Below are 43,102 nucleotides of genomic sequence, written 5' to 3'. Positions count from 1 at the left end.
CGACGAGCCGCCGCCGGTCGACGTCGAGTAGGTCGTCGCGGAACGGCTGTTCCCGCCGGAGCGCTGGCCGCCCTGGCCCTGGCCGCCGCGCCGGCGGCCGCCCTGACCTGACTCGTTCTGTCCGGCTGCGTCCCTGCCGCGTCCGCCCTGACCGCCGCGTCCGCCCTGACCGCCGCGTCCGCCTTGGCCACCCTGACCGCCGCGGTTGTCGCGCTTGCGGCGCGCGTTCGCACCCTGGGAGGTGCCGCCGCCTGAAGCACCCGGTGCTGGCGGGTTTCCTGCCCCAGGCAGACCGGCACCGGGAGCGACGAACTCCGCCGCGTCGCCGACGAGAGCCGAGACCGCGGGGTGCGATGCCGTCACCTGCTGCGGCGTCACCTGAATGTTCGCGCGGCGCAGCAGCTGCTTGGTGTCCTGCCGCTGGCTCGAGAGCATGATCGTCGCGACGTCGCCCGACGATCCGGCGCGGGCGGTGCGGCCGGAGCGGTGCAGGTATGCCTTGTGCTCGGCCGGCGGGTCGACGTGCACGACCAGCTCGATGTCATCGACGTGCACACCGCGAGCGGCGACGTCGGTCGCCACCAGCACGCGCACGCGGCCGGACGAGAAGTCGTCGAGGTTGCGATCGCGCGCATTCTGCGAGAGGTTGCCGTGCAGGTCGACTGCCGGGATGCCCTTCGACGTCAGCTGGCGCGCCAGCTTCTTCGCCTGGTGCTTCGTGCGGGTGAACAGAAGCCGGCGGGCCCTGCCCGACGCGAGCGTGCGCACGAGCTCGGTCTTCGCCTCAGTCGACCCCGCCTCGAACACGTGGTGCGTCATCGCGGAGACCGGCGATTCGGCCGAGTCGACGGAGTGGTGCACTGGCTCACTCAGGAAGCGGCGCACGAGCTTGTCGATGCCGTTGTCGAGCGTGGCGGAGAAGAACAGTCGCTGACCGCCGCCCGGTGTCTGCGACAACAGGCGTGTGACGCCGGGGAGGAAGCCGAGGTCTGCCATGTGATCGGCCTCGTCGAGCACCGTCACGGTGACGCGCTCGAGCGAGACGATCTTCTGCGAGATGAGGTCCTCGAGGCGGCCGGGACAGGCGACGACGATGTCGACGCCGCCGCGCAGCGCGGTCTCCTGCGGGCGCTGCGATACGCCGCCGAACACCGTCGTGGTCTTCAGGCCGACGGCCTGCGCGAGCGGCTCGACGACGCGCGCGATCTGGGTGGCGAGCTCGCGGGTCGGCGCGAGGATCAGCCCGGAAGGCATGCCGCCGCGACGAGCAGAGCCCGACTCGGCGATGCGCGCGACCATCGGGATCGCGAATGCAAGGGTCTTGCCCGAGCCTGTCTTGCCTCGGCCGAGCACGTCGCGCCCCGCGAGGGTCGACGGCAGGGTCGCTTCCTGAATCGGGAAGGCAGTCGGACGGCCGTCGGCGACGAGGACATCGACGAGACGGGAGGGAACGCCGAGATCGGCGAACGAGGGGGAATCAGTTGACACTGTGGTCTGGTTCTCTTTCGAAGGACCCGCGCGGCGGCGCTCTCGGGCGCGGCGAGGCGGGAGGGGTGGCGAACTCGGCGGGTGCCGGATCCGTTCGCCGCGATAGTCGCTGAGCGTGTAATACCGCGAATGCGGCGCTCGATGAAGACGCGACGACGCGCACCGATCGGCGCGCTTCTCATACGGTATCAGTCACAGCTGTCGCCGGCCTGTGCGCACCGCGATATTCGGCCGCGCTACTCTGAAGCGCATGACGAATGCTGAGGGTTGGGTTCCCGATGTCCTCGGCGGCGGATATGAGCAGCTCACCCTTCCGATGACTCCGGAGGATCCGGATGAGCCGGGCGAGATCGTCGCGACCTTCGTGCGTCACCGCCCGAGGCGGCGACTGTTCCGCAGGCCGGCGCTGCACGACGTCGACGTGCTGTACGTGCACGGCTGGAGCGACTATTTCTTCCAGCGCAGGCTCGGCACGTTCTTCACCGACAGGGGAGCGAACTTCTACGCGCTCGACCTGCGCCGCTACGGCCGCAGCCTGCGTGATGGGCAGCTGCCCGGCTACGTCCGGGATCTGCGCACCTACGACGAGGAGATCGCCGCGGCGCTCGCGCACATGGGCAGACGGGACGGGCGGAGGCTGGTGCTCGTCGGGCATTCCACCGGGGGTCTTGTGCTGAGCCTGTGGGCCGCGCGCAACCCGGGCATCGCGCACTCGATCATCCTGAACTCGCCGTGGCTCGAGTTCCAGTTCGGCAGACTCGGGCGCGCGGCCATCGCCCCGGCGCTCGAACTCGGGGCGAGGCTCAGACCGCGCGAACCGATCGTGCCCACGATCGACCTCGGTTTCTACTGGCGCGCACAGCAGGAATCCGCGGATGCCGCGGACCCGACGGAACCGAACCCGCATTGGCGCCCGTCGGAGGCGCCGCCTCCGACGATGGGCTGGCTCGACGCCGTGCTCGACGGGCATCGCGAGGTCGCGAAGGGTCTCGACCTGACCGCGCCCGTGTGCGTGATGCTGTCAACGCGCAGCGCCATGCCCAACAAGTGGACCGACGAACTGGCCGCGGCCGACACCGTGCTCGCTGTCGACGAGGTCGCCAAGGCCGCGCTCAATCTCGGCACCTCGGTGACGATCGAGCGCATCCCGGGCGCACTGCACGACGTGTTCCTCTCCCGTCCGGAAGCGCGGCGCGAGGCCTACGGGCGGCTCGACCGCTGGACGCGCGCCTACCTCTGAGCGTGTCTCCTTCGGTGCGAGCAATGCTCGCGTCCCATCCGTGTTGAGTTGTTTACATACGTAAGGTACATTACGTATGTAAACAAATGGCGGAGGGGTTCTGATGGATGCACGCATCGTTCGCACGCGTGAAGCACTGGTCCAGGCGATCGATCAGTCGCTGCGCGGCGGCACCGAGAAGCTGCCGACGATCACTGAACTGTGCGCGACGGCGGGGATCAGCCGCCCGACGTTCTATCAGCACTTCCGTGACGTTCCGTCGCTGGTGGCGGCCGCGGGCGTCGACGAGCTGCAGCAGCTGTTCGACGGCGTCTCCCGAGAGCTGCCAGACGGCGAAACTTGGGAGCAGACGGCTCGCCCAGTCATCCGGGATCTGATCCAGCGCCTGTTCGATTCCGGCCCCTACTACCGCCGCGTGCTCGAGGAGTCGGACACCCACGCGTTCCAGGAGCGCGTCGTCGAGTACCTCGCTGAGCGGATGATGGCGTTCACACCGCTCGGCGATGCCGCCCGCGCCGGCGCCGACCGTGCACACCTTGCCCGCACAGCGACCTTTCTCGCGGCCGGGGCGACCTGGCTCGTCGTCGCGTGGCTCAAGGAAGGTGCGAGCCCTGCGTCCGTTCCCGCCGCCGCAGATGAGGTCTCGCAGCTGCTCGTCACCAGCATCGCCGTTCAGACGCGAGCCGACCGCTCGGGCGCGGTCGCGCAGTGAGGAACACGTCCGTGAGTGAGAAGCGATCCTGGAAGAAGACGGCAGGTGCCGTCGTCGTGTTCACGGCGCTGGCGCTCGTGCCGCTGATCTACTCGAGCATTCTGACGAACTCGAACATCGACCCGACCGGCCATCTCGACACGGTGCCGGCCGCCGTGGTGAACGAGGACGAGGGAGCGACCGATCCCGACGGGAAGCAGGTCGAGGTCGGCGACGAGCTCGCCGACACACTGCTCGAGAGCACCGAGAGCAACAACTTCGACTGGATCGAGATGTCGGCAGACGAGGCGAGTGAGGCGCTCGACGACGGCGGCGTGTACGCCGCGCTCACGATTCCGTCGGATTTCTCCGAGAAGGTCGTCTCCGTCGGCGAGGACGACGCGGCGGAGGCCTCCAGCGCGAAGCTCGATGTGCGCACGAACGACGGCCTGAACATGATCTCGGGCAACATCGCGTCGTCGATCGGCACGGCGGTCACCGACTCGCTGCGCGGCGAGGTCAGCAGCGAGTACCTCGAGAAGATCTATCTCGGCTTCACAGACGTGCACAGCAGCCTGGTCGACGCCGCCCACGGTGCGACGCAGGTGGCCGAGGGCGCGAGCGACGCGGAAGACGGCTCAGGCGAGCTCGTCGTCGGGATCCGGCAGCTGCACGACGGCACGCTGCGGCTCGAGAACGGCGCGTGGCGGCTTGTGACGGGCGCGGATCAGGCTGCAGCAGGGGTGTCGCAGCTGGCCAACGGTCTCGGTGAGCTGCGGTCGAAGACGGCATCGCTCCCGGATCTGACGGCGAAGCTGAATGACGGCGCTCAGCAGGTGGCGGATGGCACGGCGCAGCTGAGCGATCAGGCGGACCGGGTCGTCGCTCAGGTGCAGCCCGTGATCGATGCGGTCAGCGACCTCGCCGACCGGCTCTCGGACATCAGGGACGGGATCGACGAGACGGCAGGCGCCGCCGAGCAGGTATCGCATACGGCGGGTCAGGCGCTGTCGGACGCGCAGAGCGTGCGCGATGAGGCGACGGACGCCGCGGCGCAGTCCGGCGACGTCAGCGCCGGCGCCGAGGGGGTGCGCGACGGTCTGCGGGGGCTGATCGACGGGTACGCGACGATGAGCGACACCGAGCGAATGGCGGCGCTCGAGCAGCTGACGGGTGACGCGGATGGTGTGGTCGTTTCTGCGTCACAGGCAGCGGAAGCCTCATCCGGAGCCTCCGACGATGCGGGGCGGCTGGTCGGCGGCGGCAGCGACGGTCTCACGCGGCTGGTGAGCAGCGCAGAAGGCTTCGCATCGGGAGCGCAGGATGTGAAGTCGACAGTCGATGAGATCGGCGATGATATCGATCAGGTGCTCGCCGATGCTCAGCAGAAGCTGGAGCAGGCGCGACAGGCGGTCGACGGCGTGCATCAGCTGCGTGACGGCTCGGCTCAGGTGGCCGACGGCACCAGCCAGCTGGCCGCGCAGACCCCGCAGCTGACCGACGGGATCGCGACGGCGGCGGACGGAGCAGGCGAACTGTCGAGCGGAACCTCTCAGCTGGCCAGTGGGCTGCACGATCTCGCCGACGGGGCGAGCTCGGCGGCAACCGGATCCGAGTCGGCGGCGGAGGGAGCCGACACGCTCAACGACGGCCTCGGCGAGCTCGCCGACGGCAGCGGCGATCTGCGCGACGGTCTCGAGGACGGCGCAGAGGAGGTGCCGAGCTACACCGAGGGCGAGGCGAAGCACCTCGGCGGCGTGGCCGCTTCACAGGTGACCCTCGACTCCGAGCGGCTCAACGAGGTGGCCGGCTACGGTGCGGGTCTCGCACCGTACTTCCTGTCGTTGGCGCTGTGGGTCGGCGGCATGTCGTTCTACATGATGGCCCCGGCGATGAATGTCGGCGCGCTCACGCGGCGTCGCCCCGCCGCGCTGCTGACGCTGCGCAGCCTGCTGCCCGGCGCGATCATGGGCGTGATCCAGGCGACGATAGCTGTTGCCTCGCTGCACTTCTGGGTCGGAGTCGAGGCGGCGAACCTGCCGGGACTGTTCGCGCTCGCCGCATTCGCCAGCATCACGTTCCTCGCGATCAACCAGGCCCTGGTCGCCATGTTCGGATCGCCAGGTCGCTTCGTGGCGCTGGTGATGGTCGTGCTGCAACTGGCCTCCGCCGGCGGTACCTATCCGGTCGAGACAGCGCCGGCGTTCTACCAGTGGATCCACAACGCGCTGCCGATAACACACACCGTCGAGGCGTTCCGCGCGCTCATCGCAGGCGGCGGCATCGGCATCGGCCTGGCGATCGGTGTGCTGGCGATCTGGTTGGCCGGCGCGCTGGCGCTGAGCTTCGCGGCGTCGATCGTGGCGCTGCGGAAGGAGCGCCGGGGCGCCGTTGACGAGGCGTTGGGTGAGCAGGTCCCGGATGTCGCTGCGACGCCAGCTGTGCTGGCCGCGACCGCGGTCGGTTCGGGGAACGCTGATGCGTCCGATGCACCCACGCAGGCCTTCGCACCTGTCGCTGCTGCCGCGGTCCTGGACCAGCCGGATGCGACGCAGCTGCCGGTGGACCGACCGGCGCCCGCAGACGACGATGCCCAGATCACGGGTCAGGAGGGCATCGAACCGGCGGACGCTCTGGAAGCCGACGCCGAAGCGGATGTCGACGCCGGTGCTGCGGCGGAGCCGAGCGCTGACTCGGAGAACACGCAGCCCACCGCATCGGCGGAGGAACGCTCTGCATCGGCAAGGTCGGCGACGCAGGGTCGTGCCGAATCACCGGATGAGCCGAGCGCTGCCTCCGACGAGGCGCCGGGTGCAGATTCGACCGGCGTCGAGCAGTGCGACGACGATCCAGCACCGGAGCCGGAAACGGAGTCTGCCGAATCGGAAGACGAAGAAAGAAGCTGATGTTCGCTCGGTCGACGGCCAGGGCGATGGGGATACCACCCGCACCGCCGACCGGCGGGTCGGACTTGCGCATCACGTTCCGGCGCTCTCCGGCAGGAAAGGCGCCGGGATGCTTCGTCGTACGCGGCTCGCACCATAGCCTGGCCGTATGGGCGACACCGACATCCTGATCCGCATCGGTCACGAAGAGATCGTGCTGCGCCGCCGATACGAGGTGCTGAGCATCGTCAACGACATCCTCATCGCGGTGTGGTTCATCGTAGGGAGCATCCTGTTCTTCTCCTCGGAGACCTCGACGGTGGGAACATGGCTGTTCCTGGTCGGCAGCGTCCAGTTGCTGTGCCGACCCGCGATCAGGCTGGTGCGCCATGTCCACGTGCGTCGAGTGGGCTCGTCGTCGACGGAATCCAGCGACGACTTCTGACGGGACGGACTGCAGCCTCCGGCGCTCTCGCTGCCTGGGGCGGATGTCAGGCGCGGCAGTGTTCAGTATGCTCAGGCAGATGCGTGCTGACGATCTGAACGTGCTGCTGGCCGCGCGGCAGTCGACGAAGTCGTTTGCCGGGACCTCGTTGCGCGCGGGGGAGCTTCATGGGCTGCTCAGCGCTGTTTTCGGTGTCGCTCCGGATGGCCGTCGTTCGTATGGATCGGCGCACGCACGGTACCCGGTGACGGCGACGGTTGTCGTCGGGGACGTTCGCGGACTGGCCGCCGGGAGCTATCGCATCACCGGCAGCGGAGGTCTCCGGGCATTGGAGCACGGGGATCATCGCGAGCTGATTGCACAGTCGACGATCGACGCGGCGTGGGCCGTCGCGTGCCCGGTGCTTCTCGTGCTCAGTGCGAACGTCGGTGCGGAGCGTGCCGAGTTCACGTCGCAGGCAGAAGGGCGCGGCGAGCGTTTCATCGCGATGGAGATCGGGCTGATCGCACAGACGGTGCATCTCGTCGCTGCCGGGCTCGATCTCGGAACGGCGTTGATCGCCGGGGTGCACGATGAGGCGGTGCGGCGTCTGCCGGAGAGCATCGTTCCGCCCGGCGACGAACTGCTGGCGGTCATGCCTCTCGGTCGAGCAACGCGTGATGGCACGGCTGCGTCTGGCTGACGCTGAGCTACCTGTCACCCATCGTCTTGCGCGGGCCGGAAGCCGGAAACTCCAGTCCAGCAGGGTGCCCTACCGGTAGTTCGTGAACTGCAGGTCGACGTCGAGGTCCTTCGACTTGAGCAGCTGGATGACCTCCTGAAGGTCATCGCGCTTCTTGCTCGACACGCGCACCTCGTCGCCCTGGATCTGCGCCTTCACGCCCTTCGGGCCCTCGTCGCGGATGATCTTCGTGATCTTCTTGCCGTGCTCCTGGTCGATGCCGTCCTTCAGCGACGACACGATCCGGTACTCCTTGCCGCTGGCCTGCGGCTCGCCGGACTCCAGGCTCTTCAGCGAGATGCCGCGCTTGATGAGCTTCGACTGGAAGACATCGAGTGCAGCCGACGCGCGGTCCTCGCTGTTCGCCTTGATCAGGATCTGCTCGCCGCTCCACGCGATCGAGGTCTCGGTGCCCCGGAAGTCGTAGCGCTGTTCCACTTCCTTGCGCGCCTGGTTGAGCGCGTTGTCGGCCTCCTGCTGATCCACCTTCGAAACGATGTCGAACGAACTGTCTGCCATAGGTCGGCACCTCCGTGTCGGGGCTTGCGCCCATCCGGCTTTGTGGCCATCAGCCTACCGAGTGCCCGTAGCATCGGCCCACTGCCCGCCGTGAGGTTCCTACAATGGCCGATGTCCGGATGATCCGAATCGGATGGGGAGTGCGCATGCGGCCGATGACCGAGAACGAGCTGTTCGACTCGTTCGTGAACGCTACGGACGATGAGCTGCGGGTGGCCGCAGCGCCGCACGACTTCCCGCTCGTCGAGTGGGACCACACCGACTTCCTGGCCTGGCCGGATCCGCACGCTCGGGGGCGCGGGTACATCGCGGCCGAGGTCGACGGCGCCGTGGCTGCGATCGTGCTCCGCCGCGCGCAGGGCGGCTCCGGCGTGCACCCGTCGTTCTGCAACCTGTGCCGCACGATGCAGCCGGGCAATCAGGTCGCGCTGTTCACGGCAAGAAAAGCAGGGGATGAAGGCCGTCATGGCAACAGCGTCGGCACCTACATCTGCTCCGACATGTCGTGCCACGAGAATGTCCGCCTCGCGATGCCGCTCGCCCCGAACGAATACCGTGCGAGCGTCGACATGAAGATCGACAACACCGCACGCCGCGTCCGGAACTTCGTCGCGCAGATCGTTCGGAACGAATGATCACAGTTCCGACATCCGGGTCCTGCGGCGTGGGCGCATCCGGATGTCGCTGAGTGTCCGGCGCAGGCGGCGCGCGCGACTCGCCATCTGGCCAGTCGATTTTTGGTGCGGACCGGGCGTGGGTAATATGGTTGATCGCGCCTCCGATCGGCTGAACAAGTCGGTTGGGTGCGCACTCGGCGGGTTACCCGAGCGGCCAAAGGGGGCTGACTGTAAATCAGCTGGCACTGCCTACGGGGGTTCGAATCCCTCACCCGCCACCCCGAGTAGAAGCCCCGCCTCCCCAAAGAAACACAGGGAGGCGGGGCTTTTCCATTCTGTCGATCGCCTCTGGGGCACACTTTGGGGGTGTAGGCCACGAAGCGTGGGTGGGGCGAGCGCGTCTGTTCTCCACAAGGGTGCGGCGATGCGTCTCCACAGGGCACCGCTCCCCATTCCGGATGTCATGGGCGCGTGACAGGATCGACGCATGAGCCAAGCTGAGCTGACGTCACCGAAGCAGAGCATGTCGAAGCTCGTCCGCGGGGCGATCTACATCGCCATCGGGGCGCTCGTGCTCGCCGCGGTGGTGTGCGTCGTCTGGGTGTTCATCCCCGATCAGGGCGACCTCATCGGCCGTGCGTTCCTCACCGTGCTCCTGCTCTCCGGCTTCTCGGGGGCCGTGCTGCTCGACGCGAACCTTGCGAACAGGCGTGCGGACTGGCTCGTGCTCGCAAGCACAGCGTCGTGGGTCGTCGTGCTGCTCGTCGGCGCGTTCAAGATCTGGGCGCCGCGCGGCGAGGAGGAGACCTTCGCCTGGGAGGCCGTGCGCCTGTGGGAGCTGCTGCTCGTCATCGGTCTGGTCCAGCTGGCACTGCTGCATCAGCGGCTCCACTGGCGTTCGCATGCGCGCTACGTCACCGGGCTCACGCGCACGATCGCGATCGTGACGACCGTGTTCCTGATAGCGCTCGTCGGCATGCTCACCTTCTACTTCGCCGTTCCGCACCTGATCCACTTCAGCGATTGGTACTGGCGCGTCACGGTTGCGCTCGCCATCCTTGCGAGCGTCGGCACACTGCTCGTGCCCCTGCTGAACGCTCTGTTCGCTCCGCGACCGGTTCGACCGATGGTGCCGAGCTTTCCGGCATCCGGCGCACCTGGGGCGCCGAGCGGGCAGCCTGCGGCGGCGGGCGGCCGTCAGCCATGGCCGGTGTTCCCCGACGGTCGCACGCCATTGCCGTACCTGCCGAACGGGCAGCCCGACTTCGCGGCAGCGCAGACGGGCGTGCCGTCGCCCGGTGCGCAGTTCTGGGGTGCGTCTCCGCAGCCCGCCCCCGCGCAGCCAGCTCCGGTTCCGCAGCAGCCGCAGTCGCACCAGGGCGGCGCCGCGCAGACACCGGGGCCGATTCCTCCGCAGCCTGCTCCGCCGACGCCGTCGCCCGGTGTTGCGCCACCCGAGCACCGGTAGCGTAGGGAGCATGGCGCACCTTTCAGACCTGCAGCAGTTGGCACGCGAGATCGCGATCGAAGCGGGTGACCTGGCACAGCGGCGGCGTTTCGAAGGCGTGTCGATCGCCGCGAGCAAGTCGACGCTCGCAGACATCGTGACCGAGGCTGACCGCGAGGTCGAAGCACTGGTGAAGCAGCGCATCGCGGCGGTGCGGCCTGACGACGGATTCCTCGGTGAGGAGTCAGGGGAGGCCAGCGGGGGCAGCGGCGTGACCTGGGTCGTCGACCCGATCGACGGCACCGTGAACTATGCGTTCGGGATGCCGACCTACGCCGTGAGCATCGCCGTCGTCGAGGGGAACGACCCGCGGACCTGGCGCCCCCTGGTCGGAGTCGTGTATGCGCCAGCCCTGGGTGAGCTGTTCTCCGCCGCCGCAGGGCAGGGCGCATGGCTGGGGGAGGAGCGGCTCACCGTCACGGACGACGTGACGGCCGGAGCGCTGATCTCGACGGGGTTCGGCTACGACCCCGCATCGCACGCCGATCAGCTCGCCGTCGTGCAGCGAGTGATGCCGCTCGCACGCGACCTGCGCAGACTCGGCGCCGCATCCCTCGATCTCGCCTACGTCGCCGCAGGGCGCATGGACGCCTACTACGAGCGCGGCCTCAACCCGTGGGACTATGCGGCTGGCGCGCTTCTCGTGACTGAAGCGGGCGGCGAGTTGGGGTGGCACGCTCCGGATGAACAGGGCAGAGCAATGCTCGTCAGCGGCAGTCCCGCGATCTTCGACCGCCTCTACAAGACCGTCGCGCCGTAGTTCGCTCCGCAGGCGAGGCTTCACCGAAGTAGGGATCACGGTGCATCTGGACCGCGGGTGTCCGGGGCGCGATGGAGAAGCGATCTGTGGACAACTGTCGGAATATTCATCCACACCCCGTGTCGGAAGTGGCAATTCCCAGACGGACCCGTTACCCTAGTTACCAGTTCGTTACCTAGTCCGTGATGGATCGCACGTGATCATCGCAACCCGAGGACGAGGTCGCACCTCCCCCTTCTGAGCGCGGTACTCCGTCGCGCCTGACCGAAAGACACTGAGTACCCCTGTGCCTTCAGAAGCCATGACGCCCGAGCAGCCCACCAGGCGCTCGATCGTCGACCCCGATGGTGAGGTCTCGACGGCGGCGAACACACCGCTGACCAGGCGCCAGCTGCGCGAAGCGGCGCGAACCGCTGCGAAAGATGCAGTGGCGGCGGACGCAGAAGCGACCGAGGTGGAACTCGACTCGGAGCGCGACCCCATCGTTGCGGAGCCGGTCGCCGAGAGCGATGAGGCCACGGTGCAGCAGGACGCCGACGCGTTCGCGGCTGCGGCGAAGGCACTGAACTTCACGGGCGAGACGTCAGTCATCGCCGATCGTGCGCAGATGCGAGCGGCCAACGGCCAGCGGAGCGTGTCCGCGGACGCCGTTCGACCGGGCACGCGTTCGCGCCGCATCATGACCACCGCGACAGCGTCCCTCAGCGCCATGGCGGTCGTCGGACTGCTCGCTGTCGGTCTGACGACTCCGCTCGGTGCGCTGATGGGCGGCGAAGAGAGCGAGCCGACGGCCGCCGCACTGTCGACGCCCGACGCGGAGTCGGAAGAGGACGAGGAGATCCAGGCTTTCGTTGCGGCAGAGGGCGCAGAGGCTCCGCAGCTCGACCGCATCGACGACTACGAGGCCGCCAGCTTCGTCGACATGGCGGAGACAGCAGGCATCGACACGGCCGGCGCGTTCTTCACGAACGACCCGACGGCCGACATCCAGTGGCCTTTCGCTGCGGGAACGAGCATGAGCTACGGCTACGGCATGCGCTCCGGTCGCCTGCACGCCGGCATCGACTTCACTCCAGGCAGCGGCGCCCCGATCCAAGCGATCGCGGACGGCACCGTGCGCGTCGCGACGGAATCGGGCGGCGGTTACGGTGTCACCGTGTCCATCGACCACGTCATCGACGGCGAGGTGATCACGAGCCACTACGCGCACATGCAGTACGGCTCGCTGCGTGTCACCGCAGGCCAGAAGATCGAAGTCGGCGACGTCGTGGGCCTGACGGGAGACACCGGTCACTCCTTCGGGGCGCACCTGCACTTCGAGCTGCTGCGCGGTGAGGCGACGTTCGACCCGATGCCGTGGCTTCAGGAGCACGCAGGGACGCACTTCACGGACAGTGAATCGGACACGGAGGACGACGACCTCGACTTCGCGAGCGAAGACTCCGAGAGCGACACGCAATAGTCCGGCTCGATTAGCGGGATCATCCGGCCGGGTGATAAACTTTTCTGGTTGCGCCGAGAGGCGAAACACGCCCCGATAGCTCAGTGGTAGAGCACTTCCATGGTAAGGAAGGGGTCGTCAGTTCAATCCTGACTCGGGGCTCGCAGCATCCTGCAGGTGCAACGCGGCGGAGTAGCTCAGTTGGTGAGAGCGCACGACTCATAATCGTGAGGTCGCGGGTTCGAGTCCCGCTTCCGCTACCAAATTGATAAGGCTGAAACCCACGACCTTACGATCAAGGATGGAACTCGGGTCCTCCTTGGTCTTGGTTGGGTGCTGCCAGGGGTTGGATGGGCTCTGCAGTCGCTCCGGTGTCGGGGTGGGGCGGCTGGGTTCGATCCCCTTTGCCACGTCGACGAGCGTCTCGAAAGGACGGGCGAGGTCGCTACGGATTTCGTCGTCGTTGTCTATGTAGATCTTGCGGAACAGTGCCTGATTGCACAGGCGTTTGCCGACGTCGTCGCTGAGGCTGTATAGGGCATGGCAGTTCTCGAGAAAGTCGACGGTGTCCGCGAGATATTCCTTGGTGTCTTGGTACTCGGAGTGCCGTTCCGTGATCAGCTGGCGAACCACTTCGAGTTCATCGCGGATGCGGTCCTGCTGGCGGATGAACTGGTTCATGTCGATGGCGTCGGCGAAGTGCAGTTCGAGCAGCTTGTCTTGCTCGCGGGTGAGACGGTCACGGGTTCGTGTGAGCTCGGCGAGTTCCTGTGTGGAGGCGGCATGCTGCTTGTCGAAGTCGTCATCGATCCGGGCCCGAAGCGTGCGCTTCATTGTTGGTGTGGCCTGGATCGTCTTGTAGTGGTTGGTGATGAGCTTCTCCACCAACTCGATGGGCACGGCGCGACGGGTGCATGGAGTGCGGCGTGAGTTGCGGCCTGCGCAGATGAAGTACGGATAGATCGTCCCTGTCTTGCTCCGCGCGTGCTGGACGATCAGGCGGGAGCCGCACTGTCCGCAGTAGATGCTGCCTTTGAGGTAGTGGTCGTGGCGTTGGGTGCATTCGGCAGCGGAGGAATGAGCGCGCATCACTGTCTGGACTTGGTACCAGACCTCGGGTGGGATGATCGGCTCGTGCGCGCCGTTGTAGGTGACACCGCGATAGACGACATCGCCCTTGTAGTACGGGTTGCTGAGCATGCGGTGCAGCGAGCCGCTTCCGAGCGGCTTTGATGGGCGCTTCGGTGTGGGAAGACTGACGAGGCCACGCGCGCGAAGCTCGTCGCGCAGGCGGGTGATGCTCCAGTCTCCGGTCGCGTATGCGCGGAACGCCCACGTGACCAGCGGGGTGCGGTCGGGGTCGATTTCGATGGTGCGGAGCTCGCGACCGACCTCGTCGCGCTTGCGGACGTTCAGGTAGCCGATCGGAGCTTTGGTGGGAGTGCCTCCCGTAGAGGCCTTCTGCACGAGACCCTTGGTGACTTCGGTGGCGAGGTTGCGGCTGTAGAACTCGGCGATGGAGGACATGATGCCGTGCAGCAGCATGCCAGACGGCGTCTCGTCGATGTTCTCCGTCGCGGAGACGAGCATCACGCCGGCCTCACGCAGCGCGAGATGGATGGTGACGTCGTCGGTGCGGTTGCGTGCGAGCCTGTCGACCTTGTGAACGATGCAGTACGAGATCCGGTGGGTCTTGACGTAGTCGATCATCTCCTGCAGCGCGGGACGGTCTGCCTTGCGGGCGGACTCGCCCGCGTCCACGAACTCTTTGACGATCCGGGCGCCCAGCGACTCCGCCTTCCGGTGGTTGGCTTCACGCTGTGCGGGGATGGAGAACCCCTCATCTGTACCTCCCTTCTCCGCTTGCTCCCGCGTGGACACGCGCAAGTAGGTGATCGCCCGTGCATCGGCCCCCGACGGAGGTTCTGGCATCAAGATCGCCCGGGTCTTCATCGGTCTGCTGTCCGTGCAAATTCAGCCAGATTCAGGATCTTCGGCGTCTCACCTGCATCGATTTCCACGGCGAGATGCACCTCGTCGACGCCGCAACGGTGCAGTTCTTCGATGATGGTGAAGAACGCTGGCCAAGAACGAGCGATGCGTCCCACGTCGTTGACGATGCAGATGCGGACATCGTGGAGGAGCACGTGCTGCAGGAGGGCATCCATGCCTGGCCTGTCAGCAGTCGTCATCCCAGATACGCCATCGTCATGGAACGAAGCCTCAAGACGGTAGCCGGTGCGTGAGGCGTACTTCTCGATGGCCTTGTGCATGACCTCGAAGTGGTCGCAGGCGTCGCGCCGAGCGGTCCGTATGTATCCGATGGCGGACTCAGGAGCAGAGTTGTCGCTCATGGTTGTCTTCTCTCTTCGGTGAGGATGACCGCACCGATATGCGGAGAGTGTGAAGACAACCCGAAGGCCTGGCCCCTTTCCACGAGGCCAGTGGGACCGGTCAAGCCGGTCAAGGTCACGCTCCGCACCCGGCGTCGCCAGAGGTGCGGCCATTTAATTATATCCGTCTTCCTCCGCCTCTCGCCGGAAGTCGGGGGAGAGAGGTGTTGTGGATGGTGAGCTGTGAGCGTGATCCTGGCGAGCACGGTCGGCACGTTGTCCAGCGAGACGGATTAGCGCCTGCGAGAGTTTGTCGAGGTCCGGTTCATCGTGTGGATCCGTACGGACGCGCCAGGATTGCTCGGTCGGACGGTGTTGGCGGGGCATGATCATCTCCTGGGCTACGCTCGCGTCGGTCGTGTGTCGGGTTGGGTTCTGTGGGGCGAGTAGGCGCACGCTGATGCGGCCCGTGGACAGTGCTATGGATAGGGTCCAGGCTCGCAGCGCTGGTGAGAGCGCATAGTGTTTGCGAGCGATCTACCCGCTACCGCGAGCTTCTCGTGCGGCTTCCTTGGCTTCCCGAGCGCGGACATCGGCGACGGCGAACTCGACGAAGTCGGCATCGCGATCGTCGATGCGTGTCTCCTGGTCGTCTTCCTCTCGTGCGTCTTCACCGGGCCAGACCGTCTGCCGAGTTGGCCTGTCGTATTGGAGTTTCGTGCCGTTGATGGTGACCCAGTTGCGGAGCCGGTTGCAGGCGGCGGCGAAGTCCGCGTGCCACAGGAGCGGTGCGGAACCATCTCGAGTGGGGTGGTAGCAGGTGAGCCAGTGGGTGTGCAGGGCGGAGAGTTCCCAGATGAGTTCCCAGTGCCGGTGCCACATGGGCGGGATGATCGCCGCGGGCAGGCCGTAGGTCGCGCGGAGCCAGTTCACCCAGCCGTTGAGCTGCAACCACTCGTGCTCGGCTTCCCGTGCGGACAGCAGGTTCCAGTTGATCGGCGCCGGAGGAGGCGCCGGGGCAGTGAACGAGGGCCCCTCGGTCGGGGCACTGCGAGGGCCGGAGGGCTCAGGTTCAGGCTGGTCGAGCTCGGGAATGTCGTCCGGGTCGAAGCCTTCGTCGTCCATGCTGCCGCCTCCTCCGATTACTGTCGCTACATGCAGAGGTGCCCTCTCATTCCCACCCCACAGTGCCCCACCGATCGGGGGAGTCCTCGCCCCTGGGATAGCCACTGAGGGCATCGGCCTGGGGCGAAGGTCGGAGGTGCTCGGTAAAGTAGAGGGGTCAGCAAGCCGCGTGATGGCGGGCGAGGAGGTGAGGCCGGTGACCGATTCGGATCGCGGAAAACGCGAACAGGGAGCGTCGACTTCGACTTCCGTGTCGTCGACCTGAACGCCGCAGAACGATGGGGGTCGGGGATGATCGAACCGCCGCCGGACAAATCGACATGGCCTCCTGGATTGCCGAGGACGATCGCCGAGTATGCCGACGCGTACCTGGCTGATCTGCTTGACCCGTTGACTGCCGACATGCGACACGTGATCGTCCAGAGCCTCACGATGGGCTACCTGGGTGGGCCGTTCCCGGATAGGGAAATGGTACAGCGCCTGATCGAAGTGCAGACCGGGCGGATCACGCCGGCCCAGTACGACTCGTGGGTGATGGAGAGCGTGGGGCGTCTGCCGACCGCGGAGCCGGGAGGTGGCATCGGGCACATTTTGGGGCGCCTGGAGAACGGGTACGAGGTCGGCGGCACGAGGGAGAAGATGCTGGAACTGCTTTCCGCCATGGACGACACCACCTCACTCGTACCGGCGATCACCGACGCCGCGAACCGCGGACTGCTGAGCCGCGCCGAAGCCGACGCCGTATTGTCAGCCGCTCTGAGCCTTCCGGTGTTGCCGCCGGTGGTTCCCCTGCCGGACGATATCGAGCCGTTGCCGGATAACTATCCGCCGCCGACGCCGGGCTACGGGTGCGTGTCGATCCCGGCCGGGACCGTGATCCACGGGTTCGCAACCCTCGATGCCTATCAGGCGTCGCGGGAGATCATCCACCGTGTCAGCGCAGGAGAACTGGATCCGGCGGAGGGCGAGCAGATGCTCGAGGCTCTCAAGAGCGACTACATCGCCGGGGAACCATCTACCGACGCAGGATAGGCCGGACGCCCCCGCGCGCACCGACAGCGAAGACACTTCGCCGGAACCCGGTCGTCCCGTTCCGCTACAAGAACGGCCCATCCCTGGATGTGTCCGCGGAGTGGACCATGTCCCGGAGGAGAGCCGTCACCGAGACCTGTGGATCGGGAGCTGGATGTGGGGCGGGGTCGGCGCGCGACCCCAGCGACGGCCGATAATCGCGCACGTCCTGCTTGTCGAACGGTGCACGCACGCTCGGAGTCGACGCGTCGGCGCGGCCTGCCGGGGCATGTATGACGGCTGGGTCTGGGGCGCTGCCACCTGGCATGGTTGCGCCTGGTGCTGGTTCGCTCAGTTCAGCGAGCTTGGCGTCGATCTCATCCAGCCGCGCGTGCGCGGCGCGGAGTGCTTCCGCGTGCTTGAAGGGGACGCCGATGCGCTGTTCGGCTTCGTCGAGAGTTTCCTGCTCTTGGCGGATTTCGTTGGTGAGTGTTTCGATGATGGTGGGGAGTTGGGAGGCGCGGTTCTCGAGGCGTTGTATCAGGCCGACGGTGGGGGAGAGGATCTGGTCGCGGGGGAGCCCGAAGCTGGTGCGGGGGAGGTTCTCGAGGGAGAAGTGCACCTGCACGGTCCCGAAGCTCGCGGACGCGCGGGCGTGGATCTGGAGCCCTGAGACGGAGCCGAGTCGTCCAAGGTCGCGTTCGGCGTAGTCGGAGAGGTATTGGATGTTCTGATCGCGCGCCCAGTAGGCGACGGCTTCGGCGGCGTCCACGCGGGAGTCGTAGTGGTGGCCCGAGATGGTGATCTGGAAGCGGTCGCCGCTGGTGTCGCGGATCCGGGGGAGTGCTGCGGTGAGCGCTGCGATGTCGCGCTGGGCGTGGTCGATGATCTCTGCGGCGCGGGACTTGGTGTGGTGCAGCATGGACTGGTTGCGGGAGTGGGCGCGTTCGAGGCGTTGCAGTTTCGTGTAGTCGTTCTGCGCGATGGATTTCTCCAGCATGAGCGGGTTGCCGGAGGCGATCGCTTTGGCTTCGGCGGCGGAGAGGGCTGCGGAGTCGATCTCTTCGATTTCGCGGACGTCGAGGCTGCCGCGCATGATCTGCCCGATGAACCGCGCTTTTCGTTCGATGCCCTGCCACATGTACGAGTCGAACGACCCTTCGGTGACGATACGGGTGATGACCACTTCGTCGTTCTGGTTGCCTTGTCGGATCACGCGTCCTTCGCGTTGGGCGATGTCGCTGGGCCGCCACGGGCAGTCGAGGTGGTGCAGGGCGACCGCCCTGGCTTGGACGTTCGTGCCGACGCCCATCTTCTCGGTCGACCCGACGAGGACGGCGATGTGGCCGGTGCGGGCGGCGGCGAACAGTCGTGCTTTGTCGGTGTCGGTCTTCGCTTCGTGCATGAACCGGACCGCACCGTCGGGCATCCCGCGCTGCTGGAGCTGGGCGCGGAGTTCGTCGTATACGTTCCAGCGGTCCTTGTTCGGGGTGCCGAGGTCGCAGAACACCAGCTGCAGCCCGCCGCGCACCGGGGACGGCTCATCGGTCGTCGGGTCGGTGAACGAGCGGTCGGCGTGCTGGTTCCAGACGCGGTGGATCATGTCGGCGGCGACATCCACCTTGGAGGGGCCAGATGGGGTGGCGGGGAGGACGAGGCGGACGTCGAGGGCTGCTTTGCGGCCGTCGGCGGAGATCTTCAGCATGTTGTCCTCGTCCGGGCGGACGGCTTTGCTCTGGACGCGTTCGGCACGGGTTGCGATGTCATCGATGTACGCCTGCAGCTCCCGGGTGGGTTCGATCACAACCGTGTCCGCGGCCCGCTTCCCATCTCCGCGTTCGGCGATCTCCGGCACGGGAAGCTTCAGGTCTTCGGCGGTCTTCACGTCGGCGAACACGGACCACAGCCGCAGCATCTCGGGGACGTTCTGGAATCTCGCGAAGCGTGTCTTGAGGCGGAAGGAGCTGCCGGTGGGGGACATCTCCATCTCGGTGACGGTCTCCCCGAACGTTGCCGCCCACGCGTCGAAGTGCCCGAGGCCGGCTTCTTCGAGGAGGTCGGGGCGCAGGTAGCGTTGCATGACGTACGCCTCGGTCACGGAGTTCGCGATGGGAGTCGCGGTGGCGCCGGTGACGACCCGGTCATGTCCCCGGTGGCGGAGGGATTCGAGTTTCAGGTGCAGGTCGCTGGCACGTTCGGAGCCGTCGATGGAGGCGTCGCGGATGTTGGATTCGGTGGCGAGGTTCTTGTACATGTGCATCTCGTCGACGACGACGTAGTCCACACCGGTCGCCTCGAACGTGATTCCCGGATCCCGTGCCTTGTCCACGAGTCCCTTGAGCTTGTTCTCGGCCTGCAGGAGCCGTTTCTGGATGCGCTTCACACTCATCCGGTCTTCACCCTTCGCGGCCTCGTAGGCGGCTTTGAGCTCGACGACCTGCCGTTCGATGTACCGATGTTCGGTCTCCGGGTCGACGCGGATGCGGGCGAACGCCCCCTGGGTGAGGATGATCCCGTCCCAGTCGCTTGCCGCAGCCCTCGCGACGAACAGGCGCCTGCGGTCCGCGGTGAGATCCCCACTGGAGGCGGCGAGCACACGGGCACGCGGGTAGATCTGCAACCACTCCCTCGAGAACTGTTCGAGCATGTGGTTGGGGACCACGACCATCGGCTTCTGAATGAGCCCCATGCGGCGCATCTCCATGACCCCGGCGACCATTTCCGCGGTCTTGCCCGCACCGACCTCGTGGAACAGGCCGGTGGCGGGCTCGGCGATCATTCGTCCGACCGCCGCCCGCTGGTGCGGGCGCGGGGTGAAGCTTTTCGCCATGCCGGGGAAGGTGAGGTATTCGCCGGCGGTGGTGTAGTCGCGCAGGACGATGCTGTTGAAGCGGCGGTTGTACTCGTCGGTGAGGACCCGGGCACGTTCGGGCTCCTCCCACACCCACTCAGAGAACCGCTCCTGCAACTGGTCGGCCTTCTCCTGCGCGGCGGTGGTTTCGACGGGGTTGAAGATGCGGATCGTGGTGCCGTCCGGGTCGCGGTGCTCGTCGTACACCTGGATGCGTTTCTGCTCCATCACCGACTGCGCAAGGTCCGGTGCCGGCCGGCGCTCGGTACCCCATTCGCTGGTGGCGAGCACCCCTTGACGGCCCCCGCGGACCTCCCACATGCCGGGCAGCGGATTCTCCACCCGCACATCGGCCGCTTTGAGGATCTCGCGGAGGAACTGCTGATGCACGTCGGCGCTGATCCACACCGCCCCCAGCCGGGCGGCGATGTCGTCCGCACCGAGGGGCTCAGGCATCACCTCCTTCAACGCGGTGACATTCACGGCCAGCTCGGGCCGTTCCTTGGCGGCGGTTTCGGCGGCGTCGAGCTTGACTCTGACGTTCCCGGAGAGGTATTCGGGGGCGTGGATGAGGTCCCCGGTGGTGGGGTCTTCGAAGACATGCCCCGCAAGAGCCGCGCGGGCGTCGGTGTCATCGGTGCCGAGAAGTTCGGCGATCAGGGGTAGCTCGATGCCGCCGGTGCGGTCCAGGCTCACGGAGATCGCATCCGTGGGGGACTCCACCCCGCGCACCGGTGGGGTGGGGGCGACGACCCGGTGCGAGAGGATCCCGGCACCGGTCGCGGTCTGCTCCTGCTCGTCGAACACTTCTAGGGCGACGACGAGCGGCCCGAACGGGTCACCGCGCAGGATCCGCAGCGGTGTGGGGGTGGTGCGGGCGTAGGTGTCTTCCCCGGTGCCGGGGTCGGTGCGTCCGGTGCGACGCAGCGTGTACCGGTTGAGCGGCCCGTAGCGGGTCACGTACTGCTCGTACTGGCCGCGTAGCCGCGCCCGGGCCGTATCGATCACGGTCGTATCCTCCTTCGTGGCGGCCTCCTGCTCGAGGAGCCCGATCGCTCCGTCCCGCAATGTGAGCAGCGCCCGCAGCTCAGTCGTGGCGGACTTCGGCACTTGTAGCGGGATGAGCTCGCCGCTGGCGACGACCCGGAACTGACCGTCCGTGTTGGCGAGGATGGACCCGTCGAACAGGCCCGGGTCCGCAGGCTTGCGGGCAGCGCGGGCCTGCTCCTGCGCCGCGGTGCGCTCGGTGAACACCAGGCGGCGCTCGGCGGCGGACGCGGTGATGTCGGTGAGGGCCGCATTGAGGCGCTGCGACACGGTGGTGAGGTCGGCGGTGACGCGGAGGGTCTGGTTGCCGTACATGCCTTGTCCGACGTGGAGGTCGCCGAGGACATGGTCGGGCCGGTAGTCGGCGAAGTAGGTGTTGACCTTCACCCGCTCCCCATCGATCGTGACGGGGGTGACCATCTCCCAGATGTCGCTGGCCGGTTCGGTGCCGGGGTTGCGGCGGCGGAAGAGCAGCAAGTCGGTGAGTGCTTCGGTGCCTGCCGCGCGCCGGTGCGCCCCGGAGGGGAGCCGGACGGCTCCGAGGAGGTCGGCGAGCTCGTTCATCTCCCGCCTCGCGGCAGGGTTTTGCGCGTCCATCGTCCAGTGCGAGGTGAGGACCGCAACCACTCCGCCGGGACGGGTGAGGTGGAGGGCTTTGACGATGAAGTGGTTGTGCATCGAATGCCCGGATGGGTTATGCGCCGGGTCATGCAGGGTCACGTCTGCGAATGGCACGTTCCCGACCGTCGCGTCGAAGAACCCCTCGGGGATGCGGGTGTCTGCGAACGACTCCGTGCGGATCGATGCGTGCGGGTAGAGGCCGCGGGAGATCGCTGCGGTGAGCGGGTCGAGCTCTACCCCGACCATCCGTGCGCTGTCGGGGGCGAGTCCGATGAAGGTGCCCGCGCCGGAGCCAGGTTCGAGGACGTCACCGGTGGTGAATCCGAGCCGGCTCAGCGCCGCCCAGATCTGGGTCGCATAGGCGGGGTCGGTGTAGTGGGCGTTGATGGTGGTGCGCTCCGCTGCACGCCACTCCGCCTCGTCCAACACCTCGCGGAGGAGACTGCGTTCGCGCGTCCAGTCGGTGCTGGTCTCGTCGAACACCTGGGCGATCGCTCCCCAGCTCGACCAGCGCGCAAGCCGCCGCCGCTCATCATCCGTCGCGGTCCGGTTCTCGGCGGTGAGGCGGCGTGCGACCGTGATCGCGTCGAGGTTCGCGTCGAAGCGGCCCTTCGCCCCCGATGGGGCGAGATCCTCCTGCGAGACCGGACGGAACGCCCGCCCACCGGCCGCATCCAGAAGCGACGGGGTGGGCGGGTCGGGAGCTACCGGTTCAGGTAGCGGCGATCCGCCGCCCGAGCCAGAAGCTCCGACTGCTCGGTCAGGTACTGGGCCGGGAACTCCGCTTCCAGCAGGGCCTCCAGAAAGACCGCCGGGAGCATCCACTGGGCGGCGAGCTCGGTCAGTTCCTCTGTTGCGGGGGTCTGATCCTCCCGGGAGTCCTGGATCCTCTCCGCCCACGAGGCCAGCCAAGAGTCCGAGGTCCGGTCCGCCTCCCACGCCTCCCGATCCTCGACGGGTGTCGTCTCCGGGCTGGTGATCCACACCAGCTCCGTCAGCACCAACTCCTCCGCCTGCAGGCGTGCCGCGCTCAGCCGGCCGACCTTCTCCAGGTAGCTCTCCTCCGGCACGTCTGGTCCCGCCAGCTGGACTGTCAGGGCGGTCACCTGGTGGTGGACTTCCTGGCCCAGGGTCTGGAAGAACTCGTCTGGGTTCGGGAGCGCTGCGACCCGGGCGGGGGCGTATCGGGTCCAGTGTTGCCGGGCGAGTGTCTGGTAGTGCGTCATCGTCTGCTCCTTCCTCGATCTGCGGCGACCCCGCCCCCGCGGTATCCGCGGGGGCGGTCGCCTGGGGGGCGTTGACGCCGACAGTGACGTGTTCCTGTGCAGCGGTGTCGTCCAGTCCCCAAAGATCGAGTTCGACCTGCCCGTACTGGGCAGGATCGAGACGCTTGCGTCGCGCCATCAGCAGCTGCCCCCGTGAGGGAGCGGGCTGGACGACACCAGACTACGCTGCCTCTCTGACAGCGCCACCGAAGCTTCGCCCGTTGACGGGCGGAAGAGCGAAGAGCGCACGCTTTCACCTCCATGCGAGTGGGGACGAGGAGGCTGGTGGCGGCCCGGCACGGGGCGGGGGAGCGACAGGCCGCCACCAGCGGTCACAGGGGGCCGACAGCTCAGAGGCTGACCGTCTCGGACTGCGGGACGGGGGCAGCGCCGGTGACGGTTGCACGGGGCTGCGCGGGAGCGGGGTCGGTGGTGCCTGCGACACGGTCGGTCGCCTCCTGCGCGGCCTGTAGCTGAGTGGCGATCGTCGTCGCCTTGTCCGCGTTCGACGGCTCCCGCTCCTTCCGCGTCACCTCGTAGTCGGTGCGGGCGGTGTCGTGGCCGAGCTTCTTCGCCACGAACTCGTCCTGCTCAGTGCCCTGAGCGGAGGTGTAGGTCTTGACGTACCCCTCGGCGAGGAACCAGTCGCCCTTCTGGAACCGAGCCGCCGCCTCCTCGGCGGCTTTCCGGTACTGCACCAGGTCGTGGAACGTGGTCTCCAGCTTCGTGAACGACCCGTCGGTCTCGCGCCGGTAATGCTCCTGCCCGATCTTCGCGTAGAAGCGGGCATCGCCGGAGCGCGTGTACGTCAGCCGCGGGTCCGAGGCGATGAACCCGGACAGGGACTGCTGGACATGAAGATCAGACATGGGGAAACTCCTCACAGATGCGGGCGCCGTGTCGCGCCGTTATCTTCAGGTGCCCGCCGTCCCCCACCCCGGGGTGCCGTCATTGTCCTTGTTGCAGCCGTGACTCCAGCATGCCGCGGGCCTTTTTGAGGGCGTCGGCGTCGGCCCGTTTGGTCCAGGGGCGCAGGTCGGTGATGATCGGGCGGGCCGCACGCAGCAGAATGACCCCGGTGCCGAACGGCATCGTGCGCAGCACGTCCGGGGGCAGGATCGGCACCCGCCGGATCGAGCGTTGCGAGGAGTGCCCGCCGTAGGCGTCCTGGGTCACCGAGTCGGTCTCCTCGTCTCGTTCCCCGACCAGCTGTGACAGGTCGTGCAGGTCGCGGCTGTTCGATGCCCCGCCGAGCACGATCTTCACGATCGACGCATCCCAGATCGCGTTCGCCGCATTCTCCGACCATTTTTCCCGCGCCTGCGCGAGGGACTGCAGCACCGGCATTGTCGTGATCCCCGTCCCGCCTCCCTCCGCCATCAGCGTGGGGAGAGACGGGAGGGGGGAGAGGTTCCCGATCTCATCGAGCGCCATCAGCATCGGCGGGTCCAACCGGGCGCCGGGGGAGCGGGCCGCGATCCGGCGGGCGGTCTCCACGAGATCTTCGATGAATGCCGCCACCAGCGCCGCCGACGCGCCCGCCCCGGCGCCGGTCGCCAGCAGGTACAGGGTGCCCTTGGCCTGCAGGAACTTCTCCGGGTCGAACTGTTCGTCCTCGCCCGGGGTGACCGTGTCGAGAACGCGCGGGTCAGCGAGAGCCCCGAACGCGAGGGACACACCCTGCCAGATCGAGTCGCGGGTGCGGGGGTCGGACTGGATCATCGACTCCAGCGACTCCGCCCACCCGTCCGCCGCCCGCGGGTGTGCCTGCAAGATCCGCACCGCATCACCTGCCGTGGTCGGCGACTGCGCCCACGTCGACACGGTGCGGGCGTCCCGTCCATCCAGCGCTGCGGCGTGCAGCAGCGCCTGGATCGCCATGCGCGCCTTCCCCTCCCAGAAGCCGCCGTTGTCGACGCCGCCGAACCCGATCGCCGACGCCAGCCCGGTCGCGCGGATCATCGCCGTCAACGGGTCCTGACAACCCCGCACCGGCGACCATCGCAGCCCAGACGGGATGCCTGGCGCCAGCTGCTGCGGGTCGAATACTGCCACCGGGCCCTTCTTCTCGCGGGCGGTGAGGGTGGCGGTGAGATTGTCCGGGCGGGTACTGGTCGTGATCACCGCGCCGGGTGCATCCAAGATCGCGTTGATCACCAGATGCATGCCCTTTCCCGAACGCGGCGGCCCAATCACGAGCATCGAATCCTCGACCGTCGCCCACACTTGCCGCCCCCGCGATACCCCGAGGAGGTAGCCGACATCCGCCGCCGCCGCGTCCTTCAGCGACGGACGGAACGTGGAGGCCCGCTTCACGAGCGTCTTCGCCGACGCGGCCTGTGCGATCTCCATCGCGGTCGCCGTGCCCTTCAGCCTGCGCGGGTCGGCCTGTTCTGCCCGGCCGCGCCACCGGACCCATCCCCACACGGCCGGCACGATCACCACCGTGAGCATCACCGCAGCGACCAGCCAGTACAGCAGCGGATGCAGCCCGTCGACACCGAGGGGTCTGCCGGGGTTGAGGGGGTCGGCGAACACCCCGAGCCCGGCTGCCATCCCCGCGGTAGGGAGGGGAAGACCGGAGAGCCAGGCGGCGGCGGTGCCCGCGCCGCGGAGGATCAACGCGAACGCGAACCCCGCGACCATCAGCCCGATACCGATGTTCAGCAGATGATCGTTCACCGGACGCGGCGCTGACCGGTTCACCGCTCCGGCCCCTGCCGCACGATCGTGCCGGAGATCTCCCCAAACAGCAGCACATCCGTCACCGGCCCCCGAAGTTGCCCGCGTTCCATCAGCGCCCGTGCAAACCCTGTTCCTGCCGCCGACGTGCGCGACACGATCACCGCAACCGCGACATCCTCACCCGGCACGAACCCCTGCCCGTAGAACTCCACCAACGCCGGCAGCGCAGGTGCGGGTGCCTGCGCCGGGTGGTTCGGTGGGGGAGCGAACCGGGAGCGCGGCGCGGGCGGGGTGATGATGTCCGCGAACACGCGCCCGCCGGCCTCGTGCACCTCGGCACGGATCGGAGACTGCTTGTCCTCCGCGATCGCCGACAGCACCCGCCCCAGCGCGTCCCGCTCTATCGGGCCTTCCAAGAGCATGATCCCGTCGACAGCGACATGGGTTTTCCCGCTTTCCTGGACGGTTGCGACCACCAGGGGTAGAGTGACAGGGACGGAGATTTCCGCAGAATTTCGTGGGTTTTCGGACTTCCGACGCATGGCAGTCAGCCCATCCGAGCTCGAGTATCGAACATCTCCAGTTCCCCCGGATGCAGCTGGTGCTGCACGACGAAGGATCTCTCCTTGATCTTCCACAGCCCCTGCCCGGTGCCCATCCCCGGCAGCAGGGAACGCTCCGTCCCGGTGAGTCCGAGCAGCCTCCCGGTAGCTTCGACCTGATCGGATTCCTGCCGGTACACGATGCGGGTCTCAGAGTTTGCCAGCAGGCTCGACGCCAGTGCACGCAGCATCGACCCCTGATCTCCACCGGTCTCAAGGTCCGTGACCTTATGGACGATGAGGAGGTTCGCGATGCCGAAGTGGCGCGCCAGCCGCCACTGTGCATCCATCCGCCGCAATAGCGCTGCGTGCCCGATCAGCCGCCACGCCTCGTCGTACACGACCCAGCGTTGACCGCCGTCTGGGTCCTGCAGGGCGGACTCCATCCATGCGGAGCAGCACGTCATCAGTACCGACATCAGCGTGTTCGACTCCGACACCCGTGACAGATCCAGCGACATCATCGGCAACGTGGGGTCGAACTGCACTGTCGAGGGCGCATCGAACATGCCACGTAGGTCCCCGTACACAAGTCGGCGCAGTGCGTGCGCGACCATCCGGCCGTCTTCTTCGAGCCGGTCGTCTTCCTGGTCGTCGGGGGTGAGCATCCGCTCCACCACCATCGGCAGGATCGGCACCTCTGCCGATGCCACCGCGGAGCGGAGGGCGATATCGATCGCGGTGTGCTCCACCGGCGTCAGCGGACGATCCAGCACGGTCTCCGCCAGGGCGCCCACCAGGTCACGGCGACGGGAGGACACCTGGGTGTGCCACTCCGCATCCGAGAGGCCGCCGGCACGGTAGCCGGCATCCAGCGGATTCAGCCGGGCCGGCAACCCGTGACCCAGGCGGATCGCCCGTCCGCCGACGGCCTCCGCGACACCCGTGTGCTCCCCTTTGGGGTCCGCAACCACGTACACGCGACGCCCGAACGCGATCGACCGCGTATACAGGCTCTTCGCCAGTGCCGACTTCCCCGACCCCACGATGCCCGCAAGCACCGCGTTCGGCGCCGTGATCAGACCTCGCTGGTACAGCGTCCACGGATCAAACACAAACGACGCCGACGAATACAGATCCTGCCCGACGAACACGCCCTCACTGCCCAAACCCCCTTCGGCAAGGAACGGGTACGCGCCCGCCAGCGCCGCGGAGGTGTCCTGATGCGTTGGCACCCGGAACCTACGCCATGATCGCAGCGCGGCGGGGCCCGACTCTCCCGCACGCGGGAGATAGTGGGTAGCACGGGCCTCGGCACGCTCGGCCGCTGTTCTCACCTGGGCAGCAGAACGGCTGGCCGATTGCGCCTCAACGCGGATCTGCTCGGCAGCCTTACGCCGCGCCTTCCTGGACCGGAACGGTTCCTGCGGCGGCGATACCAGCGACGAGGTGTGCAGAGCGTGCTTGGGGGGCTGTGGCATGCGGGAGCCTTCCGTGAGAACAACAGGTGCTCACAGAAGGTGCCCCAGAGAGACCACCTGACCACGCCTCGCCCCGAATGATGAGAAGGGCGGCCCGTTCTGACCGAACACGCTCGAGTCCTTCATCGCCGCGCATGCCAAGCTCTGTAGCGTATATACGCCAATTAAGACATGTGGCTGGCAAGGTTCACGCGTCCGCGACAGCCGTCATGCGCCACGGAAGAAACTCTCCATCACAACGGCTTGAGCATCTGCACCCTCTGGGATGCCTCCCTCAATGCCGACGCGGACCCGCCGCTGGGTCAGGTATTGTCTGGCGAATCCTCTGATCTCATCGATCGTGAGGCCCGCGAGGAGCGAGGGTGTTGCTTCGAGCCCGGCGGTCGTCCCGGTGAACCTTATGGAACTTGCGATGGCGTCCGCGAGTCTGCCGGGTGAGAGAGCGAGCATCTCAAGACGGGAGATCGCCGAGTCCTGGGCGAATTCCGCCCAGGACTCGGCGATCTCGTCCGGGAAGAGAGCCTCTTCCAGCGATTCCATGACGTCGCTCATTCGCCGCGGATCGCATTGCACCTCTGCGACCAGTACGGCGTCCTGGTCGAGCACGGCGAGCTGCACGTTCGCACCGTACGATGCGGCGCGTCCTTTACGAAGGGCATGGTTCACCCGTCCCGCCGTCCCAGAGCCGAGCATTGCGTGCAGAAGCAATGAGAGAGGCCACTCGGCGTGCGAGGGGCCGGGGAGCCGAAAGGCGACCAGCAAGCGTCCCATCCGCCCATCCGTGAATGTGCGTCCCACACGCACCGTCGGTCCCAGCGGATCTGGGGCTGACCAGCAGGGTGCCGATGAAGTGGCGGTGACGAAAGGCTCAGCATGCAGGCCAGCCGTGCGCCACGGTTCCCGCCCGCCCACTGACACAAGGCAGATGTTCGCTGCCGAAATGGTGCGTGAGACCACATCTATCGGAATGCCGCAGAGCGCGCCTGGCGGGAGAGCAAGACGTGGGCGGTCTGGAAAGAGGGCCCCCTGGATTGCGAACCTGAGATGATCGAGCGGGCGCGGCGGCGACTCGCGTTCGGCCTCCCAGCAGGCCGACGCCTCGGCTGCGGAGACAGGAGCGCTCACAGCCTCCATCAAAGAATCACAAGTGGCCCTAGCAAAGTATGCCGGTACTTCTACCTCGCACCTGACGGTGCGGTAGTCGTAACTCAGGCGCACATCACCACCGCCGTTCCAGAGGGAATCCTCAGCGCAGCGCTCACGAAGCCGTTTGTGGATTACTAACTCGGCAACAGGTCTAAGGGAAATCGATGCCTGATCGTCGAGGTTACACGGCAGGTGCAACTGAGCGATCATCGTCGTAAAGTCCCGGTGGTAGCTCTCCAAGTGCATGGCGGTTTGTCTCGGGCCTAGTGCAGTTGAGCGAGCCGCGGTGAGGATGTCTGCGAGGGTCACGACGCAGCGCTCCGTCCGCCCACCGGACCGTTGGTGCGCAGCCAGGGCGCTAGTGCGTCCACGCCGAGATCGCGAAGAAGATCCTTGCGATCGAGATCCCGGATATTCCCGCCACGTAGCGGAACGGTCGGCGTCTGTCCTCGGACCAGCCGTTTCGCCCTCTCGCGCAAGTCGTTGCCCTGCTGCAGCGCTCGGAAGCGCGAGCGCGCGGCTGCGGCTCTCAGAAACTCGGTACTGACGTCATCGAGAACGCCCAATAGGTCTTCAGGGGTGACTTCGTATCGCACAGCGCCCGACGACACGGGCCCCGAATAGAGCAGGACCGCGACGCTGGCCTGGTTCTCAAAAGGCACGATCGACAGCCGGGTTCGGAGCTCGCCCGGGAGCTGCGCTGCGATGAACCTAAGCGCACTCGCGCACTTGTCGTGAGCGAGGTCGCTCACGCGCGGAATGCGAAATGCCAGCATCCCTCGACCATCCAGTTCCTCGGCGCAGATCATCGACGTCGGCCAGGACTGGCTGTCCGTTTGACCCTCATCGGAAGAGTCAAGCGCTTGCCAAAGAGTTTTCTCCGCTGTGAGGACACTCCATCGCGATGTCGAGAGATGCAGATGCGCGCGGACGAAAGCTCGCGCCTCGGCGCCCTCGATCTTACCGATGTCTTCTTCGCAGCCCAGAGGCGACATCCAGAACGACGGCTCGGCGGAAACGAGATAGCGGATGGCGACCTGCAGCAGTGTGCTGTCTCGCCGATCGGAGGAGTGCCTCATGATCTCGTCCTGGATTACCGCCCTCTCGATGTTGACGGCGCCTGGTTGATCGACGCTCCGTGGGTCCATGAGGACATCCATGGTCGCGTAGACGACTTCCTCAAGTCGGTCCGAGGGCATGACGGCCGCAAGCTCGATTACCTCGCGGGTGGTCACAATCGTGTGTTCAGCGCCCACGCGGGCCAGGTATGTCGCATATGGCTCGCGGCCGGACGACGGCTCACTCCTCATCACCAGGTGCTCGACGAGATGAGCTGTTCCGGACGCCCCATCAGGATCGTGTCGACTCCCTGCTGAAATCCGGACTGCAAAGGCCGCGTACGGTCCGCCGACGGGATCGACAAATGCCCGAGGAATTAACTCGGAGATCCTCGACGCAGGAGTATCGGCTGTATCGCTAGTCACGTCGTGGTCCTGAGTGATTCTCTGACGCTCTGCCTTCCAACGACCCGGGCCGGGCCGACGAGTACCCCTGCGACGAGGATGAAGGCGAGGATGAGAAATATCAGCGGCGGCACCACCGAGACGACGAGAGCACCGCTGCTGCCAGCCCTTGCGAGCGACAGTGCGTAGAGGGCTGCAGGCCCCACAACGCTGACCGCGGTGAGCACGACGGCCAGCGCGAAGTACAGCGTTGTCTCGATGACCGGCGCGGTGAGGAGGGCTCGCCGATCGGCTCCTGCGGACGTCAAGAGCGCCTGTCCGCGGGCGTCGGGACGGCCGCGGACGACCACCGCGGTGAGCGCACCGATAAGGCCGATGGCCGCTGCAGGGCCATAGAACACGAGCCCTTGCAAGAGACTTGAGGTCCCAGACTCCAAGCCTGCGGCTCGCGCGTATGTTAGAGATCCGCTGATGAAGCCTCCGAGCAGGGCCGCCCCAATGTATGGCGCCAGGAAGACAATGGCGGAGGTGCGTACCCTCGCTGCGGCCGTGTGGCCCGCGAGAAAGAATGACGCCCGCCGGGAATCGCGTAGCGGCCTTGTGATCAGGCTCACGATTGGGCCGAGAACCGCAGTGCCGCCCGTCGCAACTGATGCGACCAAGAGCGCATTCATCAGGAGCACATTCGTCCCCGGCGCTGGAGACGATCCGACGAGGAAAGACGCAGCCGTCGCGATCGCTGCGAGGAGGCAGAGACCAGAAATGACGAGGGCCATCACTCGTGTCTTCCGTGAGCCGCTGGAGACGTCGTCCCGTCGGGCAGACCGAGGCGAGACCCGAGCTGCCGTTCGGGCGGGGCCGAGAGCGCCGAGCGTGCATAGCGTCAGCATGATCACGAGGCTCCATACCAGCGCTGTCGACCCCACGACAGGTTCCACGATGATGTCGTAGTCAGTCATGCTCATGACAACGTTTGTGGCGGGCTCTGCGAGTGGGATGGCTAGGACAGTTGCCAACGCCGTGCTGATCAGGGTGATCGCGTAGAGCTCGCCGAACATCACGCGTCGGATCTGCCACGAGGTCGCTCCCAGCAGACGCCATTGCCCAATCGTCTGCACGCGGAGCCGAACCAGCATGCGACCCAAGGAGATCTGGGTCACCACTACAGGTAGGCCGACGCCGACGACGATCATGTAGACGGCGATCACGGTGATGAATCCGCGGAATGAGCTGCCATAGGAGACGGCCGCAAGTTGTGCCTCGACGGCCGGGCTATGGGCACCAATCAGGAAGAACAGTGACAACTGCACGAACACCGCGGATGTAAGAGTCGCGGCCAAAGGCGCGACAACCGCTAGGGTGTCGACGCGCAGGGTGGCCAGCCAAAGCCGAAACATCTCAGGCCGCGCCTTCGATGCTGTCCGCTTCGGCAGAAGAGATCGCCGAGAGGATCTCCTCTGGGGACGGCGCCCGCAACTCGGCGAAGATGGAGCCATCGACAAGGACCAGTACGCGGTCCCCCGTCGCTGCGACTTGTAAATCGTGGGTGACGGTGACGAGGGTTGTCCCACGTCGTCGCAAGCCCACGAGCTGGGCCTGGACCATGGCCCGATTCTTCTGGTCTAGCGCGCCGGTAGGTTCATCGGCGAACACGAGTTCCGGCGATGAATATAGTGTCCGCGCGATGCAGACTCGCTGCTGCTCGCCTCCGGACAGAGCGGAAGGCCAGGCCTTCTCGAAACCACCCAAGCCGACGGCTTCAAGCGCCTCCGCCACCTGTGTCCAGTCTGGACTTTCGCTTGAGAGGCGGGAACTCAGTGCGACGTTCTCCCGGACGTTTAGCGCCTGGACCAGGTTGTAGTCTTGAAACACGAAGCCGATTCTCTTGCGGTGGAGACGCGCAAGTACATCCCGCGACATCGTTGCTACATCGTTGCCGAGGAGCCAGAGCGAGCCGTCGTCCAGTGTCTCGAGGCCGGCGAGGCAGAACAGGAGAGTCGACTTGCCTGATCCTGAAGGGCCGACGACTACGACATGCTCGCCATCCTCCACGGTGAGGCTCACGTTCGAAACCACGTTCCGCACCGTTCGGCCTGCGGCCGGGTAGCCCTTTACCAGTGATGAAGCTCGTATTGCCGTCATATGCTCTCTCCTCGCCACGAATCATCGTAGGTGAGCACCTTGGGAGCGCTCCGCTGTGACGGAGCGCTCCCAAGGTACCTGGGATCACTGCTCATCAGCAGTGGTGGTAGCTCTCCCAGCTCGTGGGGAAGCCGTTACAGTACGAGTAACTGGCCAGGCTCCACTGAGCGTCGTCGAGGCTGCCGGTCTCCGTCTCGACGGAGATCGCCTGCATTTCGAGGATCTTCTTCATGGCTAAATTCACCTCCCTTCCATGGCTGATTCCGGTTCACCGACGCGGTTGCGACGGGAACTGGGATACGGCAGGAAATCAGCGCTGCCGCGAGTGAGTTGGTCCAGTGCGAGGACAATCCCCGCGCTGCCACTGGCGAGATCGGCAGTGAGCCGGAGACCCGAGTCGCCCGCAAAGACCAACGATCTCTTTTGCTGGGAGGGTCGGAGCGCGAGCCCATGAAGCGCTATCTGCTCCGGAAGGGTACGTTCGATGTCGTCAGAGGTCCCCAAGTGGCGTGCAAGCCCTGCCCCGCCAAGTGCGAGGCCCGCGTGCCCGTAGAGAAGGCCGGGGAACACACAGAACAGGGCGTTGGTTGCCTCCCACAGCTGCGGAACAGCCTCAGAGACCTCAGAAGCGACGTCTGCTCGATCGAGGACGTCCAAAACGCAACCGAATCCGGCGCTACCCGTGGCGAGATATGGAACCAGGCGATTACCCTCGAGCAGTTGCAACGAACCGGACTTGCCGTCCGGTTCGTAGCTGCTGAGTTCGTGGAGCATCGCTGCGTTGGCGAAGTCGACAAGGCGCCGGTCGTTTCCGCTGGCCGCCGCTGCTTCGGCGAACAGCCATGCCAGCCCGAGATGGCCGAACAGCAGGCCAGATCTCAGGACATCTGGAGAGTTGCCACGGTTGACGTGCGTCTTGCCTAGAGGCGCAAACGCGCTCGGGTCTCGGTCGTAGGCGTGTGTCAGATCGCGCACGGTGTCCAGTACCTTCGCCTGGAGCCGAACAGCGTCTGCTCCTGTGATGCATCCGGCGAGCCGGAGGAGCCCAAGAAGGACTCCGGGGGACCCGTCGTAGATCCGTGTTCCAGTAGATTCGAGGAGCCGTTGCACCAGCTCGTCGGCCTCCACCAGCACTTGCCCGACGGCTTCACTGTCGGCCGCAGACAAGGCAAGCAAGTCTCCGGTGACGCCATTGAAAAGGCCAACGGGGAGCGCCGGATCATCCGCGATCCGGCGCAGATGAGCGCAGAGGTACTCCGATTCCCCGGCAACCGATCTTGGGTCAGCGATACCTCGAATCCACTCGATGGCGGCGTCACCGTAGGCGAGTCCGAGATTGGGTCGAGCGAGACCGTAAGGATGGATCGGACATCGCCTTCCGTTAGCAGGTCGCTGGGCTGCGATCCAGCCCAGACCTCTTGAGGCTGCGTCTCGAAGTTCCTGCAGATCGGCGGGGAAAGCGTTCTGTGCGTCTAGGTCCTCATCGAGCGGCTTTCCCGTCGCGGCACCGACCCGATCGTCGTAGCGCTCAATGACACGGAGGAGCTGCTCCATTCCGCCCTGCGCATCAGGACCGAATATCCTGGGTGCAAAGCGACGGGTCTGGCGAGTGAAGTCCAGGCATAGCTCAGACTCCGAGATCAGCGGCAGGAGCATGAACGAGAGAGTCTGTCGAAGACCGAAGGCATCGATCTCCTCGGGGAGGGCAGCCAGCGGTGTCCCGAACCCGAGGGCCCTCACGTCCTGGAACCGCGTCCGACCGTCGAGGGGTACGGCGTACTCGAGGTCAACGAGAGTGACGGCCTCATCGGTGCCGACGATCACATTGTCTGGATGGATATCCTGATGAGCCCACCCAAGTTTGTGCATGCCCTCAATGACCGCGACGAGCTGGGCAGAGATCCTGTTAGCCGCCGTCAGGTAGGCGTGTCCCTCGTCCCGGTGGTTCCGGTGCATCGGATAGTTAGCAACCACCCACTTTCGCAACGAGATGCCCTCCTCGAAGCGGTACGCGGCGTACTCGTGCTCCCAAACCCGCCCCCGCCAGACTGGAAGCGGGATGGAAGCGAGTCCCTTGAGAGCGGACACGACTTCATACTCGTATACAAGACGATCGATTGCGTCTCGGTCGTTGTGGTCAAGGCCTGCATGTGGACGTGCTTCCTTGAGCAGTGTTCGCTGTCTGTTGAGGGTCGGGAAAGAAGCGACGTAGGTCCCGCCGGCGTTGGAGAATTTCACCGCCTTCTCCACTTCGAAGGGCGCGGGCGCCTCGTCGTCGCTGGACGCCACGAGCCAGTCTTGGAGGGCTTCTGGGGCCTCCGCCCACTCGGGTGAGTTGAAGTATGGTCCGCGCTCGTCGGGGACGAGCTCGCCGTCTGGGCGCCGTAGCGCCGGGACTTCGCGCCCGTCGTCGTCGGTCGTGAACAGGGGGACATTGGCGCCGTAGCGGAGGAAAACCGGAGCTGTTTTCCAGCGGCGGTCGCTCAAGACGTATGGGCCGCGATGGTCACGTAAGCCGTCTTCAAGGAGCGTGAGGAGACTGGCGAGGTCGCGTTCGTGCGGATAGATCGTGAGGAACTTGCCGGCATGTCCTCTTGGGCAGGTCTTGCCGTTTCGGAACCGGAGCCGGGCCTCCGTGGACAGAAACTTGAAAGGAATGCCCAGAGCGACACAGATTGTGGAAACGGCGCTGAGACAGCTGTCGGCTAGATCGGGTGTGGAGCTAATGTGGACCTTCCAGCCCTGAGCAGGGCCCTTCGAGCTTGCCGCTCCTGCCATCACCCACTCCGCGCCCCGGTCCAAAGTCCAGTCCGCCGGGAGAGTGACGGTGAACTCCTTGGAGTCGTCGGCGGCGTCGCCGGGCGTGGCGAAGAAGCGGCCTTGCCGCTGTGCGTAGCGCTCAACGTCCCCGTCCATGGCGGCTCCTTCTCGCGCCCAGTGTCACATATTGACTAGCCACATAGCAAGTGAAGCGATAGCATCCCAGGTAGCAGCCAGTCGCATCGTTGCCGCTGCATTTCGTTGTGCCGGGGTACGCGCCGCGAATGGCGCCGAGGCCTTGGCCGGAAGGATCACACATGGCGAACAAGCCTGACGGGACTACGGCGAGGCTCCGTGACCTTCTGCCGTTCACGGCCGGATCTCGGGTCCGTCTTGGCTTCGCTGCTTTGCTTTCCCTGATCGTGGCAGGCCTGCTTGTGGTGCAGCCGCTACTGGTCCAGGAAGTCATCGGAGCCGCCGAGCTCCAGGCGTCGGTTGTTGGGCCCGCCACGCTTCTGCTGTGTCTGACCGTAGTTGCCGCCCTGCTGAGCTGCGTGCAGTCCTACCTTCTCCGATCAGGGTCCGAGTCCATCGTGGCGTCGATAAGAGGTTCGTACCTCGCAAAGCTTTTCCACCTTCCGATGAAAGACCTGGACACGCGCTCGTACGGCGATCTGATTTCACGTATCAGCTCCGATGCCGCACTGATCAGGTCCGTGGTCACTTCGGGATTGGTGGAGGTTCTGTCGTCAGCGGTGATGCTTGTGGCGGCCGTTGTCATCATGTGGATTCTCGACCCTGTTCTGCTCGTCGTCGCGCTCTCGATGATCAGCGTTGGGACGGTCATCTCGGTCCTTCTCGCCAAGAAGCTGCGGCCGGCAAACTACGAGATGCAGCACCGCGTGGGGACGATGGCGGGCGCGGTCCAACGCGCACTGCACGGCATGAGAACAATCAGAGCTTCTTCGGCGACGGAGAGGGAGAACGAGGTCGCCGCCGGATCAGTCGCGGACGTGCTTCTATCGGCGAAGCGGATCGCGAAGCTCGAGGCGCTGGTGCAGCCGGTCCTTACGATCTGCATCCAGGGCGCATTCGTTGCGACGATCGCGATCGGCGGACTCCGCGTAGCCTCGGGTGCCCTTCCGCTGGCTTCCCTCATGAGCATGGTCCTGTACCTGTTCCTCCTCACGAATCCAATCAGCCAGATGATGGGAGTATTCAGCCAGATCCAGGTCGCCATCGCGTCGTTCAACCGCATCCGGGAAATCACCGAGCAAGAGGATGAGCGGGAGCAGATCGACCAAGGCGATGCCGAGCCCGACGCGATTGTCACCCGGCTCGAGTTTGACCATGTGAACTTCGCCTACACACCTCAGAGCCCGGTCCTGCGAGACGTCACCTTTAGCGCTAGCCTCGGGCAAAGGGTTGCCATCGTGGGGCCCTCCGGCGCTGGCAAGAGCACGCTCTTCGCGCTGATTGAGCGCTTCTACGATCCCGTCGATGGCGAGATTCGCCTCAACGGGACGCCGCTGCGCGAATTCGGACTGGAAGCGCTCCGCCGGAGAATTGGTTACGTGGAACAGGATTCGCCGGCGCTGAGCGGAACAGTGTCAGAGAACCTGCGTCTGGCCGCCCATGACGCCACCGATGACGAACTGCGGAGGGTACTCGCAGATGTCGGCCTGGAGGACATCGCGCGTCGGGACGATGGTCTCGGGTCCGCTCTTGGAGAGAGCGGCCTCAACCTCTCCGGCGGGCAGAGGCAGCGGTTGGCCTGGGCTCGCACTCTCCTGTCGAAGCCGTCTGTCGTCCTCTTGGATGAGCCCACGTCTGCCGTGGACGCCATCACCGAGGAGGCGCTGCAGTCACTGATATCCCAGGGGTCTGATCATCGGCTGACGCTCGTGATCGCACATCGGATGGCCACCGTCGTGGGCTGTGACCGCATCATCGTCCTGGACGAAGGCAGAGTGGTCGATGCAGGCACCCACGCAGAGCTTGTCGCCAGGAGCGTCCTCTATCGGCGCCTCGCCCACGAGGAACTGACCACGGACGTCTAGGTGTTCTTCTCATCGAGACCGTACACTCGCCACATCTCTTCGACCATCGCTGGCAGCTCGGATCTCGAGCCAAGATCGTCCGCCATCTTCTGGAGCCCGTCGACCGTGGCAACAATCTGACGCGAGTATGCCTTCACATCTAGTCCCTCCGGGAGTTCGCGCTGGTCGACGGCTTTGCTCAGGAACTCCTCCACGATGTTGAGCCAGCCGATGAACGGCAGGTAATTGGACGGAACGTCCACGTTCCTTTCACGCATAAGACGGACTGCTGCGCGGATGGTCACGTCATCCCGATAGCGCTCGGCTACCTTCCGCGAAAGAGATCGCAGACCGCCAAGGGAATCCGGGGACTGCCTTGCTTGCTCGAGATCGTCGTCCCATGCGGTCCAGTAATGTTCGATAACAGAACCGGCGAGCAACGCCTTCGTGGGGAAGTGAAAGTAGACGGTTCCTTTGGTCAGGCCAAGTCGGTCTGAGACATTACTGAGGACGGTCCCCGCATAGCCGTGCTGTTCGAATTCGATCGCCGCGGATTCGATCAGCGCGCTCCGTGTCAGCTCCCTGCGGTCCGCCTTCTTCACAGCGATCTCCTTGCTTTCTTCTCCTCCGCGACCCTCCACGCGCCGGTGACCGTACTGCTGGGCGGCTCAAGCGCATGCCCTAAGGGGTATCGATTGAGTCTACAGTCGACCCCACACTGACCATGTGACTAGTATCCTGACATCAGGCTAACGGGGGCTGGGTAGGGGGTCGTGATGTCGACAGCAACGGGGCCAGCGATCGACCTCACATTTGAGCGCACGCTGGACAGGCGCCTTGTGCACCGAACCGCTGTATCGGGCGTTCTCTTGACCAGCCTCAGCGAGGGAGTCGACGACCGATGGTGGGGCGGGTTTCAGCTGTCGCGGCAACATGTCAATCGCGGTTCATCGACGTGGGTGCCCGTCCACCTCGGAGCAGAGATCCTCCGGCAGTCCGGCCTCGCGATCGCCCACAGGTACTTCCACGTACCCCTGGACGCGGCGTTCCTCATCGACGAGCTGGCGTTCAGTTGGACGGCCGGAGCACCCCCTTGCTTCCCGCGTTTCGGTCCTTTCGCCGGGGTGTGCGAGACGCGTCTAGTCTCCGAGACCAAGCGCCGGGGAGTTACGTTCGAGCTGGCCCTAGAGTTCGAGGTCCGGTCAAGCGACACTCGCTTAGCCCAAGGGTCCGGCCGTCTCCGCTGCGTGACCGCGGAGCAGTACCGCGTGCTGCGTCGGTCCGCACCCCGTCCGACGGACGTGCCGTTGCGCGAAGACGCTGCTTTACTCAAGGACGTGGTTGCGTCGACCACGGGAATCGAGGGAACACTCTCCTGGGACCACACCGATGCGTTCTACTTCGATCATCCGACCGACCACGTTCCGGGCATGGTGCTGGTCGGTGCGATGTCCTCGGCTGCCGGAATCATCCTCAAAGGGGCGATGCCGAATGGGTTCTCAGCATCGTTCGTTAAGTTCGTCGAGTTCGCGTCCGATGCCGTTGTCGTCGCATCAGTCGTAAACGAGGCATCGAAAGTGCACGTTGAAGTGCGACAAAACGGGGTTGTTGCCGCTGTCGGCGACTGGATTGCCTAGCGCCTGGCGGTCAGGAATCTCTCGGCGTACCAGGCCAAAGCGGATGGGCTGACTGACTGGTTCGGCGGCGGCTCCAGTCCGGTGAGTTCCCAGATCCGCTGAGAATCGAGCCAGTTGTCTCTCGTGACCATCCTCATCTGCGATTCCCGAATGCCTCTCGGGCTGAACACAGCGAGGGCATCCTCCGGGGAGATTGATCCGTCCGGGACAGGCACTCCCGCGTAGAGGAGCACTTCGCGAGCGAGGTCTCTGATTCGCACGGGGTCCGGATGGCAGGCATGGAGGACTCTATCGGGCGGGTCGGTGGCGGTGAGCGCAACCACCAGACGAGCCAGATCGTCCCGGCCTATCGCGGAGATCAACGCCGAACCACCGCCGACCCATGCCCCTAGCGTCGCGGTCATGGCAGCGAAGGGGCCAAGGAACCATCGGTCGCCTTCACCGTGGATAAGGTGCGGTCGCAATACAATGCCGCCAGCGTCGAGGACGATCTCCTCCGCACGAGCGCGCGAAGCGCTGAGGGTGGAGCCTGGGCGGGGACGTAGCTCTCCCTCCTTCGCACCGTTGTACGGGAACGGTCCGTATACGGCGGCCGTGCTCACGTAGATGATCCGTTCCACTCCTTGCCGCTGTGCCTCGACTACCAGCCGGTGGGTTCCGTGGATGTTCACCTCACGCTGTATGACATCGTCGGGTCCGACATAGCTCGCCGCGTGGACAAGGGACCTTGCGCCCTCCAAGAGCTGCCGGAGCGCCTTTCCATCGGCGAGCCCCTCGGGTGCCACAACGTTCTCCGCTCTGACACCGTGCAGGCGACGTCGTCGGGACAGCGCAGATACCGGCAGATTGGCGAGGACCAGATGCTCCAGCACGGTTGAGCCGATGAAGCCCGTGCACCCGGTTAGTGCGATACGACCCTGTCGTTGCCCGATCTTCATCGTGCCCATCGTTTCAGTCTTCCACAGCGAACGAGTGGCCCCCTGTGGACAGGAAGCGAATATGGATCGGGCAGGCAGATCCGCACCACGCTCCTGACCACGCTGCAAAGACTGAGCGTTGTTTGCCACCAAAGCGGGGTTGCTCGTGGTCTCGGTCTCCGTCATCGCCTCTCTCGCAGTGGGGGCTATCGTTTTTACGCACGCAGCCGGGCGCATCCGCATCGTCGCATGAGCGTTGAACCCGGCATTCTGGTCCGACCTCGCCGGTGTCACGCTCGCGTGGGCGTTCACCTCGCTCATCGCGTTCGCGATCGGCATCCAGGCCAAGACCGCCATCCTCATCACCCTCTGGTGATCGGCCTCGGCGACTTCCTCCTCGCACATATCGTCAACGTCGAATCCTTCGGCGATACGGCGAACCAATCCCGAAGCTAGGGTCTACCGCGGCTAGCGATCCAGGGGCGCTGTCGCGCCGTGGGGGTCGGGAGTGTCGTCGATGGTCACCTCTTGCTGGCTCGCGTTGTCGGGTGGATGCTGAACTCGTCGGTCGCGGTGACGCCGTTTTGCCTGTGGTGCCTGTGAGCCTGTCGGCTAGCGTGGCGCGGAAGGACTCCATGGAACCGTGAATTGTTGCCGTTGAGCACGAGCGTTAGTTTCCTGAACTTCCTCACTGTCCTTCTCCGCGGCCGGCCCTGACGGAAAGGAGTCGGGGATGAATATCTTCAAACGCGACGCGAAGGTCGCTGTCCGGGTGCCGGGGAAACATGCCGGGACGTTCACGACGGCGGTGACCACGTGGGGTGCGACGGTGGGGCAGGTCCTGGAGCTGATCGAGTTCTTGGCCGCGCAGCACGTGACGACGGTGGTGACGGAGGCGACCAGCGACGGTTGGAAACCGTTCTACTTCCTGAAGGAAGACCGCCTCCCGATGATGCTGGTCAACGCGCGGCAGGCCCGCAACGTCCCGGGTCGTAAGACCGACGTGTCGGACGCAGCCTGACTGGCGGAGTTGGCCGCGCACGGGCTGCTGCGGGGCTCGTTCCTCCCGCCGGAACCGATCCGTCAGCTCCAGACCTGACCCGGGCGCGGGCGATCGCGGTGCGGGACCGGACCCGGCAGGTGCGACGGCTGGAGAAGTTCCTGGAATCCACCGGGATTAAACGTGGCCTCCGTGGCCTCCGAGCTGATGGGGACGTCGTCGCGGGCGATGCCGGTCGCAGGGGAACACGACTCGCAGGTGCTCGCGGGAATGGCCAAGGGCGCGCTGCGGAAGAAGATCCCGCAGCTTGAGGCCGCGCTGCATGGCCGGTTCACCGAGCATCACGCGTTCCTGGTGGGCGAGTATCTCACCCAGATCGACACGCCCATCGCGTTCATCGACCGACTCACCGTACGCATCGAGGACACGATGGAATGGTTTCGCGCCGCCCGGGACGCGTTGACCACGATCCCGGGCGTGTCAACCATCGTCGAAGACGTGATCATCGCGGAGACCGGCGGTGACATGACCGTGTTCGATGCCCGGAGCGACTGGCGTCGTGGGCCGGCGTCTGCCCCGGTCAGAACGAGTCCGCCGGTCGGGTGAAATCCTCACACACCCGCCCCGGAGACAAGAACTTGAAAGCCGCGCTCGGCGTCGCAGCACTGTCGATCTCGAGATCCAAAGGCACCTATCTCGCATCCAAGTACCGGCGCATCGCCGCCCGACGCGGGCCCATCAAAGCCGTCGTCGCGATCGAGCACACCATCCTCACCGCGGTCTGGCACATGCTCAGAAACGGCGCGGTTTACATCGATCTGGGCGCCGACTACTACACCCGGCTCGACCCGCAGAATGCGAAGAATAAGGCGATCCGACAACTGCAGAACCTCGGCTACGAAGTGGTCATCGCCCGAGTCGCCGCCTGAGGTCGCGTTCTACTCTCGTATTAGATCCCCCGGCAAAGGGGTAGCGCGGCGGCCGTGAAGGCACTGGCCTGCTGTCCCACCAGCAACCGTGTCTCGAGGGAGGCTTGGATGGCGGCCTGTTGGGTAGCAGCGATGGCACTGTCGAGTTCGGCTTCGGTGTTCGCGGAGATGGTGATGAGTCCGGTGTAGCGGAGTACGCCGTGGCCGGAGATCATGTCGGATTCTTGCCGGAGCACATCCTGGTACTCGGCAGATTGTTGGGCGTCTTCGATCTGTCCGGCCTTGGCGCGTTGCGCCGCGTCGGAGACGTATTCGGTACGGAGTTTGCGGATGCTGCGGGCGGCCTGGTCAGAGCGGACGGGATCACACAGAAGGGTGAATGATCGGCGGATGCCGCTGGACAGCAGCAGGGGGGCGAGGAATCCGGGGTAGATCTGTGATCGTGGCCAGTCGGAGACCCAGAGGACGGCGTGGTGGGCGCTGTCGGTGCGGATCTTGTCCCATCGTTCGTCAACGGCGACGGGGCCTGCGGTGGCGAGGTCGTGTCCGAGGTTTCCGGAGCGGTCCAGGGTGCTCGCTACTTGGGGGTCGTAGGCGGAGCGGAGCATGATGGCGAGCTGTCCGGGCCCGTACCAGCGGCTGGGGCGCAGGTCGGCGGTGCGCAGCGCACTGGTGAGCGTGGTCATCTCTTGACGGAGCACGGCGGCGGCGCCTTTGATGCCGCCGCCTGCGGAGCGGATCGCGCGGGACGCGGCACGCATGTCGAGGGCGAGGGAGATCGTGGTGACGTGTCGTTCTCCCGCGGGGCCGGCCCGGTCGATGAGCTCTTGGTATATCCCCGCGACCCATGAACCGTCGTTGTGGCCGTGCTGTGACCACCACTCGGACAGGCCGGTGCCCGAGTCGGGCAGGGTGCGTTCGAGCACTTGCAGGCGGGCGATGTGGTTGGACCGGCACGTGGTGGCCAGCACACGACCCCAGGCGTGGACGCGGCGTTCCTGCTCGCCGGGATCGAGGAGTATGAACGCGGGATGGCTGACCTCGAGCAACGCGGTGAGGGTCGCACTGTGCGGGTCGTGCACCATGACTGCCTCGGTGTCCGGGTCCAGGTGCATGCGGAGTGATGCTGCATCGCCGGGGAGGGCGAGGGTCCCCGCGGGGCGGGGTTTGGTCAGCCGTTTCCGGAAAGTGGTCTGTTTGGCGGCGACGCGGGCAGCCCAGTGGCTGGTCACGGGGATCCACTCCACCGCGCGTCTTCCGCCGATGGGCACCCAGGTGAGGGCGATCACGCTCGCCCAAGCCGGGCTCAACCAGGTGAGCGCCTCCCCGCCACCGAAGTAGAGGGCACCGATGATGATCGCCACCGCCAGGCTCGCAGTGACCAGCTGCGGTGCGGTCAGCCCCAGCAGGATTCCACGTCGGGACACGCGAGAGAACTTCACCGGGGACAGCTCGTAGTCGTCTCTCATGAACGTTCTCCTTGCTGCTTCTGTGCCGGCGGAGACGGGGGCGGTGTCGCCGGCGGTGGAGATGAATTCGTGGGCGGTGGCGCGGGAGCATCAGCGGGTGCGGCGCCCGGCTGTGGTGCTGGCGGCGGGGGAGTCCCGGTCGGGGGAGCGGCCGATGGGGGTGGCGGGGGTGTGGAGGATTCCTGTGCGGCACCAAGATGTTCGGACGCAGACGCGCCGATCGCGGCACCTGCTTTCGGTCCTGCCTCCGCGGCACCTTTGACGACCTGTGCGCCGCACACGTCAACGACCATCACGCAACCGCAGCGCGACCCGACTCATGACA

General features: G+C 66.0%; 32 protein-coding genes, 3 tRNA genes and 1 pseudogene. 16 read left to right on the top strand and 20 right to left on the bottom strand.

Translation table 11 applies throughout. The features are described from left to right. The coding region (locus CIK77_RS17130) for a DEAD/DEAH box helicase (protein WP_147271157.1) at positions 1 to 1,488 on the bottom strand (1,488 nt) is incomplete at its 3' end. 250 nt (positions 1,489 to 1,738) lie between these two features. Here CIK77_RS17130 and CIK77_RS17125 point away from each other — a divergent pair. The 5 genes from CIK77_RS17125 (at position 1,739) to CIK77_RS17105 (ending at position 7,431) form a co-directional block, all read left to right on the top strand. Beyond that, positions 1,739 to 2,728 (top strand): alpha/beta hydrolase, encoded by a 990-nt coding sequence (locus CIK77_RS17125; RefSeq protein ID WP_087055020.1) that lies wholly within the window; start codon positions 1,739 to 1,741, stop codon positions 2,726 to 2,728. 103 nt (positions 2,729 to 2,831) lie between these two features. Continuing rightward, positions 2,832 to 3,440: a TetR/AcrR family transcriptional regulator gene (locus CIK77_RS17120; RefSeq protein WP_087055021.1), complete on the top strand. Its 609-nt coding sequence runs from the start codon at positions 2,832 to 2,834 to the stop codon at positions 3,438 to 3,440. Between the two features lie 11 nt (positions 3,441 to 3,451). After that, positions 3,452 to 6,325 carry a YhgE/Pip domain-containing protein gene (locus CIK77_RS17115; RefSeq protein WP_170934131.1) on the top strand — a complete coding sequence of 958 codons (2,874 nt, stop codon included), beginning with the start codon at positions 3,452 to 3,454 and terminating at the stop codon, positions 6,323 to 6,325. Between the two features lie 148 nt (positions 6,326 to 6,473). Then, complete coding sequence (locus CIK77_RS17110) at positions 6,474 to 6,749, top strand: YrhK family protein (protein WP_087055023.1); 276 nt, start codon at positions 6,474 to 6,476, stop codon at positions 6,747 to 6,749. 79 nt (positions 6,750 to 6,828) lie between these two features. After that, entirely contained in the window at positions 6,829 to 7,431 is a 603-nt protein-coding gene (locus tag CIK77_RS17105) for a SagB/ThcOx family dehydrogenase (protein WP_170934132.1), read from the top strand. A gap of 69 nt (positions 7,432 to 7,500) precedes the next feature. Here the strand turns inward: CIK77_RS17105 and CIK77_RS17100 are convergent, their stop codons facing one another. Further along, the gene (locus CIK77_RS17100; RefSeq protein WP_087055025.1) at positions 7,501 to 7,989 is read right to left on the bottom strand and encodes a YajQ family cyclic di-GMP-binding protein; all 489 of its coding nucleotides are present in this window, start codon (positions 7,987 to 7,989) and stop codon (positions 7,501 to 7,503) included. A 155-nt stretch (positions 7,990 to 8,144) separates the two neighbouring features. Between CIK77_RS17100 and CIK77_RS17095 the strand changes: the two genes are divergently transcribed. The 7 genes from CIK77_RS17095 (at position 8,145) to CIK77_RS17065 (ending at position 12,577) form a co-directional block, all read left to right on the top strand. Beyond that, on the top strand, positions 8,145 to 8,624 hold the full coding sequence (locus CIK77_RS17095; RefSeq protein ID WP_332841622.1) for an FBP domain-containing protein: 480 nt from the start codon (positions 8,145 to 8,147) through the stop codon (positions 8,622 to 8,624). A gap of 178 nt (positions 8,625 to 8,802) precedes the next feature. Further along, positions 8,803 to 8,884: transfer RNA gene (locus CIK77_RS17090), tRNA-Tyr, on the top strand. A gap of 209 nt (positions 8,885 to 9,093) precedes the next feature. Next, positions 9,094 to 10,074: a hypothetical protein gene (locus CIK77_RS17085; protein ID WP_087055026.1), complete on the top strand. Its 981-nt coding sequence runs from the start codon at positions 9,094 to 9,096 to the stop codon at positions 10,072 to 10,074. A gap of 10 nt (positions 10,075 to 10,084) precedes the next feature. Further along, on the top strand, positions 10,085 to 10,873 hold the full coding sequence (locus CIK77_RS17080) for an inositol monophosphatase family protein (protein ID WP_087055027.1): 789 nt from the start codon (positions 10,085 to 10,087) through the stop codon (positions 10,871 to 10,873). 286 nt (positions 10,874 to 11,159) lie between these two features. Next, positions 11,160 to 12,335, top strand: a complete 1,176-nt coding sequence (locus tag CIK77_RS17075; RefSeq protein ID WP_140403532.1) for a M23 family metallopeptidase — start codon at positions 11,160 to 11,162, stop codon at positions 12,333 to 12,335. Between the two features lie 69 nt (positions 12,336 to 12,404). Further along, positions 12,405 to 12,476: transfer RNA gene (locus CIK77_RS17070), tRNA-Thr, on the top strand. Positions 12,477 to 12,500: 24 nt separating this feature from the next. Next, positions 12,501 to 12,577 (top strand) — tRNA-Met (locus tag CIK77_RS17065). Here CIK77_RS17065 and CIK77_RS17060 read toward each other — a convergent pair. From CIK77_RS17060 to CIK77_RS17050, 3 genes are all read right to left on the bottom strand, one after another. After that, positions 12,534 to 14,246: a recombinase family protein gene (locus CIK77_RS17060; protein WP_249268598.1), complete on the bottom strand. Its 1,713-nt coding sequence runs from the start codon at positions 14,244 to 14,246 to the stop codon at positions 12,534 to 12,536. The genes CIK77_RS17065 and CIK77_RS17060 overlap by 44 nt on opposite strands. Before the next feature lie 17 nt (positions 14,247 to 14,263). Continuing rightward, entirely contained in the window at positions 14,264 to 14,668 is a 405-nt protein-coding gene (locus CIK77_RS17055) for a recombinase family protein (RefSeq protein WP_170934133.1), read from the bottom strand. Positions 14,669 to 15,184: 516 nt separating this feature from the next. After that, complete coding sequence (locus CIK77_RS17050) at positions 15,185 to 15,772, bottom strand: hypothetical protein (RefSeq protein WP_087055030.1); 588 nt, start codon at positions 15,770 to 15,772, stop codon at positions 15,185 to 15,187. A gap of 291 nt (positions 15,773 to 16,063) precedes the next feature. On the opposite strand from CIK77_RS17050, the gene CIK77_RS17045 reads away from it, so the two are divergent. After that, the gene (locus tag CIK77_RS17045; protein WP_087133122.1) at positions 16,064 to 16,804 is read left to right on the top strand and encodes a hypothetical protein; all 741 of its coding nucleotides are present in this window, start codon (positions 16,064 to 16,066) and stop codon (positions 16,802 to 16,804) included. 64 nt (positions 16,805 to 16,868) lie between these two features. Here CIK77_RS17045 and CIK77_RS17040 read toward each other — a convergent pair whose 3' ends face one another. From CIK77_RS17040 to lanKC, 12 genes are all read right to left on the bottom strand, one after another. Continuing rightward, positions 16,869 to 21,785 (bottom strand): helicase-related protein, encoded by a 4,917-nt coding sequence (locus CIK77_RS17040; protein ID WP_181861434.1) that lies wholly within the window; start codon positions 21,783 to 21,785, stop codon positions 16,869 to 16,871. A 221-nt stretch (positions 21,786 to 22,006) separates the two neighbouring features. Next, a complete protein-coding gene (locus CIK77_RS17810) occupies positions 22,007 to 22,528 on the bottom strand; it encodes a hypothetical protein (RefSeq protein WP_181861433.1) in 522 nt (173 codons plus the stop codon). A gap of 389 nt (positions 22,529 to 22,917) precedes the next feature. Continuing rightward, positions 22,918 to 23,436, bottom strand: coding sequence for a single-stranded DNA-binding protein (locus CIK77_RS17030; RefSeq protein ID WP_087055032.1), 519 nt, complete (start codon positions 23,434 to 23,436; stop codon positions 22,918 to 22,920). A 79-nt stretch (positions 23,437 to 23,515) separates the two neighbouring features. Further along, positions 23,516 to 25,213 carry a type IV secretory system conjugative DNA transfer family protein gene (locus tag CIK77_RS17025; protein WP_087055085.1) on the bottom strand — a complete coding sequence of 566 codons (1,698 nt, stop codon included), beginning with the start codon at positions 25,211 to 25,213 and terminating at the stop codon, positions 23,516 to 23,518. 56 nt (positions 25,214 to 25,269) lie between these two features. Next, positions 25,270 to 25,728 (bottom strand): hypothetical protein, encoded by a 459-nt coding sequence (locus CIK77_RS17020; protein WP_249268593.1) that lies wholly within the window; start codon positions 25,726 to 25,728, stop codon positions 25,270 to 25,272. A gap of 71 nt (positions 25,729 to 25,799) precedes the next feature. Continuing rightward, complete coding sequence (locus CIK77_RS17015; protein WP_087055034.1) at positions 25,800 to 27,275, bottom strand: ATP-binding protein; 1,476 nt, start codon at positions 27,273 to 27,275, stop codon at positions 25,800 to 25,802. A gap of 207 nt (positions 27,276 to 27,482) precedes the next feature. Then, positions 27,483 to 27,893 (bottom strand): hypothetical protein, encoded by a 411-nt coding sequence (locus tag CIK77_RS17010; RefSeq protein WP_140403533.1) that lies wholly within the window; start codon positions 27,891 to 27,893, stop codon positions 27,483 to 27,485. Between the two features lie 833 nt (positions 27,894 to 28,726). After that, positions 28,727 to 29,905, bottom strand: coding sequence for an insulinase family protein (locus tag CIK77_RS17805; RefSeq protein WP_170934134.1), 1,179 nt, complete (start codon positions 29,903 to 29,905; stop codon positions 28,727 to 28,729). Continuing rightward, positions 29,902 to 31,281, bottom strand: coding sequence for an FtsX-like permease family protein (locus CIK77_RS17000; RefSeq protein WP_170934135.1), 1,380 nt, complete (start codon positions 31,279 to 31,281; stop codon positions 29,902 to 29,904). The genes CIK77_RS17805 and CIK77_RS17000 overlap by 4 nt, the downstream gene beginning before the upstream one ends. A gap of 1 nt (position 31,282) precedes the next feature. Next, positions 31,283 to 31,948 (bottom strand): ABC transporter ATP-binding protein, encoded by a 666-nt coding sequence (locus CIK77_RS16995; protein WP_170934136.1) that lies wholly within the window; start codon positions 31,946 to 31,948, stop codon positions 31,283 to 31,285. A 172-nt stretch (positions 31,949 to 32,120) separates the two neighbouring features. Next, positions 32,121 to 32,258 (bottom strand): hypothetical protein, encoded by a 138-nt coding sequence (locus tag CIK77_RS17800; RefSeq protein WP_170934137.1) that lies wholly within the window; start codon positions 32,256 to 32,258, stop codon positions 32,121 to 32,123. Positions 32,259 to 32,266: 8 nt separating this feature from the next. Further along, complete coding sequence (gene lanKC / locus CIK77_RS16990) at positions 32,267 to 34,942, bottom strand: class III lanthionine synthetase LanKC (RefSeq protein WP_087055038.1); 2,676 nt, start codon at positions 34,940 to 34,942, stop codon at positions 32,267 to 32,269. Positions 34,943 to 35,103: 161 nt separating this feature from the next. Between lanKC and CIK77_RS16985 the strand changes: the two genes are divergently transcribed. Further along, on the top strand, positions 35,104 to 36,846 hold the full coding sequence (locus CIK77_RS16985) for an ABC transporter ATP-binding protein (RefSeq protein ID WP_170934138.1): 1,743 nt from the start codon (positions 35,104 to 35,106) through the stop codon (positions 36,844 to 36,846). Here CIK77_RS16985 and CIK77_RS16980 read toward each other — a convergent pair. Then, the gene (locus tag CIK77_RS16980; protein ID WP_170934139.1) at positions 36,843 to 37,427 is read right to left on the bottom strand and encodes a TetR/AcrR family transcriptional regulator; all 585 of its coding nucleotides are present in this window, start codon (positions 37,425 to 37,427) and stop codon (positions 36,843 to 36,845) included. The genes CIK77_RS16985 and CIK77_RS16980 overlap by 4 nt on opposite strands. Before the next feature lie 174 nt (positions 37,428 to 37,601). On the opposite strand from CIK77_RS16980, the gene CIK77_RS16975 reads away from it, so the two are divergent. After that, a complete protein-coding gene (locus tag CIK77_RS16975) occupies positions 37,602 to 38,462 on the top strand; it encodes an AfsA-related hotdog domain-containing protein (protein WP_087055041.1) in 861 nt (286 codons plus the stop codon). Here CIK77_RS16975 and CIK77_RS16970 read toward each other — a convergent pair. Continuing rightward, positions 38,459 to 39,409 carry an NAD-dependent epimerase/dehydratase family protein gene (locus CIK77_RS16970; RefSeq protein ID WP_170934140.1) on the bottom strand — a complete coding sequence of 317 codons (951 nt, stop codon included), beginning with the start codon at positions 39,407 to 39,409 and terminating at the stop codon, positions 38,459 to 38,461. The two genes, CIK77_RS16975 and CIK77_RS16970, sit on opposite strands and share 4 nt — an antisense overlap. A 703-nt stretch (positions 39,410 to 40,112) precedes the next feature. Here CIK77_RS16970 and CIK77_RS16965 point away from each other — a divergent pair. Continuing rightward, positions 40,113 to 41,308 (top strand): annotated as a pseudogene (locus tag CIK77_RS16965) (IS110 family transposase). A gap of 20 nt (positions 41,309 to 41,328) precedes the next feature. Here CIK77_RS16965 and CIK77_RS16960 read toward each other — a convergent pair. Next, complete coding sequence (locus CIK77_RS16960) at positions 41,329 to 42,777, bottom strand: SCO6880 family protein (protein ID WP_087055043.1); 1,449 nt, start codon at positions 42,775 to 42,777, stop codon at positions 41,329 to 41,331. Positions 42,778 to 43,102: the final 325 nt, after the last annotated feature.

Origin of the sequence: Microbacterium sp. JB110 (genome assembly GCF_003335195.1) — a bacterium.
In the GTDB taxonomy this organism is placed as follows: Bacteria; Actinomycetota; Actinomycetes; order Actinomycetales; family Microbacteriaceae; genus Microbacterium.
The sequence above is the reverse complement of the archived record's forward strand: the minus strand, read 5'-3'. Positions and strand labels throughout refer to the sequence as shown.

What these genes read in the sequence shown, in the direction of transcription:
- CIK77_RS17030 (WP_087055032.1), bottom strand. Translation starts at nt 23,436, where the DNA reads ATGTCTGATCTTCATGTCCAGCAGTCCCTGTCCGGGTTCATCGCCTCG.
- CIK77_RS17025 (WP_087055085.1), bottom strand. Translation starts at nt 25,213, where the DNA reads ATGGTCGCGGGGTTCGCGTTCGCGTTGATCCTCCGCGGCGCGGGCACC.
- CIK77_RS17085 (WP_087055026.1), top strand. Translation starts at nt 9,094, where the DNA reads ATGAGCCAAGCTGAGCTGACGTCACCGAAGCAGAGCATGTCGAAGCTC.
- CIK77_RS17045 (WP_087133122.1), top strand. Translation starts at nt 16,064, where the DNA reads ATGATCGAACCGCCGCCGGACAAATCGACATGGCCTCCTGGATTGCCG.
- CIK77_RS17095 (WP_332841622.1), top strand. Translation starts at nt 8,145, where the DNA reads ATGACCGAGAACGAGCTGTTCGACTCGTTCGTGAACGCTACGGACGAT.
- CIK77_RS16960 (WP_087055043.1), bottom strand. Translation starts at nt 42,777, where the DNA reads ATGAGAGACGACTACGAGCTGTCCCCGGTGAAGTTCTCTCGCGTGTCC.
- CIK77_RS16975 (WP_087055041.1), top strand. Translation starts at nt 37,602, where the DNA reads ATGTCGACAGCAACGGGGCCAGCGATCGACCTCACATTTGAGCGCACG.
- CIK77_RS17060 (WP_249268598.1), bottom strand. Translation starts at nt 14,246, where the DNA reads ATGCCAGAACCTCCGTCGGGGGCCGATGCACGGGCGATCACCTACTTG.
- lanKC (WP_087055038.1), bottom strand. Translation starts at nt 34,942, where the DNA reads ATGGACGGGGACGTTGAGCGCTACGCACAGCGGCAAGGCCGCTTCTTC.
- CIK77_RS17110 (WP_087055023.1), top strand. Translation starts at nt 6,474, where the DNA reads ATGGGCGACACCGACATCCTGATCCGCATCGGTCACGAAGAGATCGTG.
- CIK77_RS17000 (WP_170934135.1), bottom strand. Translation starts at nt 31,281, where the DNA reads ATGTTTCGGCTTTGGCTGGCCACCCTGCGCGTCGACACCCTAGCGGTT.
- CIK77_RS16985 (WP_170934138.1), top strand. Translation starts at nt 35,104, where the DNA reads ATGGCGAACAAGCCTGACGGGACTACGGCGAGGCTCCGTGACCTTCTG.
- CIK77_RS17125 (WP_087055020.1), top strand. Translation starts at nt 1,739, where the DNA reads ATGACGAATGCTGAGGGTTGGGTTCCCGATGTCCTCGGCGGCGGATAT.
- CIK77_RS17050 (WP_087055030.1), bottom strand. Translation starts at nt 15,772, where the DNA reads ATGGACGACGAAGGCTTCGACCCGGACGACATTCCCGAGCTCGACCAG.
- CIK77_RS17055 (WP_170934133.1), bottom strand. Translation starts at nt 14,668, where the DNA reads ATGAGCGACAACTCTGCTCCTGAGTCCGCCATCGGATACATACGGACC.
- CIK77_RS17015 (WP_087055034.1), bottom strand. Translation starts at nt 27,275, where the DNA reads ATGCCACAGCCCCCCAAGCACGCTCTGCACACCTCGTCGCTGGTATCG.
- CIK77_RS16970 (WP_170934140.1), bottom strand. Translation starts at nt 39,409, where the DNA reads ATGGGCACGATGAAGATCGGGCAACGACAGGGTCGTATCGCACTAACC.
- CIK77_RS17080 (WP_087055027.1), top strand. Translation starts at nt 10,085, where the DNA reads ATGGCGCACCTTTCAGACCTGCAGCAGTTGGCACGCGAGATCGCGATC.
- CIK77_RS17120 (WP_087055021.1), top strand. Translation starts at nt 2,832, where the DNA reads ATGGATGCACGCATCGTTCGCACGCGTGAAGCACTGGTCCAGGCGATC.
- CIK77_RS17100 (WP_087055025.1), bottom strand. Translation starts at nt 7,989, where the DNA reads ATGGCAGACAGTTCGTTCGACATCGTTTCGAAGGTGGATCAGCAGGAG.
- CIK77_RS17800 (WP_170934137.1), bottom strand. Translation starts at nt 32,258, where the DNA reads ATGAAGAAGATCCTCGAAATGCAGGCGATCTCCGTCGAGACGGAGACC.
- CIK77_RS17810 (WP_181861433.1), bottom strand. Translation starts at nt 22,528, where the DNA reads ATGACGCACTACCAGACACTCGCCCGGCAACACTGGACCCGATACGCC.
- CIK77_RS17105 (WP_170934132.1), top strand. Translation starts at nt 6,829, where the DNA reads ATGCGTGCTGACGATCTGAACGTGCTGCTGGCCGCGCGGCAGTCGACG.